Source organism: Perspicuibacillus lycopersici, from assembly GCF_025660475.1.
Taxonomy (GTDB): domain Bacteria; phylum Bacillota; class Bacilli; order Bacillales; family Caldibacillaceae; genus Perspicuibacillus; species Perspicuibacillus lycopersici.
Genome location: NZ_JAOUSF010000005.1, coordinates 115,344 through 173,014 on the forward strand (window position 1 = coordinate 115,344; position 57,671 = coordinate 173,014).

The window sequence follows — 57,671 nt, forward strand, 5'->3', positions numbered from 1 at the left end:
GTTTCTTGCAACATTATGTTTGCCAATTCAGGATTTACACTCCACCTTATATACTGACTAGTTTCTAATATAACTTAATGAGAGATAAGTAATTTTTTTAACATGTGGTAGATAAAGAGAATTTCACATTTCCGCATTCATTTTCGTCTAAAGAATGAGGGAGCTTATAAGGGTTTATTTGGATCAATAGTATCCAATTCCCGTCATCCTTTTTTCCTACAGAGCATAAATAAAAGCACCATTAAAATATAACTATCATATTGTACATAGAGTTTTTGCTTTTGAATTACGGTGATTTATAAAAAGGGGAAAGGGGTTTTTAAATGGTTTCCTATATGGATTATACGTTACCATCTACACGATTCTTTTTTGATGTGAATAAAAGTACATTCGTAAAAAAAGATAATAACAACTTAATTAATGTGCTAGGAATTAGTCAATTAAATACATTAGAAAATGTCTCCTTACTTGATATTTATTTAAGCAAGGGGAATGTAATTGAGCCCCATTATCATCAAAATGCTGCAGAGCTTGTATATTGTATTTCAGGGGCTGCGAATATTTCTTTATTAAATCCGTTTACAAGGAAAATATTAAGCTATTCCGTCACACCTGGGCAAGTTGTAAATATACCACTAGGCTGGTGGCATTATGAAATAGCTACGGTTGACCATACACACTTGCTTGCGATTTTTGACGCACCAACACCTGAAGTGATATTAGGTTCGGATTTGTTAAAATTAACACCTCCGAGCATTATCGCACACACATATTCAATAAATGAAAATCAATGGAAAAATACGATTGCACCTGTAGAGGCGCCATTACTCATTGGACCAAAGAGGAATAAAAAGGAAAGATACAGACAAAACCACCAGCCAAGCTACCCAGCTTATTATTATCCACCATTTCAATAACTAGTTAAATTTTTGCTAAACGTTGCTGAATAAGTGTATGTAATTCTTTCTTTTCCAGTGCTGGAATATTTTCTGTCAATCGAGCAGCTGCTACCGGTAGCATCCATTTATCGATTAATTCTTTTGCAAATGGTAGTAGCTGATGATATGCTTTCATGTAACTTTGACTTAAATAATAGCGGTATATTTTTTGTAGTTTGTATTGAATAGGTGAAATATTTTGATTAAAGCCACCGTATCGCAAAATTAACATAGTCCGTACCACGTCTGCCATTTGATTGCCAATCGTAGCATCTATCCAATCAATGATATATGGCCCCTCATTAGATATTAAAACATTATCGGGATGAAAATCACCATGACATAAAACATTCCCCTTCGGTAAAATATTTAATTCATGAATGATTTTCTTTTTTTCATTTGCGGTTAATGTTTCCGCTTTCTTTATCTTCTTAATTAATGATTGCTTTTGCGCTGGAAGCTCTAGCCCCGTTTTACTATGAATTTCTGCATGTAGCTTTGCCAATGTCTTCATTTGTTTATTAGCCATCCATGCGTTCTCCAAAATCAATTTCGTTAAAGGAACACCTATGATTCTTTCATAAATGATCGCATTCCTTCCATCGAGATTTTGATCTCCATATACTTTTGGAACTGGTAAACCCGATTCTAACACTTTCTTACTAATAGTGAGTTCTCTTGTAAAGGCATCTTGAGGAATATGTGCATGAAAAATTTTAGCCACAAAATTTTCCTTAAAGGAAATTACGTGTGCTGTATTCCCAACCCCTATTACATTTTCACTTATCAATGAGAGTCAACTCCTTTCCTATGTGTCTAAAATTTTTTATTTCCACTAATACTTCTTTTAACCATTATCCATTAGAAAAATAAATGATTCCTACCGATTGATAGGTAAATATGAGTCCTTATTCATATTTTATCATAATATTCTCAATAAAAGGTGAATTAGGAAGAAAAAAATGAGTGGATAATATAAAAATTTCCAAGGACAATTTGATAGCATTACTATTTTTGCAAAATGAAATTGTTTTTTGCTGAAATAATTATGCTATAAGGATGTCTGTAAACCATTAGATCGAAAAAGTTCCTTTTATAATAAAAGAAGAAACGTTAATTATTGTCATTAATTACCAAATTCGTTTATTTACAGTTATGTCAAGATAACTTATACTATTACTGCAAATAATATTTTGATTTTCATAGATTCGAAATCCATTAAAATAGCGCGGAATTAATTTGATTAATCTATTAATTGTTTTACATATTACTGGATATTAATACAGTTATCGATAGATTAATTAGTTCAATTCGGCCATTTTTCATGTTTCGTTTCACTGTTTTTACTATAGCAAAATAATAACTTTACTATATGGAGATAAGTTGTATAATATTTATGAAAGGAAGAAAACATGAAAAAAACACTTCAAGATTCATTATTATATGAAGAAAAGCAAGCTACCATATGGTTTTTATGGTTATTTAATACTTTATTTTTTGTATATGATATTTTTTATTCCTACTTTTTCCCACGATTACCATGGGGAATGGATATTGCCGTTTCTGATATATCAGTTTTAAATTATGTATTGTATATTGCAATTATTGCACTTTTACCTATTTCCATCTATTTAATTAAAACAAACAGACCAGAAAATATTAAATATATTTATTTTCTTACGTATATGATTCTAAATATATTGGATGATATTTGGATTTACGTGTTAAATGATGTTCCATATAGTAGTGGAAATATTATTGAGATTGTCTTAGTATTATTTTCTCCTATTTTTACAAATAAACGATTTTTCTATTTAGTTTCATTTGGAACGATGGGCAAATATATTCTTATTGGTCTTTTAACAAAAGATCCAGTGGTTATTTTCCCTTTACTTATCGTAATCGTGTTATCGATTATCGCTAGCATTCTTCTCCATCGTTTCCTCAGTTATGTGGAAGCTGTGAAAATGTCGTTTGATCATCAAATCGAAAGTATTGTAAAAGGGATTATCGGAACGCTCGAGCTTAAGGATCCATATACTCGAGGTCATAGTGAACGTGTTGCAGAATATGCCTATTTATTGGCAGAAGCTACAGGAAACTTTAAAAAAAATGAATTAAAATCATTTTATTATGCTTGTCTTTTACATGATATTGGAAAAGTAAATATACCTGACTCCATTTTAACGAAGCCTGGTAAATTAACCGATGAAGAGTTCGCATTGATTAAAACACATCCTGTCGTTGGTGCAAAAGCTGTAAAAGATGTGGATGGAATTGCGGAAAATATCGATGTTATTTATCATCATCATGAGCGTTGGGATGGTAAAGGTTACCCAGATGGTTTAATTGGTGAGGAAACACCTCTCGTATCTAGAATTACTGCTATTGCAGATGCTTTTGATGCAATGACCTCCTCTCGTTCTTATCGTGCAGCGATGTCATTAGATGAAGCCTATAAACGAATTCTTGATGGAAAAGGAACACAATTCGACCCTAAATTAGTGGATATATTTAAAGTAGTATACCCTTCATGGGTCGAAGTTCATAATAATTACACGAGTAAATTGTTCCATGAAACTAGCCATTAAAGGGAGGTGAAACAAATGAAAATCCGTAAACTAAAAAAAATCAAAGTAACATGCTGGTGGTGCTTCTTCTACCCACAAGGTCAATAATCGTCGTGGATGCTATTTTTAATAGCATCCTATTTTTCTTTCATTTTTCTTTAGTTTAAATTATTAAGATGTACTTACTGCTTTTTGCTCAGAATATTTAGTCTCAGCCAACTACGAACAGTTTTATTTATAAATGGTGGTGTATCCAATAATGAATATTACATTAGAATCTCATCTGAAGCTTTCCCCTCTTTCCATCCGTCAAGAGAAAAAGCATTATATCGTGGAAGATAGTCTATCTGGTGAATTTTATGAAATGCCAAAAATTTGTATCGATGCAATAGAAATGATACAAGAGGGTCAATCTTTAGGAGAAGTTGAACGTTTCCTACTAATGAGCTATCCAGAAGAAGATGTTGACTTATTATCCTTTGCAGAGCAAATAATCGATTTCGGGTTAGTAACAGAAGTTGATGGAGAAGTAATGACTGTTTTAAAAAAACATGGCAAATCAGATGGGTTTACATGGATTCCCGCTAAACTCGGACACCTCTTTTTTAACAAAATTACGAATAAACTATATATTGCTATATTTATTGTCAATATCCTATTAATTATTCGGAATCCACATCTATTCCCTAGTTATAAAGCTATCTTTTTATTCGATTCTATGGTGTTTAACGTCCTTGCTTTTACACTCATTACATTATTACTTATTTTTATTCATGAATTTGGACATGTATTCGCCATTCGCTCGTATCATTTACCCGCACAATTAAATATTGGCCACCGTCTATTTTTAGTAGTTTTCGAAACGGATTTAACTACTGCCTGGAGGCTCCAATCAAAGGAGCGAAACATTTTATTTTTTGCAGGTATTTGCTTTGAACAGCTCATTGTTTTTATCGCTTTATGCTTAAAGCTATTTGTACCTGAAGGAAATACATTGTTTATCGGGATTCTTAACATCATCATTTTTGATATTGTCGTGAAACTCATATATCAATGCTGTTTCTATATGAAAACAGATATCTATTATTTCATTGAAAATATAACCGGCAGCTATAATTTAATGGAAAATAGCAAACAGTTATTACGGAAATGGCTTCCGTTTATAAAAGCGGATAAATCAACGACTACCTTTACTGAGGAACGGAAGTTTGTTCATATGTATAGTGGCTTTTATGTATTTGGGTTCATCCTCACTATTGCATTGTTTGGATTGTATTTCATACCACAAGCAATTTTTATGTATTCAAGGACCTTTACTAATCTATTTCATCCTTCAAGTACAGCATATTTCTGGGATGCAATCATCATTGTCGTGCAAACGGTTCTGTTAATCGGAATGTTATTTTATTCGATACAAAAAAATCGGCGGGAAGATATTGGAATCGGGGAATAGTTTCTAACCTTGATTTTATAAACTATCAAGTTCCCCATATGAACTTCTTAAAGATGGGTACAAAAAAAGTAAGGAAGGTAAATATCCCTTCCTTACTTTTTTAATGGAGCCTAGCGGGATCGAACCGCTGACCTCCTGCGTGCAAAGCAGGCGCTCTCCCAGCTGAGCTAAGGCCCCGTATATAATTTCCAGTATTCAATAAATTGTTTTCATTTACTAGTACAAAAATAATATAATCCTTCTCCCTATTTGCTGTCAATATTTTTATGGGAAATTTTTCTCCTGTTTATTTTGTGTAAACTAAATAACTGCATTAGTTTTCCACGGTTATTTCAATAGTTCATTTATTACTGCTACCATTTCCTCTGGCTTCAAGTCAATGAATAACAATTGGTCTTTGTGTACCCATTGCGGAATGTACATTCCTCGCTCACGTCTTTCATCAGTAAATTCCTCTCCACGTCCGGTTCCAAATGTTCCACCAGTAATTTCAGCCAAGAAAAAATATTGGTTTCCTTGATTTGACATGGTAGCAACCTTCTTGCCAATTGTTACATCTAAACCAAGTTCCTCTAACGCCTCTCGTTTTGCCGCCGCTTCTGGAGTTTCTCCTACTTCTATCCCGCCACCTGGAAAAACATAATATACATTCCCCTCCCTTATTCGTTTAATAAGCGCAATTTGCTTGTCTTTAATAAGGATAACAGAGCTTCTATTTCTCATTTTTTCCTCCTTCTCGTTTTGATATTTAGATAGAATGGTTTTTATCACTAGTTTAAGTGTTTGTAAATTATAACATAATACGTACTTTTGGCAAATTTTTCTGGATAATTGTTATTTTCATTTTATAATAGCTATATAGTGAAATAAAGAAGGGATAAATATGTTACAAAAAATCAACCGAACGTTAGAAAAGTGGATGCCATTAATTACCCCTACTGGCGTTCTATTAGGTATTATTTTTTCTGTTTATTTAGAGGATCTTTCCTCTTTAGTACCCTGGCTATTCGCGTTTATGACATTTGAAGGAAGTTTAACGATGAACTTTCAAGCGATGAAAGGGGCAGTACTCCATCCATTTCCAGTATTTACTTTATTAATCTTTCTTCATTTTATTATGCCCTTATGGGCGTGGGGTGTTGGACACCTTGCCTTTTTTGGGGATGGATTAACGATCACTGGTATTATTCTTGGAATGGTCATTCCTACCGGTATCACTAGCTTTATTTGGGTATCGATGAAGCATGGGAATTCTGCTTTAACACTTGCGATTATTTTACTTGATTCTTTGCTTTCTCCCTTTGTTGTCCCTTTTAGTTTGTCGATGTTTGTTGGGCAAACAGTAGAATTAGATGTTGCCAACATGATGATTGGACTAGTATTTATGATAGTCCTCCCATCCATTGTAGCAATGCTTCTAAATCAAGTAACAAAGGGAAAGGCAACAAAGGTGTGGAAGCCAAGATTATCACCGATATCGAAACTTTGTCTCGGTATTGTAGTTATGCTAAATGGTGCAACGGTTGCTCCGTATTTTAAGCATTTTAACGGGAAACTTTTATTCATTATTGTAATTGTCTTCTTTATCGCATGCAGTGGATATTTCTTTGCATATTTGTTAGCAAAGGGCTTGAAGTTTGATGAAGGAACGACAATTGCTTCTGTCTTTATTGGAGGAATGAGAAATATAAGTGCAGGAGCAGTAATGGCGATAGCTTATTTCCCTTCTGCGGTCGTATTACCGGTAGTAGTTGGGATGCTTTTCCAGCAATCGCTTGCTTCCATTTACGGTTCATTTTTAAATAAGGTTTTAAAGCGAAATGTCGGAAGTTCCAAAAGTGTAAGTGCATAATGAAAAAACGTTTGGATTTTTTAGCCAAACGTTTTTTCGTTTTTATGTATAGATATATTACGATTTAAATTCTTAACTGGCAATGTTTTTCAAATGAAATTATCACGGGCTACTTAATCTAAAGGGAAAATAGTTGTTTTTATGAATAAGTTTTTCATCCAATATATATACAACTCAAGAAAAATACATCCCCTATATTGCTAATAGAAGATGTATATTACTAATTTTCTATATATGAATGAAGTCTTTTTTTAGGAGAATAATTATGAAACCCCCTGTTATGGAGCCGAGTGACAAAACCCCAAATATTAGTACATATACGATATCTGCTAATCCTTTCATTCCAACCCCTGGAAAAAGCCATGCTTTTACTAAAGCAACAACTGTACAAATTCCAAAAAGTAAAGCCGGAATCCATTTTACCCTTCTTGGAACTACTTTAAAAAATAGAAACGGAAGAGCCAACCCGAATAGAAAACAAACGATAAAATACATCTTCGCATACTTCCCTTCCTTTTGAAAATCTAATTCCTTTACCATTAGACGTATGGGAAAGGCAGGATGTTGCACAACATATCCCCTATTTTTTCTGTCGTATTGCTTCCATCATCTAGATCAAATTCCCATTCGATCTAACACTATTCATGCTTGCAAATATTGTTTATCCGTTGAACATTCTTTTCTAACTGTTTTGTGAAGTACTTGCAAATAGCGATTGCTTATTTTTATAAATAAGAATTAGTAAATTACCGAACCAAATCCAGAAAATAAAATTAGGATAATTGCCATAAATGAAAAACAGAACGAGTAAAAGCATACCAATTACAGTATTTCTTCCGTCCTCTTCACTTGTTAAGCTTTTTCTTCTTTTCATTAATTGAAGAAGAAGCGATAGTAATGCGAGGATTATTGCATAGGCAAGAGCTCCCCGCCAATCGGTTAATGCACTCCATACACCAAAGCTCACTGCAAGACTTTTCCCTCCGTTACATTTTAAAAATGGGGAAAACGCATGTCCAAAGATTGGAGCTAGCGCCAATGGGATAAGCTGGTAATTCGTTAAATTTGTAGCAGATAATATAAAGAAAAGTGGTATATATCCTTTAAGGAAATCAAGTACTACCCCTAGTAATCCAAATTTATAGCCAGCAGATTTCCAAAGATTTGCTGCCCCTGGATTACCATCACCGATTGTGCGAATATTTTTATGAATCATTAGCCCAACCCAATAAGAGAACATAAGGGAACCACAAAAGAAACAAAGAACCGTAAGCAGGATTATCATCGTTTACTCCTCCCTACGCTTACATATCGTCCTTTCCAAATAACCTTTTTCCGAACAATTGATTGATATGCGGAATACAAATAGGCTAGCAGGAAATAAACCATTGATATAATCGGGAAAAACGGAAGGATGATTCCGAAATTACCAATGGATTGATTAATAAAATAAATTTGGATAACATATAATACATATCCAATAACGAGAGGTAGAAACCAAGTTGTATGAATAAAGAGGAAAAACGATGTAGATAAAATAATGCCGAGAAACCAGAAAATGATTGGAATTAATGTTAATTTGCTTACGACAGATGTACCTTGAACCGCACCTTTTGAAAATCCTTCCCATTGACTTTTTAAGCCATTAGGATACATACGAAAGGATATTAATTTTACTCCTAAATAATTGGATACACGAATACCCGCTTTTTGGAAAACTACTCCTAAATTTAAGTCATCGAGCATTTCTGCTTTGATGCTTTCATGTCCCCCAATGGTTTCATAATCTTCTCTAGTCGTAATAATACATGGTCCATATAAACCTTTTCTTTTATTATATTGTTCAAACCGAGAGATAAATACGAAGGCGCCTAATAGATTAAAAATCATCGCAAGCTTTTCATAAAGCTTTTTCATTTGGTGGTATGGAACAATCGAAATTACTCCACCTTGAAGTATTTGTTCGTTTATTAACGATAACAATGCTTCCTTTTCTAAATGAATATCTGCATCAAGGAAAATGAGAACGTCTCCAGTTGATTGTTGATATCCATTCCAGATTGCCCAATTTTTTCCTGTCCATCCTTCTGGAAGATCAGTAGCCTGCAGTACAATTACGCCATAGCTTTCTGCAATTTCTTTTGTTCTATCGATGGAGTGATCATCGACAACAATAATTTCATCTGGCTGTAATAGTTGCCTTTTCAAAGATTCTAATAAAATAGGAAGATTTTTTTCTTCATTTCTAGCAGGAATAATGACAGATATTTTCCCGGAACGTTGTTTTCTACTTTCATAAATTACTGGGATTGTCTTTCTACGAAATAACAGTATTCCGGATAATAGACCACAAATGACAATGATAACTGGTATAAGTATCACCATTTCACATCCCTTAATGGATAGTATTTTCTTCTATAATATTCCGTATCTTGCGAATCATATAATTAATTTATTATTTCTCTTTTAATTTTATACATATTCTAGCTTTTACAGCAAAATAAAAAGCTGCTTATAAAAAATTCTTAAGCAGCTTAAAAGGAAACTATTTATTTTAGGGCAACACATAAAATAAAATGCAGAAAAAGTGAGCGGTAGTACCGGCGATAACGAATAGATGCCAAATCATATGGTGGTATTTAAAGCCACGCCACACATAAAATACTGCACCAATAGTATAAAATATACCCCCTAATACGAGGAGAACAATACCGTTAATACTTAAATTATCAATAATTTGACTCCAGCCTATACAGACCATCCACCCCATTACGACATAAAGTATTGTGGAGGTAAAAATATATTTTTTTACAAAAAAGGATTTAAAAACAATTCCACCTATTGCCAGTCCCCAAACAATACCAAACAATGTCCAGCCTAATGCCCCTTTAATTAAAAAGAACGTTATTGGTGTATAGGTGCCAGCGATAAATAAATAGATTGACGAATGGTCGAAGATTTCAAATAAATCCTTTGCCTTGCCATGTGGGAGTGCATGAACGAGAGTGGAAGCCATGTATAAAATAAACATTGTGGAGCCAAAAATAGTGAAACTTACGACATGCCATGCCGATCCGTAAAGGGATGCATAAACAATTAAAATTACTAAGCCTGCAAGACTTAACATTGCACCAATACCATGGGTAATGGCGTTTGCTATTTCCTCGCCCTTTGAAAACGTATGTGTATTTGCCAATAATATCATCCTCTATTTCTATTTAAATTACTAAAATTTACTCATTTGGAGCTACTAGCTCGACTTTTATTCTATCAGGATCCTCAAAAAACACTGCATAATGATGTTTCCCACCAGCGAATGGATGGTTATCGGCATAGAGAATTGGAATCCTTTTTTCTTTTAATTGCGCCGTCAGTTGATCGACATGTTCTCGAGAGCTTGCGTAAAATGCCAAATGATTAAGTCCTGTACGGCGCCTATGGTACGGAACATCCAAATAGCGTGCTTCTGTTTCTACAAAAACAATATAGGAATCTGCTAATTTCCAGCTTCTCCCTTTCTCCCATTGTTGAAAAAGGATATATCCTAGCTCCTCAAGTAGCCATCCCCAAAACGCTGTTGATTTATTAATATCAGATACATTTATTTCGATATGATGGATTAAACCGCGAATATTCTCTCCCATTATTTCTCCTAAATATATATTGTATTTTCTGAAGTTAATATAAACTCCGACAAATTATTTTATTAGTTATCCGATAAGCTGATTCCATATTCTGCTTCTATTTTTTTGTATATCTCTTTTAATTTCGGCTTTTTCGCAATGATGCTACGTACATTATACGATAGATTGATCACTTCACTATTTTGCTGATTCTCTGGTAAACCTTTTTCAAAGCGATACGTATCAAGCAAAGTAGAATCTAATAATTTTAATATCGCATATTGTGTTTTCACTGCTTGTAATAGTAATTCTTCGTTTTCATTTCTTGCGCGCATGTTTGCTTTTCTCCTTTGATGGGATTGAGTCAGCCGCTCGGTTAATAAATATTGCCTTCACCATTGGAGACAATAACACTGAAAGGGAGGTTTACCCGTATATCCTATTGTACTACATTTTTTGGTGCTTTAATAATATTTAACATATATAGTGGATGACATCCTGAATTTCTTATTTACATAGTTGGATAAAAATGATAAAAACAACAAAAAAGATTGCTTTTGCAGCAACCTAGTCATTTCGTAATTGAAAATCATCATCATTTGGATAAATATGTAGTTGGTTTTCATTTTTCGATACTTGTTGCTCTGTCTTATATTCCATATACTCCTGGTGCTGGTCTCGCATCTGTTCCTGAAATTGATAGCTATCACTATTTTTATAAATTTTTTCATCAAAATGAATGGGGTTACTAGAACCAGCATAGGTGCTGGCCTGAATTATGGAAGAAAAGAGGCTGATTAAATAGTCTTCTGTTCGTTGTATCGATTGGTATTCAGAAGTTAGCTGCTGATCTAGATAAATAACTGCACTTATTGTATCCTCCCTTTCCTTATCTGCCTTAGCTAATAAATCTTCCATTGGGATTGTATTGTATATTTTTAACGGTAAAATGTCATGAATTTCGTGAAAAATTTGTTGTAATTCTACCTTCTGGTTATCGATTATTTCATTGGACCGTTGATAGGATTGAGTTAATTCAGATTCTAAAAATGACACATGTACGATTGTGTTTTCACTTAAATTAAGTTGTTGGAGAGAAGCTTCTATACCTTGAAAAAATGCTATTTTTTCTTCAATTAAGCGTAGCCATGCATCTACTACATCAATATTTGCAACGTAAAATTGTTTAATGGCATCCGCTCCTTTCCCCTGTAGCTCGTTTTCTAATTGGGTAAAACTTAGAATTGTATTGCGTAAATGAAACATTTCCGCTTGTAATTGCTTGTATTGTTGGGCACGGCTGCCCATTGCGGATAGTAAAGAATTCGTTTCTAAAATTTGAAAGTTCTCCATGTCCATAGCCCTTTCTTTATATATTTCTACTCTAGATTGGATAGCACACATTCTTAATGCTTCAAATTTATTTTTCTAGCACCACGCGATATCATTAGTCACTGAATTCTAGTCTATAAATTTTTCAACTCTGTTTGTTTATGATTCATACGAGCAATCTCGTCCTGTGACTTGAGTAGCTCAATACTAACATAAGTATCCTCCAAGTTTTTCTTTAAAATTTCCTTGTATTGGACGAGTAAGGAATAAAATTTTGCCTCCCGGTCCATCCATTTATCTGTAAATTCGAGCTTATTTCTTCCGATGTCACCTTCAAATGGCATCGTAAACGAAATCCGATTGACTTGCTCATTCATTAAATCTAAATGTTTTTTTACCGTAAAATAATCCAATTTAATTTGTTCCAATAAAAACCCACCTTTTCAATTGGCTCAACTTCTCTTCTACTTCTGCTGTAACTACATCTTTAGCGACTAAGGCTTCCATTTCTACTGAATAAGAGCTTAAATAGGTTAAAAAATTTCGTTTTGATTCTAATCGTAATATTTCACTATCGATTTGCTCTAAATATTGATGAAACTCGTATTGTATTGTTTGGACAGTGGTTTGATAGGCTTCCTCACGATATGTAGTAAATTCATTACTCCGATTGCCGGTCCATTGTTCCGCTAACTCTGGCTGGAGCATTTGTTGAATTTCCTTTCTGCTTGTCTCAAGCTCTTTGAATAACTTTGCTTTTGTTTGCCGTAATCTTGTTAGCTGATCATCAACATCGGAGTATTGATAAGATATAATTACTTGAATATCGTCTAATGCTCTAGAAAAGCTCATCAGATCCCCTCCACTCAAAACAAATAGTTCTTTTTACCTGTTTTTTTTCACGGGTGAACAATCGGCAGGAGAATTACGTAAACGAATGGTAAATTTAAGAAAAGACAATGCTACCCTTCTACATACGACTAGCAATCTTTCCTGTATATATTCATATCTATCGAATAGATAAATAAAAGGTCATTTTTAAAGAAAATTTTCCAAAATTCTTATTATTAATTATAAAGAAATGTCACAGTATATAAATAGGTATAAAGTTCCCTATTTTCAAATTTTCCCTTCCTGCTATTAGTCTATTTTCCTAAATTCATCATGTACGTTATTTCACCAAAAAAATTGGCATTACTAGCTTGTCCGATGGGGAACTTGCTAGATAATGCCATTTTAAAGGAGATATTTTTTTTATCAAAGAAGCTATTATGAAGCTTTCTGTACATCCGTTGTATCAGTAGGACGGAATTGTCCTTCCCATTTGGAAATGACAATGGCAGCCAATGCGTTTCCTACTACGTTAACTGCTGTACGACCCATGTCTAAAATACGGTCAATTCCGGCAATAAAGGCTAACCCTTCTAACGGAATACCAACTGTTCCTAATGTAGCTAATAATACAACGAAGGAAACACCAGGTACACCCGCAATCCCTTTCGAGGTTACCATTAATACAAGCATTAATGTAATTTGAGAAGCAATGCTCATCTCAATACCATACATTTGAGCAATAAATAATGCTGCTAATGCTTGATATAATGTGGAGCCATCTAAATTAAACGAATAGCCAGTAGGGATAACGAACGTAGCTATGTGCTTTGGACATCCCGCTTGTTCCATTTTACTCATAATACGTGGAAGTACCGATTCTGAGCTTGCAGTTGAGAACGCTAATATTAATTCTTCTTTTAACATTTTAATTAACTTAATAATGCTAAATCCTACAATTTTTGCGATTAATCCTAAAATTACTAAAACAAAAAAGATCATCGTTCCATATACTGTAATTACTAATTTCCCTAATGGAATCAAGGATTCTATACCAAACTTCGAAATTGTGACACCGATTAATGCAAATACACCAATTGGAGCAAATTTCATTACTTGATTGGTAACATAGAACATAGCATCGGCCATACCTTGGAAGAAATGCAGTACAGGTTTCCCTTTTTCACCAATTGCTGCAATCCCTACACCAAACATAACGGAGAAGAAAATTATCGCTAACATATCACCAGAAATTAAGGCTTGGAACGGATTGGTTGGCACGATGTGCACAATTGTATCAATCAGAGACTTACTCTCTTGTGATTCCGTCGTATCTACATAGGTAGAGATATCGGTTTGTTTCATCTCCTGTAAATTTAACCCCGCACCAGGTTGGAAAATATTAGCAGATATTAATCCGATTGCAATCGCAATCATCGTGACGACTACAAAATATAATATTGATTTCCCACCTAATTTACCTACTGATTTTAAGTCACCAACCCCAGCAATTGCTACAATAATACTAGAAAAGACAATTGGTACTACAATCATTTTAATTAATCGTAGGAAAATATCACCTAATGGTTGCAAATATGCTTGTGCTGTTTCACTACCATAAAAAATAGCACCAACAATGATTCCAATGATTAATCCAATAAATATTTGAACAGCTAAACTTAACTTGATTTTTTTCATTTATTTCCTCACCTTCTATTCTAGTTGTTGTATGAATCTGTATAGGCAATCGAAAACAATTATCTGTAAAGAAAAATAATTTTCGTTTATCAAAAAAAGACACAATAGGTGTCTCCTTCACATAATCCGCTTCATTCATTTTTGTTTACTATAACTGCTCCTCGTACCTTCTTTACGGTAGGCATGCAAACTAATTTCCTTTTAAACTACTTTTGGAAAAAGGAAATATCCGAATTCCAACCGAAAAATACAAGGAGAAAAACTTACATATAGAAAGATATTATCCTAGAAAAACAAATCTGTAAATAGGTCGAAACAAACTCATATTTTTCCCAAAATTAGCTTCAATACGGAACATTTTCCCCATTCACGCAAATCAGTCCTATTAAAAAAATTGTTTTATATCGTATATAAAGCATGTTGCATACTATAATTAAAAAGCTAATATCCGGACGTGCTATACAACTAGTCCAACGACTGAATACAACATTTTCAACATTAATTCTAGGCAATTCATTGAAATAGATTCAAAAAAAACACCCCAATTGAAAAATAGCAATAGGAGTGTCGTATTTCCTCGTTATTTCATGAAGGATCCAGTAGTTTCGTTCATTTCCATCCCAAAACTACCTTCAAATAAAGAAGCTTTTATCCCCCTTCTTGGACTTGGATTTTCTCGTTCCTGTAATACCTCTGGTAAACTATTCTTTTCCCCTTGGTAGCCAATAGCAACTAATGCATTAATAGCAAATTTTTCTGGGATATTTAATACACTTCGTGCTTTTTCGAAATTAAATCCTGTCATTGGATGTGTAACTAATCCTTTTTTCGTTGCCTCTAAGGACAAATATCCCCATGCAGCACCAGTGTCAAAGGCATGTGTTTTATTAAAGCCTCTTTCATTTTCCGTTTCGGAAATAATTAATGACAATACAGGAGCATTTTTGCACCAGTTTAAATTAAATTCTGAAATAAAGGAATAAAATTTCTCTCGGTCTTCCTCTGTGCGTGCCAAAATAAAACGCCATGGTTGATTATTAAATGCAGATGGAGCCCATCGTGCAGCTTCAAATAGACTAAATAATGTTTCTTCAGGAATTGGTTTGTTTAAAAACGAACGAGGAGACCACCTTTGTAAATATACAGTATCGATTGGATAGGAAGCTTCGCGTGTGTTTATCATTTATTAATTTCCTCCTTTATTGTAATAAAGTAAACATTATTTATTATACGGGAAAAATATTACAATTCCAATCAAACGAATTTCCTATCAATCATAATCGTCTTATCGGTGATTTCAAAAAAAAATTCTTTTCATTGATTAACAAATCAATGAAAAGATTTCCTCTTTTTTTATATCGTATTTCTATTTTTTTATCCCTATTAAAATATCCAAATCCACTGTAATAACTTGGCTTTTACGATTTAAAAATGAAGATAGTTTCTCATCTTCCGAATCCCATGCCAGTGGTGTCATTTTCGCTAAACTTTCTATCTCCTCTTTTTGTAATTCCTTTTTATATTGAAGTGTTACCGTATCAAGGAGCTTGAAATGCTGGCTAAATAGCGAAACAATTTTATCATTGGAATAAGTTTTCTTTTCTTCGTCCGCATATAGTGTTTCCCTTAGCTCTTTTAAATAATTTGCTCTTGGCACCACTTTTATTACAATTCCACCTGGTGCTAACATTCGTTGAAATTCTTGATAATTCGCTGGTGATAAAATATTTAATACAACTTGGTAAGCATGATCTGCCAATGGAGAATTTGCTAAATCCCCAACAACCCATAGTAGCTTTTCGAAATTTTTGCCTGCCATTACAATTCCTTCTTTTGCAATATCCAAGCCAACTGCACCAATTGATAACGAATTTAAAGAATCAGTAATTTTTTTTAAATGGGAGCCTTCCCCACAGCCTAAATCGACTATCATGAAGCGTGAATAATTTTCAGCCAAATGCTCTTTAATCACTTTTGCGATTTCTTTATGTAAAAAGGAGTACAAATCCGTTTCCATTATAATTTTATGACGGGCATGAAATAATTCCTTCGTGTATTGGCTAGCTGCAGGATGTGTCATTAAATTGACATATCCATGTTTCGTAAAATCGAATGTATGGTTATTTGGACATTTTAAGCTTTTCTCCTCATATACCTGAAGTGCTTGCTGGCAATGCGGACAGCGAAAGCTTGTAATGTATTCTTGAAATAATTTTGCTGTATGCTGTATTTTTTTCATTTTACCTCTTCCTTGCTTCGTACTCTTCTATTATTTAATTCATACGTCTGATTCTACCCCAAGGAAAAGCATGTATCAAATGATTATGAATTCGAATTGCCAAATCCAATGATTGATAACCCTACCTTTGATTATTTTACTAATGCCCCTCTTAACGTATTTACACCGTATTCTAAATACGCCTTTAAGCATGTTAATGTATAAACCCAGCCTTCTTTGTTATCGATTATTTGATGAATAAAATCTGGAGCAGTTTCTTCAAATCCGGTTTCGAATACTTCTATAATTGTTCGAGCTGGATTTACAGCCGTTAATGTGATGGTCACCATATGTCCATCTCCACCGGTAAACACTATTTTTTTATTTAGCTCTAGATCATCAATAAAGATATTGACTTGTGCATGATATTCTTCATAACGTAATGTAATCGTTTTTCCACGTTCCCAGCGCTCTGAGCTTGAAGAAAACCAAAAGTTACCGATTTTTACTGGATCCACAAACGCTTCAAATACTTCGTTTGCAGACTTCTCAATCTGCATTTTTGTTAAATTGTTCATATCCTGTATCCCCTGTTCTGTCGTTTTTTCGTAGTTTTTCTTTTTTCTCGCTCTCGTTATATTCGCTACACACCAAGAGAAAACCTGCCATTTTATAAAAAAAGCATTCCATAGGATAATGGAATGTATTCATTTTACGCCTGGTTATCTTTTATTTGCTCCATTAGTTTTTCTAGTACAGGCAAACTTAATTTACTTAACGATTTTTTTATTTCCTCTTCCATTTCCTTCCGGTTATTTTCACGATACTGCTCCCACCATTCCTTTAAACCTTCCGTATGATTGAGCAAGTATTCAATATCAATCACTTCTACCTCATCGTCTGATAAATATTTTAAAACCTCCGCTAACATCCGCGATAGATTTTCTACCTCAGATTTTTCCTTTATTTCCGCTGTTGCTTCGTTATCTACTGTTTCATTTATTGGAGTAACCTTTCGTGGCATTGTTTCCCTCCTAATAATCCGGTATACATCATTTGATAGTATTTCACATATTTGACTTATGATTTATCGCCTTCGCTTCTACATAAAGGACTAATCGATAATAGAGCAATAAAATAATTAATAGTATTGGGTCAAGAACTGCTGCATGCCAAAGCTTCCACCAACCATAATGAAAATATCCCCATGGTTTAGGAAGTATCGTAATAGCTTCATAAATAACAAGTACTACATCCCAAATAATAATATTTAAACATTTCCTTAAAAAACTTTTTTCAAAAGGATATAAATTTAAAAACAATATATTTACTGGGGGTACGATGAAAAAATGTGGCAAGAAACCTTGCCATTCAATTTTTTTCCCAAAATACCAATAGGCAAAATATTTAAATTCTATCATCATATCGAAACTCATTTGAAAGGCAATCGTGAACATCCATATATGAAGAATTTGGTTCCATGATAATCTTTTATTTGTTTTAAATGCGATAATATTAAATAAAATCATCGCTATTATTAGTCCAATCATAAATACCCTCTTCTTATTCGATAAAATGGATAATGATGTAAAAGTTTATTATTGAAACACTTATATCACTTCTTACAGAAAATAAGATTGTTTATATAGCTAATAACACATGATTAGCGTTCTATTTTTCACTGGAAATTATTCTCCAATTAAAAAACTTTAAAAATTGTGATGGAATGCCGTGAACAAGGAATAGAAAATGACCATTTTACCTATAATAACTCTATTCGATTGCACAAGGGTGATAGTATTGTTCCTTTCTTGGTTCCTTTTTGCCGTGTTGTTACTTTTCATTTTCTTTTGCAGCTACAAGAAGAAGCTTCACATCTTTGAAATATTATTTATATGGATGATAGTGTGGATTATTACAAACTCGCTATCTTCCATTTTATTGGTAAATCTCAAACTTATAAGTATGCCTAATGACTTCCAAAAGTTTTTGAATCATTTTTTCCAAAGAGTATTGCTCTATCCTTTAATCATTACGATTTTTTTTGATTTGTGTGTAAGAGTTAAAAATTATGTTCGTCAATCACTGCTAATCATCATATGTATCTTTCTATTATCTTTGCTTGAAAATCAATTTATATCCTTAGCTGGATTAGAGAACAAAGATTATCACATTACAGATTCAATTATCCAATGGGGATTGACAGTATTCATTACGTTACTATTGTGGATTTGGTTTAGAAAAAAAAGTCTAACGAGGGAAAACGATGATCCTGTACTTACCAGAAAAATTTGATGAAAATGAATGGACGGTTATTATCGGGGTTGTTTTAAATATACTTCTATTCAAATTTTTACCGAGACGTTTACCAAAAGAAATAATTTCGCTAATCGTTTTACTTAGCATCTCCTTTCCAACATTACTCGATCATTCAATTGCAGCAAAGTCAATTAATTTATATAATCTAAACGATATGCGGGAATACGAAATTTTCGATGTGATTTTATATGGGGTCTATCCTGCTTTTGGTTATTTATTTGTTTATTTTTTAAACTATTGGGACTTAAAAGGTATTTGGGTAGCTTTTTATATCCTCATTTGGTGTATATTTGGATATAGTATGGACTTTCTTTTAGAAAAACTACATGTGTTTAATTTCACCGGCTGGAAATTAACCTATTCTTTACCACTATATTTAGTCGTACTTTCCTTAACGTATTTATTTTATAAGTTATTGATTTATTATGCTGATAAAATTTCAATTGAAAGAACTTGAGTAATTTAATGGGAAAACTGAACACGCAACAAAAAGGAATGTATCCTTTTGTTGCGTGTTTTATTTTTTTTACTTCCTTGAATGATATTACTTGTGCAGCAAAATATTGAGAACTTACAACGTAAAACAGCAACTCCAGCTTTCTAAAAAACTTTACCTTCAAAAAATTTACCCATCGTGATAACATCCACATATTGATTTGGCCCAAGTTTTGCGTGTTTTATTTTCCTGCCTTCTTCAATAAATCCAAATTTTTTATATAAATGAATTGCTCGATTATTATTAGAAAATACTTCAAGCGAAATTTTTTCTAAGCTTGGATTTTCCGCTGCCCATTGGAAAAGCTTTGTGAGTAAAGAACTACCTACCCCACCATTCGTATATTTTTCTTGAATACTAATCCCAAATATTCCTTGATGCTTGTAGCGAATTCGTGAGGAGCGTTGAAAACTTAATATACCAATGACTTGCTGATCCAGTTCGGCAACTAGCAAAAGCCCCGTATGTTGATGCATTGCAATCCATCTTCGCTCTTCTGCTGCATTAGTAGTAAATTCTTCTAATGTAGTAGCCATAAATTGCGGATTTTCTTCTAATACTGTTCTTGTATGGGTAAGGATTTGTTCGGCATCCACAATTGTCGCCTCTCGTATAATGATGGAAGATTTCTCCATAACGCTTCACCTTCTGATATAAAAATTAAAGTTAACATAACGTTATTATAATCAACTAATAAATTTCGTTAAATCTTTCGCAGATTAAAATGAAGTTCTACATAATCAATACGAATATAATCAACAAAAGAAAAGATCTATGCACGATATCGTTCATTGCGTTTATTTTGTATGCAAAGTTGAATAATTCTTCAGTAATCGGGAACAGCGATGGTTATTCAATTTTTAATCATATATTTCTCGGCATCTTCCCATCCGTTATTGTGTACAAAATTTTCCGCATCAGTGTACTTGTCGCATATAGCACAAAATATACAATGATAAATTGTACAATATATTTCACGATTGGATTTGCAATAAAATCTGCTAACCAATTGATTCCAAAGTATATACATATGAATGCAATAAATACGGGAACAATATATGTAATGGAAACTCCCAGAAGCTGCCATTTCGTTACTTCCTTTAGTCTTGAACGATTTTTAAAAAAATTATTAATGAGCATAAGGATGACAAAAAGAAAGAAAAAAATGTCGATCATAAGCACCACTCCCTATAATGAAAGTGAAAATTCAGTATTTTTATATCTATCATACATGATGTTCGATTTTGTTGTCCATATTTCGTTTACAATTATTCTCTTGTAACCAAAAAAGGTATGTCATTCGCATTGAATACATACCCATTACAGACCTCTATTCGAAATAATTAGCACTCCGATTTAACATTGCTGCGATTTGTGCTCTTGTCATTTTCATTTGCGGTGAAAATTTGGTACTACTTGTACCACGAATAACCCCCAGATTTGCAATTCTAGCAACGGCATTCGCTGACCATCCGTTCGGATCTACATCAATAAAGGGAATTGGATAGGTTTCCCCTTCTGTTACAATATTTTTCCGAATAAAAACGCGATCCAAAATTGCCGCAAACTGTTCTCTCGTTAACACTTGCTCCGGACCAAACTTCCCATCCTCTATACCAACCATATATTGATTTTCCGTTACAGCAATAATATCGGATATCGCCCAATAATTATTGCGAACATCTTTGTACGTATTCGAGCCTGTTGGTTGTAAGCCTAAAATTCTTGATAAAATAACAGCCGCTTGTGCCCTTGTTAGTACATCCTCTGGTGCAAAACTGGATGCAGATTTTCCTACTAACCAACCTTTTTTATAAATTGCGATTATATCCGTTTTTGCCCAATGACTATAAATATCGGGAAAATAATACGGTGCTTGAGCTAGACCATATCCGAACAAAGAATCTCTGCCTTGCATACCTAAATCAATACTTCCTTTTTGTAGCAAGGAACGTAATTGTATATTGGTTAAATTTGGATTTGCCTCTTTTAATAACGCAACGATTCCACTGACAACCGGTGTAGCCATGCTTGTTCCACTCATGGAAATATAACCATTATTTAAGTATGTACTAACGATATTCTCTCCTGGAGCACTAATTTCTAATGCAGAGCCAGTTGAAGAAAAAATTGCCCGCTGATTATTTTCATCTAGCGCACCAACCGCGATTGTAGAATCGAATTTTCCTGGATAATTAATTGTATCGATTTTTGTATCCTCTGTCCCATCATTACCAGCAGCCGCTACAATTAACAGTCCGTTTTCATACGCTGCATTGATCATTCGTTCCAGTATTTGCGAGTTTACAAGCGATCCAGAGCTGATATTTAGGATATCCATATCATTCTCGATCGACCATTGAATTGCTTCGACTAAATCCGATATATATCCGCTCCCATCAAAGTCCAATACCTTTACGGAATACAATTGGACATCTGGAGCAATTCCAACTACCCCTATATTGTTGTTTTTCGCTGCAATTATCCCTGCTACATGCGTTCCATGCCCATTATCATCATAATAGCTTGTTGTATAATCAACGAATGATATCCCTCCTGCTACTTGTAAATCATCATGTAAAGCAATTCCGGTATCAATGACAGCTACCTTAATACCTTTTCCGGTAAAATTGCTTTGGATTGATTCTCTAAGCTTCACTCTTTCCCGATCCCAAGTAATAACTTGTGCAGGCTCAATAGTTATTTCTTTATCTCGTTCGATATAGGTAATTTCAGAACTAGTCAGAAGCATAGATAAATTTTCTCTTGGCATTACAGCAACTAACATTTGCAGCTGATTATTGTTATTGATGATTGTTCCATGAAGCTGTTTTATTTCCGTTTGGAGAACTTGCAAATTTTTATAAAAAATGGTTACCCGGATTTGCTCATCATTCGAATTTTGTTCATTTTGTGCTTGATTCGTTATTGGTGCAGCTTGCATAGATGCGTACACAGGTTGTGACTTATGCAAAATTGCTTCGTTTGTTTTAAAAATATTTATTTCATTCTGTAGGTAGGAAAAAAAGAAAAAAATAATGCTAATGAATAAAAAAAATATTTTCATGCATTCACCAAACCTTCTCTTGATAGCACGGAGTTGATATTGCTATTTTTCCATGCAATACTCTGCTTTTAGTTTGGTGAATACAATAAAAAATTATTACAAAAAAGAGGCTGGGACATAACAATTGATGTTTAAATGTAAGACGAACAATAATTCGGATAGCGGAGGAAATATACGTAGACTCCTGCGGGAAAAGCATGAGCCGAAGACCCCGCACGAAGCGTAGCGGAGGAGGATAAGGCAATGCCCGCGGAAAGCGAAGTATATTTCCGGAGCGAATTTACCTACTTAACTTTGTTCGGATTCTCTTACATAAAAATACTTTTGTCCCAGCCTCAATTCAAAAAACTACTTTGCTAAAACAGCTATAAACTCCCGCATATAATCCGGTAAATCTGGTGGTCTTCTTGCAGAAATAATGTGGCCATCTACAACTGCTGGCTCATCAACCCATGTTGCCCCTGCATTTGTCATATCGTCCTTAATCCCCGGTGTGCTTGTCACTGTTCTGCCTTGCAAAATATTTGCAGATATTAGCACCCATCCGGCATGACATATTTGCCCGATTGGTTTCTGCCTTTCATCCATGGAACGAACCATTTCTTTTACTTCCGTAAATCTCCTCAATAAATCAGGTGACCACCCACCAGGTACTAAAATTGCATCATAATCATTTGGATCAATATCTGCAAAAGCATAATCAGAAGTAATGGGAACACCATATTTTCCTATATATTTTTCTCCCGCATTTTCCCCGACAATAGCAACAGATGCTCCTTCTTCTCTTAGCCGAAGCACTGGGTACCATAATTCTAAATCCTCGAAATCATTACTGACTAATTGAATTACTTTCTTACCTGAAAGTTTCATAAGTATAACCTCCTGTATTTACTATAAATCTCATTCTATTTTATTGTTTTGAAAATTGCTGTGGTAATTTAGCCTTCTCTTTATGATGGCATTAATTGCCAATGGTTTGCAAGGAAAACACAAAATTCCAAAACACGAAATATTTCAAAAATAGCATGCAATCTAAAGGAAATATGCTTAAAATAAATACAACAATGTTTTCCTTTTATCCATCGCACACGAAAGGAGGATTGAAGTTTATGAAGACTATAGAATTAATGTTTGACCATCTGTATTGGGCGAATCAAAGTATGCTTAGTGCTTTAATAGCATTAGATAATATCCCTTTGGAGGCACTACGAATATATTCTCATCTATTATTAGCTGAAAAGGTTTGGTACAATCGCTTACAAAAAAATGATAGGACAAATACTCCGATCTGGAGCGATTTATCGATTGCCCAATGTGCCAAATTGATGGAAGAAAACACTAATAATTATCGCTATTACATTACAAATCTAACGCAAACAGATCTCCACCAGTTGATTACTTATAGAAATAGTAAACAAGAAGAATTTACAACTTCCATTCATGATATTCTTACACACGTTGCACTTCACGGACAGTACCACCGAGGACAAATAAACAAACTCCTTCGTATATATAACGAGGAGCCAATTAATGTTGATTTTATTACATTTGTTAGATAATTTACTACAGTACATGCTATATTTATAAATTTGTTATAGTATTTCTTTTATGATTGAAGTAACTTTTCTAAAAAAATTAATTTTCTTAAAAAAATCTTTTCCTGTGTAATAAATTTTGGCTGTTTTCTAAAGAATGTTGATATTTCATGCATTGGTTTTTAGATGAACGCTGAACAGACAGACTACACGAATACTCCCGCAGGAAAGCGGAGTGTATTCTGTCTGTGGTCTTTTTAGAAGGCTGTTTTCGTAAACTTTGTTGCTCTTTGAATAAACAAGGATAATTTTCATTTTTTTGGTATAATGATACATATGTTTATCAAACAGTAGTAAAGAGGGAGAGAATGCATTGTTAAAGTCACTTATTTTTGATATGGATGGGACTCTATTTCAAACAGATAAAATATTGGAATTATCACTTGACGATACTTTTAACCACTTACGGTCACTAAATTTATGGGATGCAAGTACGCCTATTGATAAATACCGTCAAATAATGGGTGTACCCTTACCAAAAGTTTGGGAAGCATTGTTACCTAATCACTCAAATGAGGTAAGAAAACAAACTGATGCCTATTTTCTAGAAAGGTTAATTGAAAACATAAGCAGTGGAAAAGGGGCTTTATATCCAAATGTAAAGGAAATTTTCAGTTATTTAAAAGAAAATAATTATTCAATTTACATAGCAAGTAATGGATTAGTGGAATATTTACAAGCAATTGTGAGTTATTATCATTTGGATAGTTGGGTTACAGAAACCTTTAGCATTCAACAAATCCAAACGCTCGATAAAGGTGATTTAGTCAAAAAAATCATAAAAAAATACGACATCACAAATGCAGCAGTGGTCGGCGACCGTCTATCTGATATAAATGCAGCTAAAGATAATGGGTTAATTGCAATTGGATGTAACTTTGATTTTGCACAAGAAGATGAACTAGCTCAGGCTGATTTTGTAATAGATGATTTAATTGAGCTAAAAACAATATTACCGACATCGCATCTTTTGAAGTAATGTAGCTTTGATAGGATAAGAATTAAGCCGTTTCTTTAATGAAATGGCTCTTTTTTTATATCTCACGCAAATATTTTACTGTGATGATATTTGAGTTTTGACAAGCACTGAGGAGCATTTGATTAATCCGTTCTTTATCTTCAATTTTCTTGCTTTTTTGAAGAAAACTAAACCAATAAAGATAGTTGTCCAGATATTTGGTTGCAACTCCTCGTAACCTATCCATCCAGTCCTTTAACCGTTTGTGATAATTGTTGACGTTATTCAAATGGTAAATGCCCTTTTTGACATATCCTTCTTTACTAAGATTAATCGGTTCGTGTTTAAGCGACTTAATTAAGGAGAATTTTTTATAATTCGTAGCTGTATCTGTACATAACAAAGAAGACGGGTCAATATAATTTCCGATAACCGCATCTATTTCTTCTGCCCGAACACGACCCGTTCCTGCCTTTTGTGCTATTACCTGACCATTGCGGTCCTGAGCCACCACAACAGCGATTTTAAGGTTGCTAATTCCTCTCTTCTTGTCTCTTCCTCCTCGTTTCTTGGGTTTTCTGTCTAGGGTTCTTCGTCCTTTTAAAGACTCCTTAAAAAAGGTTTCATCGCTTTCGACAATTCCTTTTAATATTTGAAACCCCATTGAGCGAAGAGAAAACAATATTTTATGTCTCCAATAAAATGCGGTAGATAGATGGATTTTTAGTTTTTTAGCAATCTTGGGTAAAGTGAACCCTTCAACCATCAATTGGAAATATTTTGCCCACTTTCCAAGATAACGAGTTCCTGATAGTGGGGTATTGGTTAAATCATTGAAAGACTTGCCGCAGTCTCGGCAAAGGTATCTTTGTCTCCCTCTATACGTTCCATTCCGTTTCACCTTTACACTACCGCAATGGACACAACCTAACCCTTCTTTGAAGCGTGTTTCTCTGATTGTGGTAAAAGCTTCTGTGATAATTCTCTCTTCTTCAGAAAAGAAATCTTCTTTTAAATGTTTAAATAATCTAATTTGCTCGTGTTTAGGCAAGTCCAAAAAGTCAGCATATACGTCTTTCCACATTCCCAATCCCCTCCTGAGAGATGTATTTTACCACCTCTCAAAAGAATGGTCAAAATAGCAACAATCTATACGAAAAGAGCCTTTTAGAAAAAGCAACAATCAAAACGAAAACAGCCTAATGTTAAAATAGCAAATTCAACCATTGGATTTTTTTCTATAAATATGGTTTAATATTAATCTATGTGACAGTTTTCGCAAACTTATATGAAAACTATATGAACAAAACAGTAAAAGGAAAGGTTGGGAAAACATGAAAAGAATTTTGAAGCTTAGCATTATAATATTCATGATTAGCCTTTCTAATTTTATTGGTAGTTGCACCCTTCATATAAATGCATTTGAAGAATTTACGATTTCAGATCATTTTATTTCGAGTGATAACAATCAGTCCCTAGATACGACATCTAGTGATAATCATTTCGCAATCTTACAACATTTGATTATAGGAATCTTTTTGATTATCAGTATTACAATTACCGTTAATCGGTTTATTAAATGGAAAGCAAGGGCAACCATTTTAACGCCAGTATTCTACCAATCCAATTATGTACGCACTTCTCCTTTAATGTAAGCAATATAAATTTAAAGGAGGAATTTTTACGATGCAATGGGTTGGATATGTATATATTATCGCAGGATTTTTTGCTGCAACGGGTTTATCCCTTTTAACATATCAAGGAATTGAGATTTTCCATGCGTTTCTTGACTATTTTAAAAAATAATCGCAGATAATGAAGAGTGTAAGGCATTTTGCTTTGCGCTCTTTTTCTTATTTCTATTTTGATAATAAAAATAGATATTGGTTAAAAATTGTTTAAGGAGCTGTGAGATATATGACAGAAATTAAATCTGGTACGAATGAGTTTTACGTAGAGGATGCTGGAGAAGTAATTGCGCGAATTGAATATTCACTAGGATCGAATGATACAATCGTTATTAAGCATACGAGAGTAAGTGAAGACCATAGTGGTAAAGGACTTGGGTCACAGCTTGTAAACAAAGTGGCGGAATACGCAAAAGCGCAAAATAAATTAATTGTTCCGGAATGTTCGTATGCGAAAAAAGTGCTTGAAAGTAAGTCGGAATATCAAGATGTACTAGCAAAATAACATTCCATGAAAAAGATCGAAAACTAAAAAACGTCTTCGATCTTTTTTTATTTAGGCTGTTTGTATAGTTTGTTGCTATGTAAGTAGCCAGCAGAATGAATACACCGGTCGCCACGTTCCTATGGTCTCGCTTTCTGGCATGTCTAGCTCCAGCGCATAGGGACTAACGAGTTTCCGCACTCCTCTACCACGATATGTCAACATTGACTCATTTGCTCGTCGTGTTTCCTTTATCTCATTAAAGAGTACTACAGTTCTTACCTCGCGAGACTGACGCTTCCGGTTTTCGCGGAGTCTTCGTGTATTCAGTCTGCTGAGCAGTTCATAAACCATTTTATCTCATGAAATAACTATAATCGTTTAGGAAACAGCCTTTACTTATTTCCAAATAACCGTTGGTTCTTTTGTTACACAATCAATATGTACATCCGCTTTTATTGTTCCACCAAAGGTATGGTTGGATCCAAAAGCAACATGAATTGTATGATAGGCTTTTTCATCTTCTAATATATTTCCGGTTACTCTTGCTGCATAGTTTGTCCCAATTCCAAGCTCTGCAAGCATTCGGCCATTTCTCTCCCCTAAGAGCTCTAATAATCGCTTACCTTCCTCACCACTAGCATCCACTAACTTTCCGTCTTCAATTGTTAAAAGTACTGGTTCGGTAAGTAACCCGATGCCTGACACGGAACCATTAATCACTATTTGTCCTTGTGCTCGTCCTTCGAGTGGTGCTATATAGGCTTCCCCTGATGGGAGATTTCCAGATGCTGCTTTTTCACGGAATACGCCAGTGCTTGGAATTCCAATTCTATCTGTAACAGGAATCGATAATTCATAACGATTTGCTGTCCCTGTTTGGATGATGACCTCTTTTGCTTCCGTTAACCGTTCCGTCATTGCCAATGTTTCTTTTTCGACCCGACTGTAATCGGCACGTAATGCCCCATCGGTAAACATATCTTCTGTAATTCCAGGCATCGTAATCACGCTGATTCCTTGTTGATTGGCATTTTTTCTTGCTTGTGTATGGGTAAGGGAATGCTTTGTTAAACAAAAGACAAAATCATAACTTAACATTGCAGCAGCAGTCTCTTCCGGAGGTTCTTCCCCAGATTTTTTCCGATCTGCCATAACGTGCATTTCTACCTTCCATCCATCACTATTTAATGCGTCTGCAAATTTCCTTGCTAATACTTGTGTACTATTATCTGTTAAAACAAGTAGCAAATTTTCTTTCTTAATAGAAAAGTTGTTTTCCATTAAATTGTGAACAATTTCTGTAAAATTTTTCATGTTGATATCCCTCAATTTATTAAACTTAGCGTTTGTTACACGCTTCTAATTATCGTAGCTAATCCATTCCAATACGGTATCTTTTAGAAAATAAAAATTTACAAATACAGGAGAATTTTTATTTCAAAAGCCCAATATCCTTTATTGGATAGTATTGGAAATTTACTTCGCCGACAACATCACCTACTGGTACATAGCCAAAAATTCTACTATCATTACTACGTAAACGATTATCGCCTAATACAAATAAAGATCCTTTTGGAACGGTTGCTTGACCGGTTACTTCTTGTAATGAAAAGTCCTTTGTGAAGTTACCGAATGTATTCTTTTTACTATTTTCCAAATAAGACTCTTTTGTTGCTTTTCCATTGACGTAAAGTACATCGTTTTTCATTTCGATTGTATCACCAGGGAGGCCGATGACACGCTTAATATAATAATCATTTGAGTCAGGTGCATGAAAAACAATAATATCAAAACGTTGGATATCCGATATTTTACTAATTAGCACGCGATCTAAATTATGAAACGTAGGTTCCATTGATTCTCCGTAAACGGTTGTTGGATAGAAAAAATAATGTCGGAAAATAAATGCTATTACAAATGCGATAATTGCAATTTTCAACCAGGAGAATATTTCCTTTTTTAATGAATCCCCCATATTTTTTCCCACCTTTCACACGTTCTCTCGCTTTTAATTATATAATAACTACTTCGTTACGAGACTGCAAATTCCTGCCTACGAAATATGTATTCAATCAAAAGAAAGGTATACATTTATGTCATTACCCATGTGTTAAATATTCCTCCTTAAGTATCGAATACAATCGTAAATCTCGATGGTGGCCCTTTGTCAGCATGCCTTTCCGAATCGTCCCTTCATATGTCATACCTACCTTTTCCATCACTCGATAGGATCCGATGTTTTCCGCCATTGCTCTTGCTTCCAATCGAACAAGATCCATATGTTCAAAACCAAATTTAATTACTGTATTCATTGCTTCGGTCATTATCCCCCGTCCCCAATAATCTCGAGAGAGCACATATCCGATTTCCGCTTTTTTATGCTTAGGAGACCATGAAACAAAATTAATGGTCCCTATTAATCGATTGTTTTCCTTCCATTCTATAGCCCAAAAAACATTTTGTTTTTTATCATATTGTTCCAATATCGAATACAAAAATCTTTTAGTATCTTCTAATGACTGATGGGTATCCCAGCTTACGTATTTTGACACTTGTTCATCTGATCCATATGCATGCATATCCTGTAAATCTTCTTCCTTTAATTTTCGTAAAATTAGTCTCTCTGTCTCTAATATTGGTATATTGGCATAGATTTGATCTTCCGTCATTACGAAAACCCCTTCATAAATTATTTTTATATAATATTTTTCATTATAGAATAAGTAGCAAACCAGTAAGATTTGCTACTTTTATTGGTCATGATTAAATATATTACTGTACCATCCCTTGTTGTTTTAACCAGCTTTCACACATTTGCGTCCATTGTGACACGTCTAGGTCCTCTTTTGCTAAACCAAGACCATGCCTTCCGTTTTGAAAAATATGTAATGCATATGGGATTTTATGTTTACTTAAGCTATAGGCAAACATGAGCGAATTTTCAACAGCAACCGTTTCATCATCTGCAGTATGCCATAGAAATACTGGCGGCGTCTGTGCTGTTACATTGTTTTCACTTGATAACGCTGCTTGTAATGTTTCATCCGGATTGCTACCTAATAAATTCTGTACAGATCCGATATGTGCATCATGCTGCAAGGAAATGACAGGATAGCATAATACCGCTAGATTTGGACGAGAAGAGACAAGATCAATATCATCTAGCGGATCACTCCATTTTTTATCAAATAAAGTCGCAGCAGTGGATGCCAAGTGTCCACCCGCAGAAAATCCTAATATACCAATTTTGTTCGGATCGATATTCCACTCTTCTGCATAAAAGCGAACCGTACGTATGGCACGCTGTGCATCTACTAATGGTGCTGGATGACGATAGGGAGCTACACGATAATGAAGCACGAATGCTGATATACCAATGCTATTCAACCAGTTCGCTACTGGTTCTCCTTCATGATCTGCCCGAAATCCATAGCCACCTCCAGGACAAACAATGATTGCACCATGTTTTTCTTTCTTATTTATTAAATATGGAATAAGTGTTGGCCTATCTTCTTCTTCAGAGCCTTTCGCAAAAGGTGCACCATTTTCCCAAAGTAACATTTTCATTACCTCCATTTCATTTAATAACTATCATTCTAGCAAAAGTAGCCATTCTAATTAAAAAGTTTCCATTTCTACTGTTAAACTTGTTTTTGCTACTTGCTTCTTCGTCAAAGTAAAAAATGTGATGGTCCCAATAGCAGACGTAAGAAACAAAATTGCTCCCATTGGAATTGCAGTGGTCTCATTGATACCTACGAGAGGTGATACTAAGGAACCGATTAATAATGGAAATAAACCTAAAACCGCACTTGCACTTCCTGCTCGATGCCCTTGATTTTCCATTGCAAGTGTAAATGTACTAGTTGTAATCATTCCCATTGTCGTCATATAAATAAAAATTAGTGTAACAACGACGGCAAGCGGACCTTTCATCATTGTCATGATAAGTAGAATTAATGTGGCACTTACTGCAATTAAAACACCTGCACGAAGTAAGCTTCTTTCATGAATAATCCCACCAAAGCGACCGATAATAAAACTACCGGCAATGATGGCTATACCATTAATCCCAAACAATATACTAAAAGCCTGTGGAGATACTCCATAAATTCCTTGGTACACAAAAGGTGTTCCGGAAACATAAGCAAAGCTTCCACCATGAATAAATCCTACCGTTAATGCATAGCCAATAAAAGAACGGTCTATCACTAAGCTACCCATCGTTTGAATGGAATGCTTAATGGAACTAGGAATTCTTTTTTCCACTGGTAATGTTTCTTTAAAACGAAACGCAAGAACGGTCACAATAAGTAGCCCAATTGCGCTTAAAAAGTAAAAAATAATATTCCATTTTGCGAATGGGAGAAGTAAAATCGCCCCACCAGTCATTGGTGCAATCATTGGAGCGGTGGAATTTATCACCATTAATAAAGAAAAGAATTTCGTCAATTCTCTTCCTGTGAACACATCTTTCACAACGGCGCGAGAAATCACAATCCCTGCGGAAGCAGTAAAGCCTTGGAGAAATCTAGCGAAAATTAGTGTGGTAATATTCGGTGCCAATGCACAGAAAACCGATGAAAGTGCAAATAAAAAAATAAAGAATAATAATGGTTTTCTACGTCCTTTTGCATCACTAACCGGACCGACTACCATTTGTCCGATTGCAAGTCCTATTAAGCACGCAGTTAAACTTAGCTGGACGAATGATGCTTGTGTATTTAAATCACTGGCAATGTCCGGAAAGCTTGGTAAGTACATATCTATATTTAGCGGACCGAGAATCCCTAATAAGCTAAGTAAAAAAGCCAATCCGATCCGTTGTTTCCCTGTTGGATTGTGAATCATGTTGCAATCCCTCCCTATTTTTGATTATAAGGGTTTTTTCGAATGTTGAAAGAGGTTTTTGTATTTTTTATTTACAGAATTTCGTAAAAAAATATGATATGCTCTTTCATAGCTGGAAATTTATTTTTTTATCGCTGATTTTTTTCCTGAATAGATATTTCTATCACCCTCTCATTAAATAAATCATATTTTTCTCATAGTTTTCAGGAAAATTTTCCTGGATATTTTTTATACGCTAAAAAAAACAGTTATTTTTTAATCATTTGAAAAATCATCCGTAGTAGTGGTAATAAATTCAGAAGACTTTTATAATGATTATGTGGGGGTGAGTACTATCGATAATCAAATAGGTAAAAGAATTAAATATCATAGATTAAAATTAAATATGACCCAGTCCGAATTATCCGATGGTATTATATCTGTTTCCTATTTATCCAAAATAGAAAATGGTACTGCTGAGCCCGATATGGATGTAATCGGATTATTATGTAAGCGACTGAAAATCGATCCTCATGCAAGAGGAAACGATAAAGATTTTGAATTATATAAAATGTGGTTTAACCATCTCTTAGTTGGTGGTAGAGAAGAATCTAGTAAACTATATAGCGAAATTAGCAAAATAAATGCGATTGGCAATACTTCGTTAATGAAGCTAGTGGAATTACATAAATTGCGCTATTTTCTGTTAGTCAATAATAAAAATGAAGCAGATAAACAATATGCGTATTTAAAGAAAATCTCAAAAAATTTCACAGAAATTGAGAATTATTATTGGCTAAAATTCTCCGCCAATTATCATTATTCCTTATTATCGTATAGTAAGGCGCTATATTTATATCAGCAAGCAGAAAAACATCTTAGCAAGGATTTAATTTTTTACTCAGAGGAAGAAAGCGATCTTTATTATCGAATTTCTGTAACTGCGAGTAAAATGCGGCAAACACATGTATCATTATTTTATGTAAATAAAGCTTTAAAATTTTATAAGGACATTTATAATCTGAGAAAATGTGCTGAATGTCATATACTATTAGGCATCTCTTATCTACAAATCAATGAATTGATTAATTCAATGGAAAATTATCGCTTAGCCGCGACAATTGCAGAAAGCATAAAAGACGATGGAATTCTTTCGGTTTGTAACCAAAATATTGGGAATCTATTTTCTAAAATGCATAATCCAAAGCAAGCAATTGAGCATTATCTTAAGAGCTATGAATTACGAGAATCATTTTCTCCAACCCAAAAGATTATCCCAATATCTAGTATTATGAAAGAATACTATGAAATCGGTGATTTGAAAAATGCAGAATTTTGGTTAGAAAAAGGAATTGAATTATCTAAACAATTAAACCCTGTCGATTCTATTTATATTTATGAATTCGAAGTGTATACACATTTAATTAAAGGGTTTGATCATACGTTTGAGGAGTTAATGACTAAACGGGTACTGCCGTTTCTTGATGATAAAAAATTACATCATGAGAAGTTCCAATACTCCCAAATATTAGCGGATTATTATTTTAATGAAAGAAAGTATAAATTAGCTGCAACTTATTACAAAAGTGCAGTTAATGCAATAAATATTTCTAAAGAATAAGGGGAGGATTTTCAGATGAAAAAGGTTACAGTTGGTTTAGCGTTTTTATTAGTAGTATTATTTGCAGCATTAAATAGCACAGTTTATAGTAGTTCATTAAATGGGAAATCTAAATTACTAGCAAATGAGGAAGTTGTTGAACCTACAAGTAAAGGTGACTTAAAAGTTGCTAATGAGGAAGTTGTTGAGCCTACTGGCCATGGTGGCGTTAAAGTTGCTAACGAAGAAGTCGTTGAGCCTACTAGTAAAGGTGGCGTAGTTATTGCCAATGAGGAAGTAGTAGAACCTACCTTTAAATCTGGAGTAGTTGTTGCTAACGAAGAAGTGGTAGAACCTACTTTTAAATCTGGAGTAGTTGTTGCTAACGAAGAAGTGGTAGAACCTACTTTTAAATCTGGAGTAGTTGTTGCTAATGAAGAAGTAGTAGAACCTACCTTTAAATCTGGAGTAGTTGTTGCTAACGAAGAAGTGGTAGAACCTACTTTTAAATCTGGAGTGGTTGTTGCAAATGAAGAAGTCGTTGAGCCAACAAGAAATGAAGAACCTGTTGAACCAACGAATAACACTGTTTTTGCATAATGATAGGTTAATGGAGAGGTACACGGGTGAACGAGGATGATTCTTCGTTCACCTTTTTAATTGCTACAATACTAGTCTTTTTTCAAAAAAATATTGTTGATGTCCCTTCGGATGATTTTCTACTATTCCCACTACTTGATAACCAAATTTTTGATAAAAATTTGCTGCCTGGAAACTAAAAGAATCTAGTAGAATTAGCCGACATTTGTTTTCCTTTGCTGCTGCTTCTATTTTCCGCAGTAATTGGGACCCATAGCCTTGCCCGCGGAGCGATTCCTCCACCCAAAGAAAATCGATGTGCAAATGGTACCAAAAAATTGTTCCTGTTATTCCACCCATAATACTACCATCATCATTCTGAAGTAAGAAGCTAATATTTTTTACTGGGTGTTTCACTTCATCGGGAAGCATTTGTCCATTGTATTCAATAACTTTTTTTCGTATGTACTGACTATTTGCCTCATCCCATTCATTTGTAATTTTCACTTATTCTCCCCCGCTCTTTTAACCGTCTGAAATAAGATTATACCATAGGAATTGGGACCTCTATTATAATAATTATGTTTTTTTAGCCATACGTTTTATTCGCAACTATTATTACCAGCATATCACTTGTTCTTTAATTCATTTTGCACATGAAAAACGATATAGTTTTTTAACTGCTCTAGTTCGTCCTTTTCAAACGAATACATCTTTTTATCTTTCGAATAGCATTCAACCGCTTTTCGAACTGTTTCTTTCTGCTCAATTGGGAACGTAAATATCCCCCACTCCCCCGCTTCTTGCTTCGAAGAAATAATGCCCTCTTTTAAATACCAATAAACCCTTATTACATTTAATGTACAATAAATCGGGTCTTCTTCGATATTTTCTATACAATCCCGAAAATCTCCCATGATGGAGGCTACATAATCATGTACTGGTACGAGAGGAAATATGTTATCAATTGATTCCCCATATAAACAAATACCTCTTTTTTTCGTGATCGTAATATGTGCTGCTAAATCTGGATCTGAATGGATTTCATCATTCAAATAATAATTTGTTCCATTGAACAGATCATTTTCATATCGTTATCGCCAAAATTCACTATAATGGAAATCAAACGGACAAGGATGCTTCCACATGTTTAATTGCTCGCGATGAAGAAAACTAATTTCTATAGGGAAAGGTGAAGCAGAATAAAGTAAAAAAAGCTTTGCTAATTCCCTTTTTATATTCACTGTCAGTGAATTAGTAGTAACTACCAATAGATCAATATCACTCCCGTTCGGATTAAACCCACCCATTGCAAATGACCCGTGAGCATAAATACCAATTACCTCATCTTTTAAAATCTCCAAAATTCTCTTTTGAAGCATGAAAATAAACGCTTTACTATTAAAACGACTAGCTTCCCCTCGATATACCATGAAATTTCCCCTCGTGATTTTTTTGTATAGTCAAATAGATATCTTTTTCAAGAAAAAATAATGCACCCAATATAAATAAATGCATTATTTAGTATTCATCTATAAAGACAATATTTTCTCGATTTTTTTTATCGACTCATTGCTAGCTACCTTTAAAAAATGAGCTTTTAAATAGCTTTTTGCCTCCTCTTCATTTATCTCAGGTGCTTCCACTTTATTTCTTTTTTCCCATGATTCATATGTTTCAAAGGAAGTACTGCTCCAGCCATTCTTTTCCCCTTCTGCATTGGTTTTTACTTGAATACCGGAGATAACGATATCCATTGTCCCTTGGAGCTCCAATAATGCATTGTCAAAACGTTTCTTATTCTCTTTTTCCTTTAATCCAGCTTTTTCCCGCAATGCTCTTGTATCAATACCCGCTTCATTTTTAATAATCTCGTACACCGTAAAGGCATCTTTTGATACGACACCATTGTAGTAACGCTCCTCCATTGACTCTGAATGGCCAAGCACTTTTTTTACATAAGGTAGCAGTCGTCTAGAAATCAGTACAGATTTTTTCTTAAGAAACTTTCCGTAGCCTGCCACTCCATCGGCAGAAAATTTCGTCCGCCACATCCATGGGTCAAATTCAGTATCGGTATACCAATGCTCTGTAGATGTAATGCTGTTTAATGATGGGAAATCTGGAACTAACGGTGCTAATGGTAGTAAGCCAATTTCCTCTATGAAATTAATTGCTTCCTCATATGTTTTAATTTTTTGTTCCATCTAATCGTCACTCCTTCACATATTTTCCTTCCTACCATTTCTATTCTGCTAAGAAAATCTCCTGCAAAAAATGACAATTCGTATCATCCTTTTCATTCTTTAGCATATATTGTCAACGATACTATTGGGGAGGTGCTTACATTGTCAACTTACATCAATTCTTTAAAACAGTGGTGTGAGGAAGTATTCACTATTTACGAAGAAAATAAACCTATGGAACGGGACAATTTGCAGGCAGATAAGAAAGATGAATTACATGAGCAATTTGTACAATTTAAAGAAAGTCTTACAAATGAAGATTCATTGGACGAATTGGAAATTTATAATCGTGCAAATGAATTAGCAGAACAGCTTGAATTAAAACTGAAGGAAAATGGAATCCCTGTACAATTAACAGATAAGATGAGAGCGGATAATCAAAACAATATGGTACCGATTGGAGGACATAAGCTTCCACCATTGCCATATTCCTATAATGCGCTAGAGCCATATATTAGTCAGGAAATCATGAGACTCCATCATGATAAACATCATCAAACATATGTGGACGGCCTAAATAAAGCAGAAAGAGAAATGCAAAAAGCCCGAATAACGAATAATTTTCAATTGATTAAACATTGGGAACGAGAAGCAGCCTTTCATGGTGCAGGACATTATTTGCATACTATCTTTTGGAATATTATGAGTCCGGATGGTGGCGGTAAGCCTTCGGGGAATTTATTAATGGAAATTAATAGATCCTTCGGTAGCTTTGATAAATTTAAAAAACATTTTTCTGAGGCTGCAAACAATGTCGAGGGTGTTGGTTGGGCAATACTTGTATGGTCACCACGTGCTCATCGATTGGAAATTTTACAAGCGGAAAAACATCAAAATTTAAGTCAGTGGGATGTTATTCCATTACTAGTATTGGATGTTTGGGAGCATGCTTACTATCTACAATATAAAAATGAAAGAAAGAAATATGTAGATAACTGGTGGAAGGTTGTAAACTGGCCAGAGGTTGAAAAACGATTCGATACGGCACAAAGAGTGACTTGGCAACCGTTTTAAATAGGGAAGGTGTTGTTGGGGGTGAATTATTCACCCTATTATTTTTTGTGTTTTTGACTAGATGACATTACTAATTACAGTAAAATACCTATTTCACGAATTGGAAATAAAATACAGCTTGTAATTATCTGCCTTGAATGTTATATTAATAAAGCGATGAGCTAATTTGCATAAGTCAAGGAACATGCTTTCATGCAAAACGTACGAATGTGGTCGTACGGTTCTTTGCCGCAAACGCATCAAAGACGTCAGTTTAAAACTGGCGTCTTTTCCTTTTGTTTACGTGTTTGTTATTCCAAAGTATAAGGAATTTGGATGACTTGTTTACTATTTTTCTTTATTTTTTCTTACATCGTCATTTGGAGAATTTCCAGTTCCATTTTTGCTTTTACTATTTGGTGTTCCATAAATTTGATTATCCTTTGTTACTTTATTTCCTTCCAAAAAGTTGTCCTTTGTTTTCATCAAATTCACCTCCTAGCTAAAATCCTGCTATATAGTAGGTTGTCCCGCAACTTGTCTTCGTATGTACATAAATCAAATGAGAAGTAGTTGTGATTTTTATCCAGTTCTAATTACTTTTTTCACTCCACCGTTTTCTCCTTTCCACCTCTACTGCAAATTATTATTATTTTCTCAAGAAATCGAACCGATTAAATATTGTTTAAGTGCTGTGAACAGTGAATCTTATCATATTTTTTACATTTGACTTCATTCGTATCACTAGATTATTATTTTCTTTGTGTGAAAAAAATGGTAAGGAGATTTCAATGGAAATTATAATTAGTTTACTAGGATTTATTTTAACAATTGGTGTTGCCTTTCTTTTGTCGAATGATCGAAAAAACATCAATTATAAAGCAATTATTGTACTAATTGTGATGCAAGTGATTGTAACACTTCTAATGTTTAAAACAACATTCGGACAAAAAACGGTGGAAGTCGTTTCCGATGGTGTGACAAAAACGTTAAATTACGGCTATGAAGGTATTGACTTTGTTGTAGGTGGACTTGTTCCTGAAGGTGCTTCGATCTTTTTCGTGAATGTATTAATGGTTATTATTTTCACCTCTACCCTACTATCCATCTTAACGTATATTCGCGTATTACCTATTTTAATTAAGTATATTGGTGGTGCAGTTGCCAAGATTACTGGTTTGTCTAAAGTCGTAACATTTAATAGTATTAATTCGATCTTTTTCGGGCAAAGTGAATCGATTTTAGCGATTAAGTCCCATTTAGATAAAATGAATGATAATAAATTATTTATCGTTTCTACAAGTGCTATGGCTTCTGTATCTGCTTCAATTATGGGATCTTACATGACGATGATTCCATCGAAGTATGTGTTAGTTTCTATGTTGCTTAATGCATTATCTAGCTTAATTGTTGCGACAATGATGGCACCGATTAAAAAAGAGGATGATGAAGTTATTAACATAAAGGAAGTATCCCAATCAAACTCCATCTTCGGAGCGATGAGTGTTGGTGCTCTTGATGGTGGGAAAGTTGCCTTAATTGTTGCCGCACAGCTTGTTGCATTCGTTGGATTGATTGCACTAATAAATGGTATCTTTACTGGTATTTTTGGCATTTCCTTTACTGAAATTTTAGGTTATCTGTTTGCACCAATTGCCTTCCTAATGGGTGTTCCTGCAAGCGAAATTGTTACGGCTGGTTCCATAATGGGCACAAAGCTTGCAACAAACGAATTTGTGGCAATGCTACAATTCCAACCATTGATTCCAGAGCTATCTGCTAAAACAGTTGCGATTGTTTCCGCATTCTTAGTATCCTTTGCAAACTTCTCTTCCATTGGAATCATCAGTGGTTCCATTCAAGCGATTAATGGAGAAAAAGCAAATGTAGTGGCAAAATTCGGCTTAAAAATGCTTTTAGCTGCGACACTTGCCTCGATATTAACAGGGACAATCGTTGGTTTATTTTCATAAAATAGATTTACGAAAAAGATGCTGCGAAATCTGCAGCATCCTTTTTTTACGACATTACCCACCTTCCACTATCCTTGCAAATTCATGTATCGAAATGGAATCATCAATCGAGATTCTTGGTAATAAATAGTTTTCTTCTGGATTCAATGGTAAGGAAACTGTTTTTTGTAATGTTGTCAGTCCAAATAAATAATATTTTTTCGTTTCGGCAATGACATGGTCATTATATAATCCATAAGGATAGGCAAGTGCTGTAACAGGCTTTCCGGTTATTTGTTGGATTTTCTTTTTAGATTCATGCAGCTCATATTCATAGTTAGTAATTTTCGGTAACTCTGGATGGGTTGCAGTATGCGACTGAATAGAGATGATGCCTGATTCCACCATTCTTTTTATATCTGTTACCGATAGCCGATTGGCTCGCCCAATAAAGTCGGAGATTACAAAGATTGTGCCCGTTGGTCGGAAGCTTTCCGTTGTCAGTTTGCGGAAAATCAAGAACGCTTGCAGATTATCTTTATAGCCATCATCAAACGTAATCAATATTGGTTTCTTAACGGTATCTAGGTCATGTATGTGATCAAAATTCACCAATGTAAAACCATGATCCCGTAAATACTCCATTTGCTTTTCAAAATTAGAAGGTGTTACATATAAATCCTCGGTACCAATACCATTATATTTATGGACATGGTGGTAAAGTAAAATCGGTATTTTTTCCTTTGCGGAAATTTCAGATGGATGTACAAATAAAATGCCAACTAGAGCGAATATAATAATCGGTTTCAATAGTTCCTCACATGGAAATTTATTATTCCTGTAAAAGTTCATCAAATGCAGCAGACACTTTATCAAACTCCTCATCTGATTCAATTGCATCAAAGTCACCATCTTCATCTATCTTTAAAAAGAATATATCAATATCCTCAGTTGTTTGCTTCTGCAAATCTTCCACAAAGCTAACGGCAACATAGTCAGAATCATCCAAACTGATTTCCGCTATTACTTCCACTTCCTGTTGTTCATCACTATCATCACTTATTGTAAAAATCTCTCCTATTTCATAGCTTTTCATTGCTATTCCTCCCTTTCCTAATCCATTTAATCATTAGTATATTTCCATATTTAAGATGAATCATGCAAAAGAATATATTCTTGATTCCCTTTTGTATAGGAACCTTCCTACGGGAAAAGTATGGAACTTATCGCTTTGACACAAAATAAACTGTTGAAAATAATGATAGGCTAGGAGGAAAATAATGGAACAAAAAAATTACGAAAAAATTTATGAAGAATATCGAAATCAAAGTGAAGAACAAGGTGAGTCCAAAACAAACACTTTTGGCAAAGAAGAAATCGTAGCTGTCCGAAAAAATGATGATGGTGATATCATTGCTGTTAAAACCAACAGCGGTCGTGAGCTCGACTATGTATCGGCATTGGATGAGGCAAAGGCAGGAAATCTTGCACATGTCGATGTGTTTCATAAGTATGGACGTGATATCCTTCGAAGTGAACCGGATGGAAGGAAAGATAATAATTTAGATGAATTGCCTTTATTTTAAAAACACTTCCATTTTTCTAGCAAACAAAGACACTAACCTTTTACAGGAGTTGAAATAATGGAGCAGCAGTCCTATCATATCAGTTGCTATAGCGAATATGACGTACTGAAAAAAGTAATCGTTTGTCAGCCGCAATATATGACGATTCGCTCAATGATCAACGAAACACAGAAGCATTACCAGGCAGAAGGTATTCATATCGAAAAAGCGCTAAAACAACATGATGCATTCGTTCAAACATTACGAAACCATAATATTGAAGTAATTTTATTACCGTATCACAAAAAATATCCGGAGCAGGTGTTTACACGAGATATTGGCTTTACGCTTGGGGAAACGGTCTTTGTTGCCCAGATGGCAAACAAGGTTCGAATTGGTGAAGAAAATGTGTTGAAGCAATGGTTAGAGGACGAAGAAATTTCTTATTATAATATTATTGGCCATCAAATCGAAGGTGGAGATGTCATTATTGATGGTGACCATATTTTTATTGGCTTAAGCAATCGGACAAACCAAGAGGCAATCGAACATTTGAGTAAACTGTTAGATAAACAATTTACCATTATTCCGATAGATTTTCATGAAAAGTTCTTACACCTTGATTGTGTGTTCAATATTATTTCATCAGAATTCGCCTTATACTATCCAGAGGCATTGGACAATTCCGATATTAAGGAGCTACAAGCCCGGTATGAACTGATTCCTGTCTCAAAAGAAGAACAGTTTACGTTAGGAACAAATGTGCTATCAATTGGTAATAAAAAAGTTATTAGTCTCCCTGTAAATAAAAAGGTTAATCAACAATTACGGGATCGCGGCTTTGAGGTTATCGAGGTTGACATTACAGAAATTATTAAATCTGGCGGTTCCTTCCGCTGCTGTACATTACCGATTGAAAGAAAAGCTGGAGCAAATTTCTCTAGCGAATGATGAGAAAGAGGCTGGGACAAAAGTATTTTTATGTAAGAGAATCCGAACAAAGTTAAGTAGGTAAATTCGCTCCGGAAATATATTCGCTTTCCGCGGGCATGGCCATGACCTCCTCCGCTACGCTTCGTGCGGGGTCTTCGGCTCATGCTTTTCCCGCAGGAGTCTATGTATATTTCCACCCCTATCCGAATTTTTGTTCGTCTTACATTTAAACATTAATTGTTATGTCCCAGCCCCTTATCGTATATCCTAATTTCGATGAACTAAATGCTTTAATTCATCTGTCAATTCATTAATTTCGGTAACTGCTGTTCGTATTGTATTAATTAAATCTTGTTCATTTTCGATCGTTGATGCAATTTCCTCGATGGATGCAGTACTTTCCTCCGAAATATTGGCGACTGTTTCGATTTGTGATTGGATATCTTTGAAGTTAGCAGTTGCCGAGCTTATCTCCTGCATTCCTTTTGAAAGTTCAACATTTGATGCTTCAAACGATTCTTTAATTTCACGGAAGAACCGCGAAACCTCTTGCAGAAGGTTTTGCCCTTCAAAAGCTGCTTGTTCCCCTTCAACAGACTTTTCCTGTGCCTCTTTTGACTTTTCAAATAGTGTCGTCGTTTCCTCCACTATAGAAACGGTAAGCTTCGCACTTTGTTCTGCTAGCTTCCGAACTTCATCTGCCACTACAGCAAATCCTCTACCATGCTCCCCTGCACGTGCAGATTCGATCGCCGCGTTTAAGGCAAGTAAATTCGTTTGATTGGCAATATCTTTAATTCCTTCTAGAAGACGATTTACCTTTTCCATACTAGACTGCAGCTCTGTTACTGTAACTGCTGTTGTACCTATTGCAGAATTTACTGTGTGGAAATGGTCGGTTACTTGATTTATCTTATTCCAACCATCATTTACTTTATCATTCATTTCCTCGGATTTTTCGACAATACCTTGCGAAATATCTATTGTAGTGTTCGCTCTTTCCATGGAATGTCCCATCGTTTCACTAACATAGATCATACTGTTTGTTTGTTCTTGAATACCAGCAGACATTTGTGAAACTGCATCCATTATATATTGTCTAGAATGATAAAATGTAGAAATATTTTTATTGAAGTTGGTAATATTCGTATCAAGGGTAACCGTACCCTTTTCAATCGAATCTAATGTTTCTTGCAGCTTTACTAATAAATTTTTTGATTCGATTTCTTTTTCATATGAATCACGAATCAAATCTCTTCCCCATTTTGTTAGAAAATATAGGGCTGCAAGAACACAATCTACGACGATAACAACTGTAATAAATCCTTTGAAACTATTATCAATGCCTAGTAGTTCTCCTGGATTCAAAATATAGGTAGTGATTAATGCTACATTAAGAATAACTGCAAAAATTAAGATCAATTCTTTTTTAAAATACAAAGCAATCATTGCAATCGTTAAGAACAGAAGATAATGCTTATTTAAGGCATATCCATCCAAATAAAATAGTGCCATAACGACGACATTTGGCAAAATCGCGAAAATAAACCCCTTCCCATAGGTAGGAATTGGCAAGAAATAGTTAACAATTGAAAGGACAATTACTAATAATCCTGCAATGACATCGCTTAATGCATCCATCAGCCCTCTTTCCATAATGATCGGAATAATAATAAGGAACACTACGGCAATTAATAATGCCAAATTTACTTTATGTACTCGTTTTGTATTGTATGTATCTTGGTAATTCATCACAAGCTCCTTCTAATTTTAGTAATTAATTTCTTTTCATCCTACCGTAAAATATAGGAGAATAACATTAGAATTATATCATAATAGCTTTTTTTCTCCTACATCTTTTAAAAAGCTTATAGAAATAAAGTACATCCAATTTTATAATACGAGTTAACTCATTGTTTTATACTACTAATAAGTTTTTCACTATTATTATGGTTCTTATTTTGGTATAATTTATAAGTTCTTGATTTACATGAATCAAGAAGGTTTTCTATACTAATATATTTTTTATTTATTAAGGAGCGATTTTCATGAAAATTGGTGTAATGGGTGCAGGATCACTTGGTACCATTATCGGTGCGTATCTTTCAAAAGGAAATGATACTGTTGAATTAATCGATGTGAATACAGAACATGTGAATGCATTAAATACAGCTGGAGCTACAATTACTGGAACGATTGAGGAAAATATTCCTGTATCTGCAATCATGCCAGATCAAATGACAGGAGCTTATGATTTAGTACTTCTTTTAACAAAACAAGTATATAATCATGAAGTTTTAACAAACGTAAAACAATATTTACATAATGATAGTATCATTTTATCTTTACAAAACGGTGTACCGGAGGAATCACTTGTTGCTATATTAGGTGCAGATCGAGTAATTGGTGGTTCTGTTGAATTCGGAGCAACTTGGATTAAACCAGGGGTATCAGAACTAACAACCGCTTTTGATGCATTTAAAGGTAATGCTTTCCAAATTGGTGAATTAAATGGTGAGGTTACGGAAAGAGTACAAAAAATCAAATCAGTATTAGACCTTGTTGGTGGTACAATTATTTCCGAAAATCTCGTCGGCACAAAATGGTCCAAGCTTCTGATTAACGTGGCAATGAGTGGTATGTCTGCAGCGTTAGGCTGTACATATGGAGATATTTTAAATAATAATGCAGCTGTTACAAGTAGTGTAATGCTTGTAAATGAAACATTAAAAGTCGGAAATGCAAGTGGCATTCGTTTCACTGAATTAGCAGGCTTAAATTTAGAACAAATTTTCACATTAAAAGAAGATAATAGCAATCTAGCAACTGTAATTGGATTAACAAGAAAAGCACTCGCACCACAAGCATTACTAAAAGCAAGTATGCTTCAAGACCTTGAAAAACAACGGAAGACAGAAATTGATTACATTAATGGTGTCGTTTCTACAAAAGGAAAATCCGTTGCTGTGAATACACCTTTCAACGATTTAGTGGTACGTCTAGTGAAACAAGCAGAAGAAGAAAAATCCATACCTACATTCGAGCAAAATATTGGCTTCTTTGAAGAATTAGTAAATACATTACAAATTGCAGAAGCTACTGCAAAATAAAGAGAATTAGTTACTAGTACTAGTTCCTTTATTTTAAGTAAAATTTTTTCTATACCTACCAAAACATGAAAATTTGGTAGGTATTTTTTTCTCAATAATTCTTATAAACACTCCAACCAATGAAGTACATCTGCGAACATTTCATCGGTAAATTGATGGTTTACGTTTGGATATACGCGAAAATCAATATTTGTTTTTCCTTCGATTTCGGTAAGATAACGATAATAGTCTTGATTTCCTTCGATTGGTATTATGCGATCGGAATCTCCGTGAAGAATAAATATAGATCCGGTAGCCACTTGTTTACCAATGGGATCATATTTTTTCAACATTATTTCCTCTTCTAATGATAATTCGGGTCTACCATCCTGTTTTCGAAATAACTTTTCTGTTAATAAAAAGGATCCCGAGCCATTAATAGTTGCCAATCCTTTCAGCTTGTTTTTTTTACTAAATACTCCATTTGCTATAAAGCCACCCATAGAATTGCCGATAAGGACGATTTGCTCCTCCGCTACACTCTCTGACTCTATTATCAGATCTAATTCTTCTATACTAGTAAAAATAGTTTCCCAAAAATATTTTTGTTGGGCACTACTAGTAAAAGGATTCTCTATCGGGTTCCTCGTATTATGATGAATTAATTCCGGTATAAGGACGGTATATCCTTTTGTAGCTATCTCTAAAGCGGCTTCATCATAATTTGCTACGTTCCCTCCCCAGCCATGATAAAGAATGACCGTCGTTTGTTTTGAAGATTGTATCATCGGTTCCAACACATGATAGACTATTGGTCCGGTCTTTTTGTATTCCCTTGTTGTATTTACCATGGAATACCCCCTTTTCCTTTTATTCAGTAGCATTTTCTAACGAAATTGATATCACCTGCGTTTCTTTCGGAAAATCCTCCCTTGTAAGCAGCTCGCCAGATATCATTTGCCGATATGCTGTAATCGTACCATCATGGGAGACAATATAAATTTGTTTACGTGTGATATTTTGACAATAGGTAAGAAATGTCCTTGCTTTTCTTTTGAATGATTCCTCTGATATTGTATTGATCCCATCACGCCAGATCGTGTCACCAGGAAATGTCTCGTCCATTTCTATTATCGGGAAATCGTGTTTAATTTGTTTTATCGTTAGTAAACGATCACAAGGTAACGTGCGCGCATTCGGACGGTACGGAAAAATACGTGGCGCAACGAGCGGGCTGACGATACGACGGCAGTTATAATTTTCACTCCAAATACAGGCAGTTTCCAATGTTCTTCTCGTCGGACTGATAATCATAATATCTTCCGCGTGTAATGGTAGTTGTTCTTGTAATATTTTTGCTTGTTGTTTTCCAGAAGGAGTCAATGACGGATCTGGAAGATGAAGACTTTCTGGTATGTTTCCAGTATGCTCTCCTTCGCCATGCCGAATAAATACTAGCTCCATTGGTATCCTCGATTCTTTATTTTATCTATGGAACAATTTTTTTGAATTACCTTCATTCATTGTTTGTTACACATAGAATCCTATTTTTCTTTTTATTTCTTTTAAAAAAGGAACACTATATTCACGTGCTTGCTCCGCACCTTTTCGTAAAATAGCATCAATTTTTTCTGGTGATGCCATCAGTTCACTATATCTTTCACGAGGTTCCTGTAGGTATCGATCCATTACCATGAATAATTGTTTTTTCACTTCACCCCAGCCAATTCCCTCTTTATACTGTCTGCGCATAGCATCCACCTCTTCTGGTGAAGCAAATTCTTTATATAATGTAAATAATATCGAGGTTTTTGGATTTTTTTCAGCTTCTGGTGGTAAGGAATCCGTTTTTATTTTATTGATTAATTTTTGTAATGTTGCCGGATTCGTAAACAATGGAATCGTATTATGGTAGCTCTTACTCATTTTTCTACCATCTAAACCAGGCAATACAGCCGTTTCCTCTTGTACTTGATACGCTGGTAATGGGAATGTCTCGCCATAGGTTTTATTAAAATTTGCTGCAATATCGCGTGCAATTTCCACATGTTGAATTTGGTCCTTTCCAACCGGTACAATTTTCGATTGGAACATTAAAATATCCGCTGTCATTAAAATCGGATACGTAAATAATCCCATGTTCACACCAAAATCGGGATCATTACCAATTTCATTATTCGATTCTACGATTGCTTTATAGGCATGTGCTCGATTCATTAAGCCTTTCGAGGTGAAATTTGCTAGAATCCAATTTAATTCAAAAATTTCCGGGATATCTGACTGACGATAGAAAATAGTCTTATTAGGATCAAGTCCTAAAGCTAACCATGTAGCTGCAATCCCATAGGATAACTGTCTAAATTCCTTTGCATCATGAATTTTTGTTAAACCATGCGCATCTGCAACGAAATATACGGGCTTTACATTGGGTTGCTTTGCTAACGCAAGTGCTGGCTTTATTGCACCGATATAATTTCCTAAATGAATCTGTCCTGTTGGTTTAATACCCGTTAATATTACATTATCCATTATTTTTCCTCCTCGTATATATAAGTAAATGGTGTTGCTGATTTGTAAAAAGCCCGCAGACTGAATACACTCTGCTTAGCGCTTCATTTAATATATCTACCTCTTAAAATTACATCTATCCTTCCTTCAGAAAACAACCCAATAAAAAAAGGCTACTCATCCAAAAAAGGACGAGTAACCCGTGGTGCCACCTTCATTCGCTTACATATGTAAACGCGCTTTATCCGTACATAAACAGTAAATGTTTAAATACTTCGTCTTTTTTATCGGTAAGACATTCCGCCAAATCTACTCTTCCTTTCAATTTGGAAGCTCCGAAGCCCATTCAACAATCCTCCCGTACTGATTCCCACCAACCATCAGCTCTCTAAAACGTTCCTACTGCCTACTCTTCTTCATCATTGCTTATTATATTAATAAAATTTAAATATATTTTAAAACAATAACAATTTCCGGTCAAGTTCTATTTTTCTATTTGAATATCTACTCCATACTGAACTAAGCCAAGCTTTCTTGCGACTGCTTGTGAGGCAAGATTATCTGCAGATGTACTGTAAAGTGCGATTCGACCTTGTTTTTGCACTGTATTTGCCCAGGCATTTACAACCTCTAAGCTGTATCCCCTGCCTCGGTAATCTTCCTGTGTATAAACACTTGCTTCACAGGCAATCTCCGTTTGCCGAGCAGTACAACAAATCGAAACAGGCTCGTTATTTTCCAGCATGACAAAACACGGCTGTTTCCAAGGAAAATCTTCATAAGTATATTGGTAGTAGGGCTTGATTAATTCTTTATTTTCATTAGTGATTTGAATTGCTTTTGAAAATGGGTAATTTCTATTTTCAGGAAAGATGTATGCCGGACCATATTGGACATGCTGAGCACCTAAATAATTTTGTAAAATTTGAAGATGATCGGTAAATTCGGGAAGAGGCTGCGCTGCGAAAATCTGCTCCAGCTGGCGAATTTTATCGTTACTTAGTACATTCGAATACCTTACAATATTCCCTTGTGATGTATGCCCGATAAACAGAAGTGGCGCATCGTCATAAGGAGGTTCATTAATGACTGTTATACGATTTTCCTCATTATGCTTATATAAAACGTGGACATGGTGTCGCATTGTTTCTACGTTAGATAGAATAATCAAAACCTCCTTCTACCTATTTATTTACGAGTTTATCTGCTAGCTTAATATTATCCTTTAAATATGTGGGGATATCTTCATGCTGTAGTATTTCTTCAGTTGTCATCCAGTAAATCGCATCTACCTCATCCGGACTTTTTCGATATGCTTTGCCACTCTTTATGTCACATAAGAATACGATGTCCATTACATGGATACCTTTGTCGGTAACAAAGGATGAGCTGTTCACATATCGGGGATTTGCCACCTCGATCCCTACTTCCTCCCACACTTCTCTTTTTACTGTTCGTTCAAAAATATCCGTACTATTTCCTTCCTGTTCACATTTCCCACCAACAAGTGACAGCACACCTGCTGCGTGCTCCTCTTTCTCACTTCGTAAAATTAATAACCAACGACCTTCTTTATGTATTGCTGCCTCAACGTTCACGATAAACATGTATAATCCCCCAATTAGTTTTGTTTCTATTATTCTATTTTTTTAGCAAATTTATTAATGCGTGCTCCAACGTAGGGTAAAGAAATGTAAACCCCTCCTGTGTAAGCACCTTTGGTAATACTTGTTGTCCCTCGAGGACAAGTTTACTTTTTTTACCAAGTACTAATTTCATTAGAAAAGCTGGTGTTGGGAACCAGTGCGGACGATTTAAGACGGAGGCTATCGTTTTTCCGAAAGGTTGCATCCGGACAGGATTTGGTGCGGTTACATTTACCGGCCCAAATATCGATTGATTATCCATCACGAAGACAATCGCCCGGACTACATCCATGAAATGAATCCATGAAACCCATTGTTGGCCAGATCCAACGGTCCCTCCGACAAATAATTTATATGGTAAAACCATCAGTGGCAATGCTCCCCCGTCATTACCAAGTACTACACCAAATCGCAGGAAAACAGTTCGGATGCCCCACTCCTCCACTCGTCTCGCTTTATTCTCCCAATCCTGCACGGTGCGGCCAAGAAAATCATTTGCCATTACTTCCGATTCCTCTGTATACACTTTCTGTATAGAAGCTGGATATATCCCAATTGCACTTGCATTAATGAATGTGGTAGGTTTTTCATCTAATGAGCGGATGATTCGAATTAGTTCCTCGGTTGCGATCATCCGACTGTCATAGATTTGCTTCTGATGTTTTCCTCCCCATCTACCATCGTTAATTGAAACACCAGCTAAATTAACCACCACATCCACTTTTGTTAATTCCGTTTCAGGAGTCGCCTCTTCTGTTAACCATGGAACATAGGCAACCTTTTCCGAGGATTTCTTTATCCCTCTTGATAGAATTACAACTTCATGTCCATTTTTAACTAGTAGTTCCGTCAATTGCTTTCCGATGAAACCCGAACCACCTGCAATAACAACCTTCATTCTCTCACCTCAGATTCACTATTCCTTCTTCTGGAAAAAACTTTTTGATAGGTTATTAACGTTGGTGTTGGTGCAAACGGAAAATGATGTAGTAATTCAAGTTGAAATGGATCCGTTGTGTCGATTTCTGTTTCTACCCATTCATACGCGTTGTCTTTTCCATAGTTAAATTGATAGCAAGTCAGTAATACGATAAGCGAAAGATCCTCAAACTTTTTCGCACCACGCCAGCCTAATTCTAATGTAGCCGGTGTATCTGAATCATGTAGTAACGCAAACGCTAAAATCTCTTGATTTTCAATAACAACATAACTAGCTTCTAAAATCGTATCGTCCGCAAATATCATTGCTTCCCATTTGCCCAAATCCAATGTTGCAACCAGGTTTGCTTTATGTGTTAACTCATATGTATCACGAACAAGTGTTATTAGTTGTTCCTTTAAATACTTGTTGTTTTCGATATCATTCAAATTACAGACGGATTGATGATTTTTTGAAGGTGTATTTAAATAGTCATCTTCTGTAATTGCAGAAATTTTTAAGGATGGTATATAAGTTCTTCTAATTTCATGAAAACCCTTTTTTTCATAATAAGTTTTTAGCAAATAGTTAGTTTCCCAGATGGAAGTTTGTAAAGGATATATTTCCCCAACCGTCGTTTCCATCCTTTGTAGTAATAAAGTGATTACATTGTGTGGAAGTTCATAATTCCGATCAATTGCAATAGAAAAATACGTACAATAAGGATGGAAGCTATTTTTCCAGCAAATGATAATTCCTACTAGTTTTTCATTATCATATCCTTCGTAAGTACAAATAATGTTTTTACTATTCCATTTTCTCAAGAAATCTAGAATAGAATTTGTATCCGCACCGAAAAAGGATGTGAGTAGATTTTTTACTATTCCCTCGTTTGATTGGTTATTTTGTTTTATTGTTAGCATTTGGGGGCCTCCTGTTTGGTTTATTTGTGTTGATGTATTATTTTTGCGGTTTATTGTTTTATTTGGGAATTGGGGGATTTTGGTGAGTTCACGGGTTTTTTCGGAATTGCAGGAGGGGGATTTTCCCTATTTTTTCGGGAACTGCATGCGAATTTTCAGGAACTTTACCCGTTTTTTCGGGAACTACTTGCGAATTTTCGGGAACTTCCTCTGTTTTTTCGGGAACTCCACCAAATTTTTCTGGAACTCCACCCACTATTTCAAGAACTTCACCAGTTATTTTTCCAGAAACTCCCCCAAATACTAAAACCAACTATTCAATTCCCCTACTACTCTTCCTAATTTCGTCGCGAATTTCTCTCAAATACTCATTATTTTGTTTTATTATGTTTAATATGATAATTACTACTTATAGAACGAGAACAACTATTGCAACAACAATAAGAAAAGAAAATAAACCTAGAAAAGAACCGATGATCATTATTTATTCACTTCATTATGCATAGGTTTTAGTTTTATTTTTATTAACAATATCCTTAGTCATAAGTATTGCGCTGATTAGAAGTAATATTTCTAAAGAACCGAATAATTGCCATGTTCCTTCATTTGCTAGTAAATATAGTCCAATTGGTAGCGAAGTGATAAAGGCGACATACATAATCCATGCTCGCTTTAAATATAAAGCAATAATTGCTAATACTACTGGTGGCGTTAGTAATATACTAAAATTTACTATTACCTCTAGTTCGGTTTCGCTCCATTCAATGAAAATAACGCGTAACCATAAATATACATTTGCGATAATACTTAACATGCTAATACAATAAGTACGCACACTTAACCGATTCTCCAACCCCATCACCACCATATCGTTTTATTACTAATATACATTATTTTCTGAATAAAGATATATTTTTTCAAAAATTTTTTTACATGTTTACATAATCATTAATTGGAGTTAACCTGATTCGCTTTACTATTATTACAGTAGTTTATTAAATAGTTTGCAAAGGTTAGTAAGGAGAGTATTCTCTCCCTAAAAGAACGATTATCCCTCGCTTGTTTCCCTTCCCGAATGTCCATTGCTTCTTTAATAATTGGGTGCCATTCTTGCGGTAGGTGTTGTAATCCATAGCTACCTGCATCTAATTTAGAAATAATAGCAGATTCTTTTAATGTATAGAATTGTCGTAATAAACCTAGAACTGTCCATTCGATTTCCTCATTCAAATGCTCTATAGGTAAATCCACTAGTTCCTCCATATGTTTTTCCACTGCTATCATTCGATTAGCCCAATAGCTGTTCATATTTTCATGTACATATGCACGTAATTGCTGTGGTTCAATGGAAAAAGCTATGTTTTTCGGATTAGGTCCAATGAGCGAGATACCGCTCTGCTTCATGATCCACCATGTTACCGGATTAAAATTGTAATATTCTCCAAACGTAAGCTTCCCATTATTAAAAATTACATATTTATCGGGATCATTGGTTTCCTTATTGAATAGTTTTCCAAAGTCATCCCACATGACATACACTCCATCCAATTCTGGTGTTTGAAAATGATTTTCGATAGTGTGATGAATAGTGGATAAGCCTGTTTCATCTTCCTTTGTAAAGCGTCGATTAGTTACGGTAATAAAGTCGATGTCACTGGAATTATTTTCATATGCATGTAATGCGATGGAACCATGAATGTATAGCCCTTGCCAGTGTATTTGGAAATTCCTTATGAAAAAGGGTTAAATATTGCTGCATTACTTTTTCCACATCGCCCGGTAAATTCAAACAAAATCCTCTCCTTATTGCTCCTCAATCATGAAAGCAATGGAAATATTTTCTTCAGTATAACATCTATCTGATTTTATGGAATAATTTAAATTAAATTAGCAATTCAAATTTAGTTAAACTTTCATGATACAATATTTCCTATAACATACAAAGTTAAAGGAGCTATTGCCATGGAAAAAGGAACTTATAATGCAATAACGGATGTTGCCAATGTCCAAATAGGTCATGTTACTTTATATGAGAAATTAAACGCAGAAGATACTATTTGTACTGGAGTAACTGCGATTCTTCCACATCATCAAAATATTTTTGAAAATAAAGTCCCTGCTGCAAGCTTTGTGTTAAACGGGTTCGGGAAAACCGTTGGCTTAATTCAGGTGGAAGAGCTTGGCGTTATCGAGTCGCCGATTATGTTAACAAATACATTCAGTGTAGGTGCTGTTCTTGAAGGTACGCTTTCTTACATGCTCGCAGAAAATCCATGTATTGGGGATTCCACTAGCTCGTTAAATATTGTCGTCGGGGAATGTAATGATAGCTATTTGAATTCGATGCGGCTCCTTGCAGTGAGACCAGAGCATGCTTGGTCCGCGATTAAAAATGCCAAAAGTGGTGCAGTTGAACAAGGTGCGATTGGGGCTGGGAAGGGCATGATTTGTTACGGTGTCAAAGGCGGAATTGGTACCTCTTCACGAATTGCTACACATGAAAATACAAAATATACAGTTGGTGTTTTAACATTGACAAATTTCGGTAGACGTCATGAGCTAAAAATAAAAAATTGGGAAAAAGATACGCTTAATAAACCTGATGGCTCGATTATTATCGTAGTTGCAACAGATGCACCCGTTTCCGATAGACAATTAAAACGTCTTGCGAAACGCGCAGCAATTGGATTAGGTCGCACTGCAACACATGTTCATAATGGTAGTGGTGATATTATTATTGCTTTTACTAATGGGTATACCATATCCCATGAGTCTAATGAAATGACAGAAGATATCACGCTTTTACGGGATAGTCATCCGATGATGAATCAATTGTTCGAAGCTACGATTGAAGCGACGGAGGAAGCGATATACCAATCGTTGTATCATGCGGAAACTACCGTTGGACGGAAAGGGAGAATTGTGGAGGCTTTTCGAAGATTGGAATGACATTTGCTAATATTACAATTTTGCTAAATATGGTTAGCGCTAAACTAGAAAAACTATTTCACAATAGTACTTAAATAGTATGGTCTAATAATATTTTTGTGGAAACTATTTAGGAATTCTTTAATTCACCCTATTAATTATTTAGTAATATTCCATTCAGCATTCTTTTAATAATTCTTAATGTAACTTCTGTTACAAATTTCATCGTTCTAAGGTATTAGGGTCTAAATTCATATTCCTTCATAATTTCGTTCCTAAACTTTTGTAGCTTACACACTACAATAAACATTCTTATTCATTTTATTTTACCAGTATCCTTAACTGGAACTTTTACTACGATACAATCTTTCATTGATATTATTTAACATGGAGCCCTTGTGGCTATGATTATTCCAGCCGGTCAACTTCCCTCTAATAGATAACAAGATGGGAAACTCCCTTCCTCTTTTTCAATGACTTATTGCCATTTATTCTACAAACAAAAAAAATAACCCACCAGAAGATGGATTATTTTTGGTCCTTTGGATTACTTCCCTTCTACTACTTCTTTTAAAATTTCATATGACCGCACTTGTTTCTCTTGATCATAAATATAACTTACTGCCATTAGCTCATCGACATTGTATTTTTCTTGGAAACTCATCAATTGCTTACGAACGGTTTCTTTACTTCCGGATAGTGTCATATGGAACATGGATGATGCCATTGCTTTTTCATCTGGGCTCCAAATTTTGTCCATATTTTCCACAGGTGGTTGCAAATATTGTTGCGTGCCTCGGATAATATTTAAGAAGAATTGCTGTTGTGTAGTGGATAAATAGGCTGCTTCTTCATCCGTTTCGGCGGCAATAACATTTAAACAAACCATCATATATGGAGATTGCAAATACTTCGATGGTTGGAATTGATCACGATAAATCGAGATTGCTTCTTCCATAAATCGTGGCGCGAAATGGGAGGCAAATACATATGGTAAACCTAATTTTGCTGCTAAAATCGCAGAGCTTGTAGATGAACCAAGAATATAAATCGGTATATTTGTACCAATCGCTAAATTAGCTTTCACATAGCCTTGCTCCGTTTCCGGTCCAACATAACGCAGTAATTCTTGTACATCATCAGGGAAGGTATAAACCGTATCATTCCCTTGCGATCTCCTTAGTGCATTTGCCGTCATCATATCCGTTCCTGGTGCTCTACCTAATCCTAAATCTAATCGATTCGGATAAATGGTTGCCATCGTCCCAAATTGTTCAGCAACAACTAATGGGGAATGATTTGGTAACATAATTCCACCGGAACCGACCCGAATGCGCTCGGTATGTTCTAATGTATGTTTTATCAAAATAGATGTCGCAGAGCTAACAAGTGTTGCAGTATTATGATGCTCTGCAATCCAATATCGAGTATATCCTAATTTTTCTGTTGCTTTTGCCAAATCAACCATTGCGTCAATTGCAGCTTTTGCATTCTCGCCTTGACGAATTGGTCCTAAATTCAGTACTGAAACAGGAATATTTGTTTTTACCATGTAAATGTCTCCTAACTTCATAAGGTTCCATTCTATTGTAACCAACTCAATGGAAGATATAAAATTTGTTGCTTGGAGAAAATTCAATCTACATGTAAAATCAATAGTTTAACAGTATGGTAGTTTACTTTAGTAAAAAAAAAGCACAAATACTAGTTAAATAGGATTTAACCGAAATTTCTGATAGAATAAAATAAAATATAGAACCTATATTGGGGCGATGCCTTTCATGGATAAAATTTCACGTAAGCTTTGGAATGAAAACCATAGAAAATTAAAAGAAATGATTCAAAAACCAGAACAACATACCGATGCTATCAGCTTGTTCCTTTCTCAGCATGCCTTACTTCATCACGAATCTCTCAGTCATTCAAACCAACCAACATTAGAAACGGCATTACGAACAAATTTAGAAGAACTAATGTATAGAAAATATCCTGTTTCCAATCCAGATACAAAAAATTCAATTGCTTGGCATTTGTGGCATATTTCACGAATTGAGGATATGTCGATGAATATTTTGGTTGCGGATACGGAGCAAGTGCTAACGCGTAGTAATTGGCTGGAAAAAATGAATATTTCTTTTCCACATTCAGGGAATGATATGAGTGAAGCGGAAATTGCTGAATTAAGTATAGCAATTCATATTCCTGCATTATTGGAATATCGGAAAGCAGTTGGTAGGCAAACACAAACAGTCGTCTCTTCCCTGGAGGCTGGGCAAATGAAGCTAGCTGTCGAGCACCGTAGAATACAACGATTATTTGCGGAACAGGCAGTAAGTCCGCAATCTCAATGGTTAACAGACTATTGGAGCAAAAAAACCATTGCAGGCTTACTATTAATGCCAGCAACAAGACATATTTTCCTTCATCTAAATAAGGCGATACGGATTAAGGAAAAATTACAAAGATATAGGGAAAAAATACCCAATGAAAATGGAAAAGATGCCGGCAATACAATACTAATTTATCATTTGCCGGCAACCATAATATTTTTTTATTTTACTATGCCATAATTTTTACTTTTTCCTTCGAGATACCCCATTTTAATGGTTCCCCATCAAGATAGCGTTTGAGCTCTTCCGCCATATACGCTCCCATTCGCAAACATTCACTTGCTTGCGACCCCGCGATATGAGGAGTAAGAATAACATTTTCCAATATATATAATGGTGAATTCGGTTCGGGTGGTTCCGGATAAGTAACATCTAATAAGGCATAAAGATCCGGACGTTCCTGTAATACTGCTATCATCTCTTGCTCGCGGATTATTGCACCTCTTGATGTATTGATCAATGTAGCATTTTTCTTCATCGCTGCAAGATGATTTCCTGTAATTAACCCTTCTGTTTCTTTTATCCATGGTGTATGAATGGACACGACATCCGCTCTACGGAACACGTCGTCCAGTTCACACATTTCCACTTGAAGTTCTTCTGCCTCCTGCTTTGAAACAAATGGATCATATGCAATGACATGACAATCAAATTGCTTTAAAAAATTGGCGACTTTTCGACCAATCATTCCAAGTGAAATGAGTCCAACGGTCGCACCATATCCGCCAGGAACCTTTTCTCCAATGGAAAAGCTTTTCATTTTTTTCACTTGGCTTGCAAAGTACCAGCCTCGTTTTAACGAAAAAAGAATTTGTGATACGGTAAATTCCACTACCGGTATAGCATTTGCTTCATATGCACTTGTGATGGCAATATTACGATCCCAAAATGCATCCGTGACAATACCTTTAATGGAGCCTGCTCCATAAAACACCGCTTGTAATTTTGGTGCTAATTGTAAAAAATCCGCATCCATTTTTGGACAGCCCCAGCCAGAAAAAATTATTTCTGCTTCGGCTAGAAGCTCCGGATTATTTTTAATCGTTTCCTTCGTTTGTGGTGGTGCATATACATCCACCCGCTCGTTAATTTCTTTATGTGCTTCTCCGTAAATCAGGTCAAAATTATCTAGTATATAGATGGCACGTAGCATGTTAATTCCTTCTTTCTTTAGCCCAGTTGAAATTGCTTTCTTAAAAATTCAAACGACTCGTTCACTTCCGAATCGAAGTGCTGCCAATTACATTCAATAGAAACCCGGCCATTATAGTTTGCTAGTTTCAGTTGATCGACTAGCTCTGAAAAGGGATATTTTCCAGTACCCGGTGCTAGTCTGTCTGTATCTGCGACATGTATATGCTTTATAAATTCACGGTTTGCAACGATATTGCTTACTGCTTCTCCCTCTTCCTCCATATGATAAAAGTCTGCTAATACTTGGATCG

The 57,671-nt window shown here is 34.8% G+C and carries 65 protein-coding genes, 1 tRNA gene and 1 other annotated feature (1 of these 67 only partly in view); of the genes, 18 read left to right on the forward strand and 48 right to left on the reverse strand.

Going from position 1 to position 57,671, the window contains the following annotated elements; genetic code table 11:
* Positions 1–323 precede the first annotated feature (323 nt).
* On the forward strand, positions 324–917 hold the full coding sequence (locus OEV98_RS14630; RefSeq protein WP_263074099.1) for a cupin domain-containing protein: 594 nt from the start codon (positions 324–326) through the stop codon (positions 915–917).
* Between the two features lie 4 nt (positions 918–921).
* Here the strand turns inward: OEV98_RS14630 and OEV98_RS14635 are convergent, their stop codons facing one another.
* The gene (locus OEV98_RS14635) at positions 922–1,728 is read right to left on the reverse strand and encodes a phosphotransferase family protein (protein WP_263074100.1); all 807 of its coding nucleotides are present in this window, start codon (positions 1,726–1,728) and stop codon (positions 922–924) included.
* Between the two features lie 622 nt (positions 1,729–2,350).
* Between OEV98_RS14635 and OEV98_RS14640 the strand changes: the two genes are divergently transcribed.
* Both OEV98_RS14640 and OEV98_RS14645 read left to right on the forward strand, forming a co-directional pair.
* Positions 2,351–3,529, forward strand: coding sequence for an HD-GYP domain-containing protein (locus tag OEV98_RS14640; RefSeq protein WP_263074101.1), 1,179 nt, complete (start codon positions 2,351–2,353; stop codon positions 3,527–3,529).
* Between the two features lie 238 nt (positions 3,530–3,767).
* Positions 3,768–4,961 (forward strand): peptidase, encoded by a 1,194-nt coding sequence (locus OEV98_RS14645; protein WP_263074102.1) that lies wholly within the window; start codon positions 3,768–3,770, stop codon positions 4,959–4,961.
* A 104-nt stretch (positions 4,962–5,065) separates the two neighbouring features.
* On the opposite strand, the gene OEV98_RS14650 is transcribed toward OEV98_RS14645, so the two are convergent.
* Positions 5,066–5,138, reverse strand: a tRNA-Ala gene (locus OEV98_RS14650).
* A 150-nt stretch (positions 5,139–5,288) separates the two neighbouring features.
* Positions 5,289–5,684, reverse strand: a complete 396-nt coding sequence (locus OEV98_RS14655; RefSeq protein ID WP_263074103.1) for an NUDIX hydrolase — start codon at positions 5,682–5,684, stop codon at positions 5,289–5,291.
* A gap of 160 nt (positions 5,685–5,844) precedes the next feature.
* Here OEV98_RS14655 and OEV98_RS14660 point away from each other — a divergent pair, with 160 nt between their 5' ends.
* Positions 5,845–6,813, forward strand: a complete 969-nt coding sequence (locus OEV98_RS14660; RefSeq protein ID WP_263074104.1) for a bile acid:sodium symporter family protein — start codon at positions 5,845–5,847, stop codon at positions 6,811–6,813.
* Positions 6,814–7,495: 682 nt separating this feature from the next.
* On the opposite strand, the gene OEV98_RS14665 is transcribed toward OEV98_RS14660, so the two are convergent.
* From OEV98_RS14665 to OEV98_RS14730, 14 genes are all read right to left on the reverse strand, one after another.
* Positions 7,496–8,098 carry a glycerol-3-phosphate acyltransferase gene (locus OEV98_RS14665; RefSeq protein WP_263074105.1) on the reverse strand — a complete coding sequence of 201 codons (603 nt, stop codon included), beginning with the start codon at positions 8,096–8,098 and terminating at the stop codon, positions 7,496–7,498.
* Positions 8,095–9,198: a glycosyltransferase gene (locus tag OEV98_RS14670; protein ID WP_263074106.1), complete on the reverse strand. Its 1,104-nt coding sequence runs from the start codon at positions 9,196–9,198 to the stop codon at positions 8,095–8,097. The genes OEV98_RS14665 and OEV98_RS14670 overlap by 4 nt, the downstream gene beginning before the upstream one ends.
* Before the next feature lie 169 nt (positions 9,199–9,367).
* Entirely contained in the window at positions 9,368–10,009 is a 642-nt protein-coding gene (gene trhA, locus OEV98_RS14675; protein ID WP_263074107.1) for a PAQR family membrane homeostasis protein TrhA, read from the reverse strand.
* A gap of 37 nt (positions 10,010–10,046) precedes the next feature.
* On the reverse strand, positions 10,047–10,457 hold the full coding sequence (locus OEV98_RS14680) for a VOC family protein (protein WP_263074108.1): 411 nt from the start codon (positions 10,455–10,457) through the stop codon (positions 10,047–10,049).
* Between the two features lie 62 nt (positions 10,458–10,519).
* Positions 10,520–10,771 (reverse strand): hypothetical protein, encoded by a 252-nt coding sequence (locus tag OEV98_RS14685; RefSeq protein WP_263074109.1) that lies wholly within the window; start codon positions 10,769–10,771, stop codon positions 10,520–10,522.
* A gap of 232 nt (positions 10,772–11,003) precedes the next feature.
* Positions 11,004–11,789, reverse strand: a complete 786-nt coding sequence (locus tag OEV98_RS14690) for an LXG domain-containing protein (RefSeq protein WP_263074110.1) — start codon at positions 11,787–11,789, stop codon at positions 11,004–11,006.
* Between the two features lie 113 nt (positions 11,790–11,902).
* Entirely contained in the window at positions 11,903–12,196 is a 294-nt protein-coding gene (locus OEV98_RS14695; protein WP_263074111.1) for a YwqI/YxiC family protein, read from the reverse strand.
* A complete protein-coding gene (locus OEV98_RS14700) occupies positions 12,183–12,620 on the reverse strand; it encodes a DUF5082 domain-containing protein (protein ID WP_263074112.1) in 438 nt (145 codons plus the stop codon). Before OEV98_RS14700 ends, OEV98_RS14695 begins: the two co-directional genes overlap by 14 nt.
* 417 nt (positions 12,621–13,037) lie before the next feature.
* On the reverse strand, positions 13,038–14,297 hold the full coding sequence (locus OEV98_RS14705; RefSeq protein WP_263074113.1) for a cation:dicarboxylate symporter family transporter: 1,260 nt from the start codon (positions 14,295–14,297) through the stop codon (positions 13,038–13,040).
* A gap of 580 nt (positions 14,298–14,877) precedes the next feature.
* A complete protein-coding gene (locus tag OEV98_RS14710; RefSeq protein ID WP_263074114.1) occupies positions 14,878–15,480 on the reverse strand; it encodes a nitroreductase family protein in 603 nt (200 codons plus the stop codon).
* 183 nt (positions 15,481–15,663) lie between these two features.
* Positions 15,664–16,536, reverse strand: a complete 873-nt coding sequence (locus OEV98_RS14715; protein ID WP_263074115.1) for a putative RNA methyltransferase — start codon at positions 16,534–16,536, stop codon at positions 15,664–15,666.
* Between the two features lie 131 nt (positions 16,537–16,667).
* Positions 16,668–17,093 (reverse strand): SRPBCC domain-containing protein, encoded by a 426-nt coding sequence (locus OEV98_RS14720; protein WP_263074116.1) that lies wholly within the window; start codon positions 17,091–17,093, stop codon positions 16,668–16,670.
* A 134-nt stretch (positions 17,094–17,227) separates the two neighbouring features.
* Positions 17,228–17,539 carry a DUF4304 domain-containing protein gene (locus OEV98_RS14725; RefSeq protein ID WP_263074117.1) on the reverse strand — a complete coding sequence of 104 codons (312 nt, stop codon included), beginning with the start codon at positions 17,537–17,539 and terminating at the stop codon, positions 17,228–17,230.
* Positions 17,540–17,582: 43 nt separating this feature from the next.
* The gene (locus OEV98_RS14730) at positions 17,583–18,065 is read right to left on the reverse strand and encodes a CBM20 domain-containing protein (RefSeq protein WP_263074118.1); all 483 of its coding nucleotides are present in this window, start codon (positions 18,063–18,065) and stop codon (positions 17,583–17,585) included.
* A 716-nt stretch (positions 18,066–18,781) separates the two neighbouring features.
* Between OEV98_RS14730 and OEV98_RS14735 the strand changes: the two genes are divergently transcribed.
* Complete coding sequence (locus tag OEV98_RS14735) at positions 18,782–19,291, forward strand: hypothetical protein (protein WP_263074119.1); 510 nt, start codon at positions 18,782–18,784, stop codon at positions 19,289–19,291.
* Between the two features lie 143 nt (positions 19,292–19,434).
* Here the strand turns inward: OEV98_RS14735 and OEV98_RS14740 are convergent, their stop codons facing one another.
* The 4 genes from OEV98_RS14740 to OEV98_RS14755 all read right to left on the reverse strand — a co-directional run bounded on the left by OEV98_RS14740 (position 19,435) and on the right by OEV98_RS14755 (position 23,267).
* Positions 19,435–19,965 (reverse strand): GNAT family N-acetyltransferase, encoded by a 531-nt coding sequence (locus tag OEV98_RS14740; protein ID WP_263074120.1) that lies wholly within the window; start codon positions 19,963–19,965, stop codon positions 19,435–19,437.
* 229 nt (positions 19,966–20,194) lie between these two features.
* Positions 20,195–20,506 (reverse strand): hypothetical protein, encoded by a 312-nt coding sequence (locus OEV98_RS14745; protein ID WP_263074121.1) that lies wholly within the window; start codon positions 20,504–20,506, stop codon positions 20,195–20,197.
* Positions 20,507–20,660: 154 nt separating this feature from the next.
* Positions 20,661–22,397: a S8 family peptidase gene (locus tag OEV98_RS14750; RefSeq protein WP_263074122.1), complete on the reverse strand. Its 1,737-nt coding sequence runs from the start codon at positions 22,395–22,397 to the stop codon at positions 20,661–20,663.
* A 348-nt stretch (positions 22,398–22,745) separates the two neighbouring features.
* Positions 22,746–23,267, reverse strand: coding sequence for a type 1 glutamine amidotransferase domain-containing protein (locus OEV98_RS14755; RefSeq protein WP_263074123.1), 522 nt, complete (start codon positions 23,265–23,267; stop codon positions 22,746–22,748).
* 239 nt (positions 23,268–23,506) lie between these two features.
* Between OEV98_RS14755 and OEV98_RS14760 the strand changes: the two genes are divergently transcribed.
* Both OEV98_RS14760 and OEV98_RS14765 read left to right on the forward strand, forming a co-directional pair.
* Positions 23,507–23,956, forward strand: a complete 450-nt coding sequence (locus OEV98_RS14760; protein WP_263074124.1) for a DinB family protein — start codon at positions 23,507–23,509, stop codon at positions 23,954–23,956.
* Positions 23,957–24,305: 349 nt separating this feature from the next.
* Positions 24,306–24,971 (forward strand): HAD hydrolase-like protein, encoded by a 666-nt coding sequence (locus OEV98_RS14765; RefSeq protein ID WP_263074125.1) that lies wholly within the window; start codon positions 24,306–24,308, stop codon positions 24,969–24,971.
* A gap of 55 nt (positions 24,972–25,026) precedes the next feature.
* Here OEV98_RS14765 and OEV98_RS14770 read toward each other — a convergent pair whose 3' ends face one another.
* Positions 25,027–26,034, reverse strand: a complete 1,008-nt coding sequence (locus OEV98_RS14770; protein WP_263074126.1) for an IS1595 family transposase — start codon at positions 26,032–26,034, stop codon at positions 25,027–25,029.
* 250 nt (positions 26,035–26,284) lie between these two features.
* Between OEV98_RS14770 and OEV98_RS14775 the strand changes: the two genes are divergently transcribed.
* The gene (locus tag OEV98_RS14775) at positions 26,285–26,605 is read left to right on the forward strand and encodes a hypothetical protein (RefSeq protein ID WP_263074127.1); all 321 of its coding nucleotides are present in this window, start codon (positions 26,285–26,287) and stop codon (positions 26,603–26,605) included.
* Between the two features lie 262 nt (positions 26,606–26,867).
* A complete protein-coding gene (locus OEV98_RS14780) occupies positions 26,868–27,143 on the forward strand; it encodes a GNAT family N-acetyltransferase (protein ID WP_263074128.1) in 276 nt (91 codons plus the stop codon).
* Between the two features lie 378 nt (positions 27,144–27,521).
* Here OEV98_RS14780 and OEV98_RS14785 read toward each other — a convergent pair whose 3' ends face one another.
* From OEV98_RS14785 to OEV98_RS14805, 5 genes are all read right to left on the reverse strand, one after another.
* Positions 27,522–28,439, reverse strand: a complete 918-nt coding sequence (locus OEV98_RS14785) for an aminopeptidase (protein WP_263074129.1) — start codon at positions 28,437–28,439, stop codon at positions 27,522–27,524.
* 118 nt (positions 28,440–28,557) lie between these two features.
* On the reverse strand, positions 28,558–29,100 hold the full coding sequence (lepB, locus tag OEV98_RS14790) for a signal peptidase I (protein ID WP_263074130.1): 543 nt from the start codon (positions 29,098–29,100) through the stop codon (positions 28,558–28,560).
* Between the two features lie 124 nt (positions 29,101–29,224).
* The gene (locus OEV98_RS14795; RefSeq protein ID WP_263074131.1) at positions 29,225–29,794 is read right to left on the reverse strand and encodes a GNAT family N-acetyltransferase; all 570 of its coding nucleotides are present in this window, start codon (positions 29,792–29,794) and stop codon (positions 29,225–29,227) included.
* A 103-nt stretch (positions 29,795–29,897) separates the two neighbouring features.
* Entirely contained in the window at positions 29,898–30,692 is a 795-nt protein-coding gene (locus tag OEV98_RS14800) for an alpha/beta hydrolase (protein ID WP_407676520.1), read from the reverse strand.
* Positions 30,693–30,743: 51 nt separating this feature from the next.
* A complete protein-coding gene (locus OEV98_RS14805; protein WP_263074133.1) occupies positions 30,744–31,976 on the reverse strand; it encodes a Bcr/CflA family efflux MFS transporter in 1,233 nt (410 codons plus the stop codon).
* Between the two features lie 325 nt (positions 31,977–32,301).
* Here OEV98_RS14805 and OEV98_RS14810 point away from each other — a divergent pair, with 325 nt between their 5' ends.
* Both OEV98_RS14810 and OEV98_RS14815 read left to right on the forward strand, forming a co-directional pair.
* Entirely contained in the window at positions 32,302–33,576 is a 1,275-nt protein-coding gene (locus OEV98_RS14810) for a helix-turn-helix domain-containing protein (RefSeq protein WP_263074134.1), read from the forward strand.
* A 15-nt stretch (positions 33,577–33,591) separates the two neighbouring features.
* The gene (locus OEV98_RS14815) at positions 33,592–34,155 is read left to right on the forward strand and encodes a hypothetical protein (protein WP_263074135.1); all 564 of its coding nucleotides are present in this window, start codon (positions 33,592–33,594) and stop codon (positions 34,153–34,155) included.
* 63 nt (positions 34,156–34,218) lie between these two features.
* Here OEV98_RS14815 and OEV98_RS14820 read toward each other — a convergent pair whose 3' ends face one another.
* From OEV98_RS14820 to OEV98_RS14835, 4 genes are all read right to left on the reverse strand, one after another.
* Positions 34,219–34,641: a GNAT family N-acetyltransferase gene (locus OEV98_RS14820; RefSeq protein ID WP_263074136.1), complete on the reverse strand. Its 423-nt coding sequence runs from the start codon at positions 34,639–34,641 to the stop codon at positions 34,219–34,221.
* A gap of 122 nt (positions 34,642–34,763) precedes the next feature.
* Complete coding sequence (locus OEV98_RS14825; protein WP_263074137.1) at positions 34,764–35,189, reverse strand: DUF4111 domain-containing protein; 426 nt, start codon at positions 35,187–35,189, stop codon at positions 34,764–34,766.
* 39 nt (positions 35,190–35,228) lie between these two features.
* Positions 35,229–35,567 (reverse strand): nucleotidyltransferase domain-containing protein, encoded by a 339-nt coding sequence (locus OEV98_RS14830; protein ID WP_263074138.1) that lies wholly within the window; start codon positions 35,565–35,567, stop codon positions 35,229–35,231.
* Positions 35,568–35,666: 99 nt separating this feature from the next.
* Positions 35,667–36,341 (reverse strand): AlkZ-related protein, encoded by a 675-nt coding sequence (locus OEV98_RS14835; protein ID WP_263074139.1) that lies wholly within the window; start codon positions 36,339–36,341, stop codon positions 35,667–35,669.
* Positions 36,342–36,482: 141 nt separating this feature from the next.
* Here OEV98_RS14835 and OEV98_RS14840 point away from each other — a divergent pair, with 141 nt between their 5' ends.
* Positions 36,483–37,394 (forward strand): superoxide dismutase, encoded by a 912-nt coding sequence (locus OEV98_RS14840; RefSeq protein ID WP_263074140.1) that lies wholly within the window; start codon positions 36,483–36,485, stop codon positions 37,392–37,394.
* A gap of 327 nt (positions 37,395–37,721) precedes the next feature.
* Here OEV98_RS14840 and OEV98_RS14845 read toward each other — a convergent pair whose 3' ends face one another.
* Positions 37,722–37,859 (reverse strand): hypothetical protein, encoded by a 138-nt coding sequence (locus tag OEV98_RS14845; RefSeq protein WP_263074141.1) that lies wholly within the window; start codon positions 37,857–37,859, stop codon positions 37,722–37,724.
* A gap of 305 nt (positions 37,860–38,164) precedes the next feature.
* Between OEV98_RS14845 and OEV98_RS14850 the strand changes: the two genes are divergently transcribed.
* Entirely contained in the window at positions 38,165–39,346 is a 1,182-nt protein-coding gene (locus OEV98_RS14850; protein ID WP_263074142.1) for a NupC/NupG family nucleoside CNT transporter, read from the forward strand.
* 54 nt (positions 39,347–39,400) lie between these two features.
* Here the strand turns inward: OEV98_RS14850 and OEV98_RS14855 are convergent, their stop codons facing one another.
* Entirely contained in the window at positions 39,401–40,135 is a 735-nt protein-coding gene (locus OEV98_RS14855) for a polysaccharide deacetylase family protein (RefSeq protein ID WP_263074143.1), read from the reverse strand.
* A gap of 22 nt (positions 40,136–40,157) precedes the next feature.
* Positions 40,158–40,421: a DUF1292 domain-containing protein gene (locus OEV98_RS14860; protein ID WP_263074144.1), complete on the reverse strand. Its 264-nt coding sequence runs from the start codon at positions 40,419–40,421 to the stop codon at positions 40,158–40,160.
* A 184-nt stretch (positions 40,422–40,605) separates the two neighbouring features.
* On the opposite strand from OEV98_RS14860, the gene OEV98_RS14865 reads away from it, so the two are divergent.
* Complete coding sequence (locus tag OEV98_RS14865) at positions 40,606–40,911, forward strand: DUF3892 domain-containing protein (RefSeq protein WP_263074145.1); 306 nt, start codon at positions 40,606–40,608, stop codon at positions 40,909–40,911.
* Between the two features lie 57 nt (positions 40,912–40,968).
* Entirely contained in the window at positions 40,969–41,841 is an 873-nt protein-coding gene (locus OEV98_RS14870; protein WP_263074146.1) for a dimethylarginine dimethylaminohydrolase family protein, read from the forward strand.
* Between the two features lie 249 nt (positions 41,842–42,090).
* Here OEV98_RS14870 and OEV98_RS14875 read toward each other — a convergent pair whose 3' ends face one another.
* The gene (locus OEV98_RS14875) at positions 42,091–43,575 is read right to left on the reverse strand and encodes a methyl-accepting chemotaxis protein (RefSeq protein ID WP_263074147.1); all 1,485 of its coding nucleotides are present in this window, start codon (positions 43,573–43,575) and stop codon (positions 42,091–42,093) included.
* Between the two features lie 296 nt (positions 43,576–43,871).
* On the opposite strand from OEV98_RS14875, the gene OEV98_RS14880 reads away from it, so the two are divergent.
* On the forward strand, positions 43,872–44,933 hold the full coding sequence (locus OEV98_RS14880; protein ID WP_263074148.1) for a ketopantoate reductase family protein: 1,062 nt from the start codon (positions 43,872–43,874) through the stop codon (positions 44,931–44,933).
* A 101-nt stretch (positions 44,934–45,034) separates the two neighbouring features.
* Here OEV98_RS14880 and OEV98_RS14885 read toward each other — a convergent pair whose 3' ends face one another.
* The 10 genes from OEV98_RS14885 to OEV98_RS14930 form a co-directional block, all read right to left on the reverse strand.
* On the reverse strand, positions 45,035–45,763 hold the full coding sequence (locus OEV98_RS14885) for an alpha/beta hydrolase (RefSeq protein ID WP_263074149.1): 729 nt from the start codon (positions 45,761–45,763) through the stop codon (positions 45,035–45,037).
* 19 nt (positions 45,764–45,782) lie between these two features.
* A complete protein-coding gene (locus OEV98_RS14890; protein WP_263074150.1) occupies positions 45,783–46,376 on the reverse strand; it encodes a phosphoglycerate mutase family protein in 594 nt (197 codons plus the stop codon).
* Between the two features lie 66 nt (positions 46,377–46,442).
* On the reverse strand, positions 46,443–47,441 hold the full coding sequence (locus OEV98_RS14895) for a tryptophan--tRNA ligase (RefSeq protein ID WP_263074151.1): 999 nt from the start codon (positions 47,439–47,441) through the stop codon (positions 46,443–46,445).
* Positions 47,442–47,604: 163 nt separating this feature from the next.
* Positions 47,605–47,852, reverse strand: a binding site (T-box leader).
* Between the two features lie 52 nt (positions 47,853–47,904).
* Positions 47,905–48,591 carry a GNAT family N-acetyltransferase gene (locus OEV98_RS14900; RefSeq protein WP_263074152.1) on the reverse strand — a complete coding sequence of 229 codons (687 nt, stop codon included), beginning with the start codon at positions 48,589–48,591 and terminating at the stop codon, positions 47,905–47,907.
* 13 nt (positions 48,592–48,604) lie between these two features.
* Positions 48,605–49,027 carry an NUDIX hydrolase gene (locus tag OEV98_RS14905; protein WP_263074153.1) on the reverse strand — a complete coding sequence of 141 codons (423 nt, stop codon included), beginning with the start codon at positions 49,025–49,027 and terminating at the stop codon, positions 48,605–48,607.
* A 34-nt stretch (positions 49,028–49,061) separates the two neighbouring features.
* Entirely contained in the window at positions 49,062–49,964 is a 903-nt protein-coding gene (locus OEV98_RS14910) for a TIGR01777 family oxidoreductase (RefSeq protein WP_263074154.1), read from the reverse strand.
* Positions 49,961–50,908, reverse strand: coding sequence for a GNAT family acetyltransferase (locus OEV98_RS14915; RefSeq protein WP_263074155.1), 948 nt, complete (start codon positions 50,906–50,908; stop codon positions 49,961–49,963). The genes OEV98_RS14910 and OEV98_RS14915 overlap by 4 nt, the downstream gene beginning before the upstream one ends.
* An 88-nt stretch (positions 50,909–50,996) precedes the next feature.
* A complete protein-coding gene (locus OEV98_RS14920) occupies positions 50,997–51,221 on the reverse strand; it encodes a hypothetical protein (RefSeq protein WP_263074156.1) in 225 nt (74 codons plus the stop codon).
* Between the two features lie 183 nt (positions 51,222–51,404).
* Entirely contained in the window at positions 51,405–51,761 is a 357-nt protein-coding gene (locus tag OEV98_RS14925; protein WP_263074157.1) for a hypothetical protein, read from the reverse strand.
* Between the two features lie 95 nt (positions 51,762–51,856).
* Positions 51,857–52,438: a DUF4111 domain-containing protein gene (locus tag OEV98_RS14930; RefSeq protein WP_263074158.1), complete on the reverse strand. Its 582-nt coding sequence runs from the start codon at positions 52,436–52,438 to the stop codon at positions 51,857–51,859.
* Between the two features lie 432 nt (positions 52,439–52,870).
* Between OEV98_RS14930 and OEV98_RS14935 the strand changes: the two genes are divergently transcribed.
* The gene (locus tag OEV98_RS14935; protein WP_263074159.1) at positions 52,871–53,857 is read left to right on the forward strand and encodes a DmpA family aminopeptidase; all 987 of its coding nucleotides are present in this window, start codon (positions 52,871–52,873) and stop codon (positions 53,855–53,857) included.
* Positions 53,858–54,383: 526 nt separating this feature from the next.
* Here the strand turns inward: OEV98_RS14935 and OEV98_RS14940 are convergent.
* Entirely contained in the window at positions 54,384–55,388 is a 1,005-nt protein-coding gene (locus tag OEV98_RS14940) for an LLM class flavin-dependent oxidoreductase (RefSeq protein WP_263074160.1), read from the reverse strand.
* Between the two features lie 229 nt (positions 55,389–55,617).
* Here OEV98_RS14940 and OEV98_RS14945 point away from each other — a divergent pair, with 229 nt between their 5' ends.
* Positions 55,618–56,406 (forward strand): DinB family protein, encoded by a 789-nt coding sequence (locus OEV98_RS14945; protein WP_263074161.1) that lies wholly within the window; start codon positions 55,618–55,620, stop codon positions 56,404–56,406.
* On the opposite strand, the gene OEV98_RS14950 is transcribed toward OEV98_RS14945, so the two are convergent.
* Positions 56,396–57,379 (reverse strand): hydroxyacid dehydrogenase, encoded by a 984-nt coding sequence (locus OEV98_RS14950; protein ID WP_263074162.1) that lies wholly within the window; start codon positions 57,377–57,379, stop codon positions 56,396–56,398. The genes OEV98_RS14945 and OEV98_RS14950 overlap by 11 nt on opposite strands.
* Before the next feature lie 17 nt (positions 57,380–57,396).
* On the reverse strand, positions 57,397–57,671 hold the final stretch of the coding sequence (locus OEV98_RS14955; RefSeq protein WP_263074163.1) for a sugar phosphate isomerase/epimerase family protein. It continues 496 nt past the right edge of the window; the window shows 275 of its 771 coding nt (coding positions 497–771); its start codon lies off the right edge, out of view — the gene reads right to left on this strand; its stop codon occupies positions 57,397–57,399.

What these genes read in the sequence shown, in the direction of transcription:
- OEV98_RS14805 (WP_263074133.1), bottom strand. Translation starts at nt 31,976, where the DNA reads ATGATTCACAATCCAACAGGGAAACAACGGATCGGATTGGCTTTTTTA.
- OEV98_RS14945 (WP_263074161.1), top strand. Translation starts at nt 55,618, where the DNA reads ATGGATAAAATTTCACGTAAGCTTTGGAATGAAAACCATAGAAAATTA.
- OEV98_RS14680 (WP_263074108.1), bottom strand. Translation starts at nt 10,457, where the DNA reads ATGGGAGAGAATATTCGCGGTTTAATCCATCATATCGAAATAAATGTA.
- OEV98_RS14915 (WP_263074155.1), bottom strand. Translation starts at nt 50,908, where the DNA reads ATGCTAACAATAAAACAAAATAACCAATCAAACGAGGGAATAGTAAAA.
- OEV98_RS14875 (WP_263074147.1), bottom strand. Translation starts at nt 43,575, where the DNA reads ATGAATTACCAAGATACATACAATACAAAACGAGTACATAAAGTAAAT.
- OEV98_RS14835 (WP_263074139.1), bottom strand. Translation starts at nt 36,341, where the DNA reads ATGGAACAAAAAATTAAAACATATGAGGAAGCAATTAATTTCATAGAG.
- OEV98_RS14670 (WP_263074106.1), bottom strand. Translation starts at nt 9,198, where the DNA reads ATGGTGATACTTATACCAGTTATCATTGTCATTTGTGGTCTATTATCC.
- OEV98_RS14710 (WP_263074114.1), bottom strand. Translation starts at nt 15,480, where the DNA reads ATGATAAACACACGCGAAGCTTCCTATCCAATCGATACTGTATATTTA.
- OEV98_RS14665 (WP_263074105.1), bottom strand. Translation starts at nt 8,098, where the DNA reads ATGATAATCCTGCTTACGGTTCTTTGTTTCTTTTGTGGTTCCCTTATG.
- OEV98_RS14950 (WP_263074162.1), bottom strand. Translation starts at nt 57,379, where the DNA reads ATGCTACGTGCCATCTATATACTAGATAATTTTGACCTGATTTACGGA.
- OEV98_RS14655 (WP_263074103.1), bottom strand. Translation starts at nt 5,684, where the DNA reads ATGAGAAATAGAAGCTCTGTTATCCTTATTAAAGACAAGCAAATTGCG.
- OEV98_RS14745 (WP_263074121.1), bottom strand. Translation starts at nt 20,506, where the DNA reads ATGATCGACATTTTTTTCTTTCTTTTTGTCATCCTTATGCTCATTAAT.
- OEV98_RS14760 (WP_263074124.1), top strand. Translation starts at nt 23,507, where the DNA reads ATGAAGACTATAGAATTAATGTTTGACCATCTGTATTGGGCGAATCAA.
- OEV98_RS14890 (WP_263074150.1), bottom strand. Translation starts at nt 46,376, where the DNA reads ATGGAGCTAGTATTTATTCGGCATGGCGAAGGAGAGCATACTGGAAAC.
- OEV98_RS14735 (WP_263074119.1), top strand. Translation starts at nt 18,782, where the DNA reads ATGATCCTGTACTTACCAGAAAAATTTGATGAAAATGAATGGACGGTT.
- OEV98_RS14800 (WP_407676520.1), bottom strand. Translation starts at nt 30,692, where the DNA reads ATGAAAATGTTACTTTGGGAAAATGGTGCACCTTTTGCGAAAGGCTCT.
- OEV98_RS14895 (WP_263074151.1), bottom strand. Translation starts at nt 47,441, where the DNA reads ATGGATAATGTAATATTAACGGGTATTAAACCAACAGGACAGATTCAT.
- OEV98_RS14870 (WP_263074146.1), top strand. Translation starts at nt 40,969, where the DNA reads ATGGAGCAGCAGTCCTATCATATCAGTTGCTATAGCGAATATGACGTA.
- OEV98_RS14770 (WP_263074126.1), bottom strand. Translation starts at nt 26,034, where the DNA reads ATGTGGAAAGACGTATATGCTGACTTTTTGGACTTGCCTAAACACGAG.
- OEV98_RS14785 (WP_263074129.1), bottom strand. Translation starts at nt 28,439, where the DNA reads ATGAAAAATTTTACAGAAATTGTTCACAATTTAATGGAAAACAACTTT.
- OEV98_RS14720 (WP_263074116.1), bottom strand. Translation starts at nt 17,093, where the DNA reads ATGAACAATTTAACAAAAATGCAGATTGAGAAGTCTGCAAACGAAGTA.
- OEV98_RS14780 (WP_263074128.1), top strand. Translation starts at nt 26,868, where the DNA reads ATGACAGAAATTAAATCTGGTACGAATGAGTTTTACGTAGAGGATGCT.
- OEV98_RS14885 (WP_263074149.1), bottom strand. Translation starts at nt 45,763, where the DNA reads ATGGTAAATACAACAAGGGAATACAAAAAGACCGGACCAATAGTCTAT.
- OEV98_RS14755 (WP_263074123.1), bottom strand. Translation starts at nt 23,267, where the DNA reads ATGAAACTTTCAGGTAAGAAAGTAATTCAATTAGTCAGTAATGATTTC.
- OEV98_RS14815 (WP_263074135.1), top strand. Translation starts at nt 33,592, where the DNA reads ATGAAAAAGGTTACAGTTGGTTTAGCGTTTTTATTAGTAGTATTATTT.
- OEV98_RS14730 (WP_263074118.1), bottom strand. Translation starts at nt 18,065, where the DNA reads ATGATTGGACTAATAATAGCGATGATTTTATTTAATATTATCGCATTT.
- OEV98_RS14640 (WP_263074101.1), top strand. Translation starts at nt 2,351, where the DNA reads ATGAAAAAAACACTTCAAGATTCATTATTATATGAAGAAAAGCAAGCT.
- OEV98_RS14845 (WP_263074141.1), bottom strand. Translation starts at nt 37,859, where the DNA reads ATGAAAACAAAGGACAACTTTTTGGAAGGAAATAAAGTAACAAAGGAT.
- OEV98_RS14905 (WP_263074153.1), bottom strand. Translation starts at nt 49,027, where the DNA reads ATGTTTATCGTGAACGTTGAGGCAGCAATACATAAAGAAGGTCGTTGG.
- OEV98_RS14740 (WP_263074120.1), bottom strand. Translation starts at nt 19,965, where the DNA reads ATGGAGAAATCTTCCATCATTATACGAGAGGCGACAATTGTGGATGCC.
- OEV98_RS14860 (WP_263074144.1), bottom strand. Translation starts at nt 40,421, where the DNA reads ATGAAAAGCTATGAAATAGGAGAGATTTTTACAATAAGTGATGATAGT.
- OEV98_RS14630 (WP_263074099.1), top strand. Translation starts at nt 324, where the DNA reads ATGGTTTCCTATATGGATTATACGTTACCATCTACACGATTCTTTTTT.
- OEV98_RS14910 (WP_263074154.1), bottom strand. Translation starts at nt 49,964, where the DNA reads ATGAAGGTTGTTATTGCAGGTGGTTCGGGTTTCATCGGAAAGCAATTG.
- OEV98_RS14930 (WP_263074158.1), bottom strand. Translation starts at nt 52,438, where the DNA reads ATGTGGGATGACTTTGGAAAACTATTCAATAAGGAAACCAATGATCCC.
- OEV98_RS14750 (WP_263074122.1), bottom strand. Translation starts at nt 22,397, where the DNA reads ATGAAAATATTTTTTTTATTCATTAGCATTATTTTTTTCTTTTTTTCC.
- OEV98_RS14690 (WP_263074110.1), bottom strand. Translation starts at nt 11,789, where the DNA reads ATGGAGAACTTTCAAATTTTAGAAACGAATTCTTTACTATCCGCAATG.
- OEV98_RS14795 (WP_263074131.1), bottom strand. Translation starts at nt 29,794, where the DNA reads ATGACGGAAGATCAAATCTATGCCAATATACCAATATTAGAGACAGAG.
- lepB (WP_263074130.1), bottom strand. Translation starts at nt 29,100, where the DNA reads ATGGGGGATTCATTAAAAAAGGAAATATTCTCCTGGTTGAAAATTGCA.
- OEV98_RS14645 (WP_263074102.1), top strand. Translation starts at nt 3,768, where the DNA reads ATGAATATTACATTAGAATCTCATCTGAAGCTTTCCCCTCTTTCCATC.
- OEV98_RS14715 (WP_263074115.1), bottom strand. Translation starts at nt 16,536, where the DNA reads ATGAAAAAAATACAGCATACAGCAAAATTATTTCAAGAATACATTACA.
- OEV98_RS14660 (WP_263074104.1), top strand. Translation starts at nt 5,845, where the DNA reads ATGTTACAAAAAATCAACCGAACGTTAGAAAAGTGGATGCCATTAATT.
- OEV98_RS14880 (WP_263074148.1), top strand. Translation starts at nt 43,872, where the DNA reads ATGAAAATTGGTGTAATGGGTGCAGGATCACTTGGTACCATTATCGGT.
- OEV98_RS14830 (WP_263074138.1), bottom strand. Translation starts at nt 35,567, where the DNA reads ATGGTATATCGAGGGGAAGCTAGTCGTTTTAATAGTAAAGCGTTTATT.
- OEV98_RS14865 (WP_263074145.1), top strand. Translation starts at nt 40,606, where the DNA reads ATGGAACAAAAAAATTACGAAAAAATTTATGAAGAATATCGAAATCAA.
- OEV98_RS14935 (WP_263074159.1), top strand. Translation starts at nt 52,871, where the DNA reads ATGGAAAAAGGAACTTATAATGCAATAACGGATGTTGCCAATGTCCAA.
- OEV98_RS14725 (WP_263074117.1), bottom strand. Translation starts at nt 17,539, where the DNA reads ATGCCACGAAAGGTTACTCCAATAAATGAAACAGTAGATAACGAAGCA.
- OEV98_RS14700 (WP_263074112.1), bottom strand. Translation starts at nt 12,620, where the DNA reads ATGAGCTTTTCTAGAGCATTAGACGATATTCAAGTAATTATATCTTAT.
- OEV98_RS14685 (WP_263074109.1), bottom strand. Translation starts at nt 10,771, where the DNA reads ATGCGCGCAAGAAATGAAAACGAAGAATTACTATTACAAGCAGTGAAA.
- OEV98_RS14775 (WP_263074127.1), top strand. Translation starts at nt 26,285, where the DNA reads ATGAAAAGAATTTTGAAGCTTAGCATTATAATATTCATGATTAGCCTT.
- OEV98_RS14940 (WP_263074160.1), bottom strand. Translation starts at nt 55,388, where the DNA reads ATGGTAAAAACAAATATTCCTGTTTCAGTACTGAATTTAGGACCAATT.
- OEV98_RS14850 (WP_263074142.1), top strand. Translation starts at nt 38,165, where the DNA reads ATGGAAATTATAATTAGTTTACTAGGATTTATTTTAACAATTGGTGTT.
- OEV98_RS14705 (WP_263074113.1), bottom strand. Translation starts at nt 14,297, where the DNA reads ATGAAAAAAATCAAGTTAAGTTTAGCTGTTCAAATATTTATTGGATTA.